Here is a 49,629-nt window from a genome sequence, read left to right as displayed (position 1 = left end):
GTTGGTGTTGCCTTGGTCGACGGCCTGCCGAAGCCAGTCTTCGGCCTCCTCCAGCCGGCCCGTCTCCTGCAGCAGGAAACCGAGGAAGGCCATCGCGTTGGTGTTGCCTTGGTCGACGGCCTGCCGAAGCCAGTCTTCGGCCTCCTCCAGCCGGCCCATCTCCCGCAACAGGATCCCGAGGGAGACCATCGCGTTGGTGTCGCCTTGGTCGGCCAAGGGGCGCCAGGCTGTTTCGGCGATGTCGGCCCGTTCGGCGTTGCGGGCCGTGACGCCGATGGTGAAGCGGTCCTGATCGGTGGCCGCGGCCAGAGCAGCGCGCCAAACCGCATCGGGCAGGGGGTCTTGGGTTGTGAGGTAGTCGAAGGCCCGCCACCGGCGACCCTGATGGTCGACAGGCACCAACAGCCCGGCCAGGCCGCTGCGCCGACAGGTGGCCCACTCCCAGGCCTGGTCGGCCTCCTCGGGCAGAGGCGGCGGATCGGGCAGGTAGCTGGTGTGGGCGGTGTGGAGCTGTTCTCGGGTCAGCGGGCTGGACAGCCCGGCCCGGGCCAGGCCCACCGCTGCGGCCACTAGCGCGTACCCGCGCGGGTAGCCGCTGTCGGGACCATGGTTCCAAGCCTCTTGGAGGTAGGGGCCGGCGGCCAGCTGCTCGGCCACGCCGAAGCGCTCATCGGCGGCGGCCCGGACCAGGCGCGCATCGTCGCTGGCTCTGGCACGCTCACGCTCCTGCACGCTCCAGCGGCGGTCAAGAGTGATCGGTGGGGTTTTGAGCACCGCATACCCCACCCCCTCGGTACCCGGGGTGGGGTCGGTGGCGCTGGGGCGCAGGGCATCCAGCCGTTCTTGGCGGATGGTGGCGGCCACCACCGCGTTGGCTTGGCCCAGTTCGGCGACCAGGGCCGGGGTCAGACCGGATGCGGCCAGGTGGCGGTCCACATCGTCCAGCCACACCACCCACCCCTGCGGTGCGCGTGAGGCCCGTTCCCTGAGCCAGGCGGACAGGGGACGTAGGTCGGCGTCCTCGGGCGGGGCCACCAGCATCCGCTCGGGCAGGGTCCGGGCCAACGCCTGGGCCAGGGCGCGGGTCTTGCCCGCGGTCGAGGCGCCGGCCACCAGCACCATCCCCCCGCGCGGCGCGGCCGCCGCCACTGCCAGGCGCCGGTCGAGTTCGCCGTCCACATCCCGTGCAACGTAGGGCGGCAGGCCCTCGCCGTCCGGTCCGGGCAGAGCGTCGTGGGCACCCAACTCGTGCGCATCTGCCTGGCCGGCGGGCAGAGCCACCTCCACCCACCCCGGAACCGGCGGTTCCGCCGGCGCGGGCGGGGAGTGCATGGTGACCGGGCCGTGGATGTCTCTGGCCTGGATCGAGGGCCCGCGGATATCGCTCGCGCGGTTGTTCACCGACGTTCCTGCGGGGGCAGATGCGGGTGCCGTCCCCGGGGGAGAGGGAGTGCGCTGGGGCCAGGCCAGGGCCAGGGCCGCGGCGGCCAGGACGAAGGAGCCGGTCCCCGCGGCCCAGGAGAGCTCCTCCAGCCCGGGCAGCAGCAGCGAGGCGCCCAGCACCGCCAGCGAGGCCGCTCCCACGGCCGCGAGGATCCACACCCACGTTCGTCGCATACGCCGAGTCTGCCGCTTTCGCGGCGCTCTCGGCCACGCCTGCAGGACTTATCGCGGGCCAGAAACCGCCTCGGGAGCCGCCGGTGCCGGTATAGGAATACGAGCCCTCGGAGGTGTGGCCACGGGTGGCCAAGGGGTGGCCACGCCCCCGCGACGGCCCGCGTCGACCGGACCCACCCGGCGCCGAGGGGGCCGCTGCCGTCGGGCCCTGGCCAAGCCCCGCCCCGGGGCCTGGCCACCCTCCCCGCCGGTATGGCCGCCGGGCGCGCGGGCTCGGCGGCCACCGCCCCACTCGGTGCCGTAGATACGGCATGACGTACACACGGCGTACTCCGGCCTGCGAAAACACCGGCACGGTTCACCGGACCGGGGGTGGCCAGCCTGGGATTCCCGTGACGGACACTCCCCCGGCCCCTGTCCAGACCCGTCCCGGCCGGATAGGGGTCGCTGTCCGCGCCGCCCCTTCCCGCCCCCGCTCCCGAACCGGTGGCCACCCCGCCGCCCAGGGGTGGCCACGGGTCCGGACACGGTGGCCACCAAGCCACAGAGTCAGCGACGCGCCTTGGTGACTTGGCGGGGCTGGGGCGCTCCGGCGGCCTCCCATTCCGCCAAGGCCTTCTGGAGGCGCTGGGCGAGTTCGGGCGAGGCCCACCGCCCCTGAGCGGTGTGCCGGATGTACTCGTGGGCGCCCTGGCGCAACGCCGACTCCGGGAAGCGCAGCACCGCGGCCGTGAGCGTGTGGGCACCCTCCACGTGCGACACCGAGTCGATGCACCCCTCGGGGGCCTCGATGTGGCTGGGGTCGTAGCCGTTGGCGCGGTTGTTGTCGCACCGCCAGTACCACCGGCCGGAGTAGGCGCACTCGCACGCGATGGTGCCCGTCATCCGGGGGTGCCGACGCCGCCATTCGGCGTCCAGGGGCAGCACGTCCTTCGTCTGCGGGGCCTTTTTGCCGCACAGGCAACACACCAGGTGGATCTTCGGAGCCACGGACGGCCTCCTCACGTCGGGGAGCTCATGCTCGCAGCGCGTCCTCATCCAGGGGTGGCTTTTCGAAGAAAAAACCGGCTGAGCTGCATACAAACCAGGTTGGCGACTTTCCATAAAGTCACGAAGCCACGGAGTCGGCAAGCTGGCTTTCCAACCCTGCGGATCTACGGGAAACCCGCCCTCCTCCACCCCGGTCCGGGTAGATATGGCGTGTCCACCCCCAGCGCAGAAAGGCCCCCATGGTTAAGCCGCTCTCGTGGAACCACTACAGGCAGGGAGGGATCGACGGCCTGATCCTGTTCCGGGTCACAGGCCACAACTACGACAGGCCGCCCTTCACCCTGCACACCTCCCTCCCGGTGGGAGGAAGCCGGTGGAACTCCTACAAGGGCCAGAACGTGGCCCTGACAGACCTGTCCACCGAGAAGGCCGCGCAGGCCAAGGCTCAGGAAGTCCTGGAACAGTTCACCGCGACGCTGGAAGACGGCACCATCACCTGGACCTCTGGCGGCCCGGTACGTCCGACCGTGGGTGTGGTCGGCGGCATGAACCTGTTCCGCATCCAGCGTCTTCCCGGCCGGGTCCTGCTGCGCTCGCGTCTGCCCATCGCACCGGGCGGAGTCGCCCAGGGCGACCTGGCGAACGTGGACGCGGCCAAGGTCAAGGCCGCCCAGATGATGGAGCAGTTCGCCCACCACGTCGGCCTGGTCTACCGGCCGACATCCTGAGAACAGCACCGCGCCGTAGATACGGCATGACGTATCTACGCCACTAGCCTGACCAGCGGAAAGGCCCGCACCCCAGCTCGGGGTGCGGGCCTTCGTCGTGTCCGGGGTAGATCCTCCCCATGCACTCGGAGTTCGGCGAGCCCGACAACGTCTCCGAGGACCAGGCCGCCGACGATGAGGCGTGGCTGGCCTCCCTTCCAGCCGGGCAGCGCGCCCTGCTGGAGCTGGTCATTGCCCGGATGTGCGAAGCGGCGAGGGACAGCACCTACCGACCCGACGGATGAGCGTCGCCCCGTGGGCGGCAGACCGGGGCCCGCCGGCCACGTCCACCGGCTCCTCCCGGAAGGAGCGGGGCTGCTCTCCTCCTCAGTGCGCCGGCCCCCGCGGCCCTTGCCGGGTGAGGGCGGCCCGGATCGCGGCGTCGTGCCCGCCGCGCCCCCGCGACGGCGACTCCATGTCCTTTTCGAGCCCCTGAACGTCCACGGAACCGATGCTTCCACCCGCACCACCGCAAGGACGGAGCTTTCACGGAACACGATCAGGAGCAGGACCAGGACCCGAACGCCATCACCGACACAGGCAGACCAGCACCAGCAGGACCAGGAATGTGATCAAACCTAGGCACCATCGCCGCCGCGACCCCGGGCTCCTCGGAACGCGGACCTGATGTGCTCGTTCTCCTGTGGAGGACGCCGCCGGTCCGTAGGATCACCGATCGTCGCCGAACCGAGGAGCGTCCGATGTGTGAACTGCCGTCTGTGACCTCCGTGGTCCAGGACCTCGCGGACAGCGAGGGGGTGAACGCCCGCCTGGTCCAGGGCGTGTGGCACCTGGAGCTGACGGAGGAGGCGCTGGTGTCCCTGGTCTTCGAGCAGCGCCGCCTGGCCCGGGAGGCCGCCCTGGCGGAAGCCAACTCTGCTCCGGAGCCGGAGGTGGACGAGTTCCCCCGGGACGAGGACCTGGACGCCGCCCTCGAGGAGTTCGCCGAGCCCGACCCGCGGACCGGCGCCGAGGCGTCGGGGTGCGCCTGGTGCGGTGCTCCCCTGGAGATCAACCCCCTGGGGCGCCACCGCCGCTACTGTTCCCGGGCCCACCGCCAACGGGCCTACGAGGTGCGCACCGCACTGGCCCGCCGCGAAGCCGACCGAGCGGCCGGGAAGATCTCCTCCGACGCCTGACCCCTGCGGGGCCGCCACCACTCATAGTGCCTAGGTGTGTGGAACAGCGATGGCGGTGAAGTGTCAAGGAGTGTGCGCCTCGAATGCGCCAGCGGACGGCAGGCCAGCTTCCGGTCCGGCCGGGACGGTCTCCGTGCGCCTGGTGGGCGGCCACCCCCGCTGGGCCGGGCAGGTCCTGGAAGTTCCCCGCGGCGAAGTCCACGACGTTCCGTTCGGCGATGTCGGCGCGTTCCTGATGGTCGAGGACGGTTCCTACCCCGACCATCTCGCGATGACCGAAGGCGTGGACTGGCGGGCCCACTACGCACCCGTCTCCGGAGGGAACCGGACCAGCTGGCACTTTGTCGGGTGGGTCCCCTCCTGACCATCGGCACAGGTCAACCGGCTTTCGGGTATACCCATACACCGGTGTAAACGCACACCGGTGCCCAGGTACGTCGGTGTATCGGTCCACCGGTGTACCGGTAGGCCGGTCCACCAGGACGCCGGTGTATGGGAGATACTCGCGACCATGAGCGATGAACCGAGGATCTACACGGTCGCCAGCTACAAGGGTGGAGTCGGCAAGACCACCCTCGCCAGCGAGCTGGCCTACGTCTTGGACGCGGTCCTGGTCGACCTGGACTGGGACCGCGGGAACGCGACCCGTGCCTGGGGGTACCGAACCGAGGAGCGTTCCAACGCGCCGATGCTGGACGCCATCGAGACCGGGCGCACCCCGCGCCCCCTCAAAGGGGTGCGCAAAGCGGACCTGGTGCCGTGCCACGAGGACTTCGTGGAGACCCAGCCCGCTCCCGACGTCATGGCGTCCCTGCTGGAGCGGTGGGCGAAGGAGTGGGGGCGCGACCTGGTCGTGGACACCCACCCCGGCGGCAGCCCGTCGACCCTGGGCGCGATGTCGGCCGCGCACCGCATCCTGGTGCCGGCCCCGTTCGGCGAGAAGGAGCACGAGGCCTTGGAGGGGATGGTGCAGCAGCTCGCGGACTACCCGCTGATGGTGATCCCCTCCCGGGTGCCGCCGGTGCCCCCGGCCCGCGACATCGAGCGGCTGCGCCGGATCACCGAGGCCGCCGGGGTGCCGGTGGGGCCGCCGATCTCCCACTACGTGTGGATGCCGCGCCGCACCCGTCGTATGGCCGTGAGCGCCCCACCCGTCACCAAGCAGGGCCAAGGGTTCGCCGACGAGGTCGCCGCGGTGGCTCAGGCGGTGGTCGTGTGAGCAACGGGCTGGACAAGCTGACCCAGCGGCGCCAGCGGCGCCAGGCCCCGGCGCCCAAGCATCCTCGCACCCCGCCCGAGGAGGGGCAGGAAAACGGGGCGGTGACCACCGAGTCCACGAAGGAAGCCCCCATCCCGGCCGCGCCGGCGGACCCCGAGCCCGCACCCAAGCAGCGGCCTGCCAAAGCCAAGGCGACTGCGCCCGCCGAGCGCAGCGACGCCACCCGGTCCAAGCGGACGCCGTCAGTGGAGGCCTACCTGGACCAGGAGCTGATGGACTGGCTCTGGCAGATCGAGGCCGCGGCCGTCGCGCGCCGGGAGCGGTCGGTGGCCAGCCCCGCGATCCGCCTGGCGCTGCGGGAGCTGAAGAAGCGGATGACCCCGGAACAGGTCGTGGACGCGCTGCTGGCACAGGCCCCGGAGCGAACGGGGCGCCCTGGGCGGCCGCGCCGCTGAACCAACCGGTGTGCCGGTTTACCTGCCTACCGGCGCACCGGTGGACTGGTGTACCGGTAGGCCGATACACCGGTGTATCGGTGTGCTGGCCAGTCCAGCCAGGGTGTTGCAAGCCCTTGCTGTTCAGGCCGCGGTTGTGCCGTGCCGCGCTGGACAACGGTGCGGCACGATCCGCCCGAACGAGCAAGGAAACCCGCCTCCCGGAAGGGCAGGGTCGAAGCGCAGAAAGAACAAGCCGCAGGCCGACTTTCCCAGCCGGAAATATAGGTACGCAAACGGTTCACGAACCGATCCCAAGCACCGGGCATGTCCCCGGGCCTGGCCTGAGGGGCGGCGGCGAAGGACCGAGGAACCTCCGATTCCACCGGGCCTCCCTGCGTATTTGGCTGGTCACACGTGCTGCCCGTGTCGAAGAATCTTGAGATAAAGAAATTTCATATTTCAAATGAGAAACATTCCATGATGGGATGAAATCATTTGTCCTGGAACGTCGGACACCTGGTGTACCTTTTAACACGGAGGTCACGAATTCATCGTCGCGACCCTTAGGTAACGGGGGGTTACCTTGGCATCTAGTTTCCGCCTGAATAAGCGGGAAACCGAGAAGTTCCGCCGAGAACTGACCAAGAAACTGAACAAGGGCGGGGGAGTCCGAGTGGACGTCGCCGGCACAGCTACCGGCGACCACGGAGGACTCAGCATGGAACCGGACCCGAACGGCAGCCTCTACCTGGGCTTTCACCGGGTCCTGGTCCACTGCTACGAGGAAGGCCACCGGCAGACGGTCAGTAGGACAGCGCATCAGATCCTGGATATCGAAGGCCTGGACGAGGAGAACGCCGAGACCCTGGTCGAACGGTCGCTCGATCTGCTCGCCGACCAGGGCCTGGTGAAGCTGTTCCCCACCATGGGCAGCCGGTACGCGATGTACGACATCACCGACACCGGGCGCATCTACGCTGCCGAGGTGCTCGAGCGGCGAGCCCGGCCCGGATACAGGGCACGTGTCTTGCGCACCTCGCTGTTGCGGTGGCTGCACGAGAACGAGGGAGCGGCGGGGCTGAGCGAGGTGCCGCTCACCCACCGCCATGTTGAAGGCTCTGAGGCCGGGGAGGAGGAGCTGGCGAAGGTGATGGACGATCTCACCGCGCGCGAGCTCGTGCGCTCCGCGGATGAGGAGGGATCGGTGGTCCTGACCGAGCAGGGCCACCGGTGTGTGGAGAACTTCGGGGGAGATGTGTCCAAGTACGAGGAGGGTCGTCCGAAGGCGGGGGCCACCTACACCGTGAACTTCAACGGTGCCGCCACCGGGGTCCAGGTCGGGCAGGGCGACCACAACACGTTCAACCAGGACAACCGGTCAGAGATGACCGAGCAGGTGCGCGGTTTCCTGGAAAGCCTCGAGCAGGTGCGCCCCAGCCTGGACCTGGACGAGGGCAGCGGGATGGAGTTGGACCGGGCGGTGACCTCGCTGCAGGAGCTGCTCCGGACCGACGAGCCGGAGCCGACCCGTGTGGGTGTTCTGCTGCGCTGGATCGGCGACGTCCTGAACAAGTCGGCGTCCCAGGCGGTCTCGGGGAGCGTGGCACCCCTGCTGCTGGCCGGGCTGAACGAGTTGTTCGCCCATTTCCCGCAGTTGCTCGGCTGAGCTGAGGGTCTGTGTCGATTGAGAAGGTCGGCACAGACCCACCGGCACACGGATACACCGGTGTATAGGCCTGCCGGTAAGCCGGTCTGCCCGTTCGCTGCACGTCAGGCGGTGCAGCAGAGGGTGCGTTGAGAACATCGGAGGCTGTCGTCGACCACGTCGGCGTCAGCCGTGATCTCTCAGCCTTCGACCGTGTAGGCGGTGTCGGCGACGGTGCGGACCACGTCCCGGGCGGCTCGGGCGTCCCCGAGGGCCCGATGGGCGCCGCCGAGGGGGCCGGGGCGGCTGGTGCGGGCGGCGGCCCCGCGCCAGGCCATGGCGCACGCCCACTCCCAGCGCGGACGCTGGATGCCATGGCGGCGGCAGGTCTGGGCGATGAGGCGCCGGTCGAAGTCGGCGTTGTAGGCGACCAGGAGTCGCCCGTCGGCGATCTCGCTCAGGCGGGACCAAACCTCGGCCCAGGCAGGCGCACCGGCCAGCTCATCGGGGGTGATGCCGTGCACCCGCTGCGCACCCGCCTCTACCGGCACACCGCCGGGGCGCACGAGGGTGTCGAGCAGCACAGCGCCGGTGTCGGCGGCGATCGCCGCGATCTCGACCACCACGGCCTGGGACCCCAGCCCCGTCGTCTCCACATCCAGGACCAGGGCGGCGCCGGGGGCCAGGGCGCGGCGCGCGGCCGCGATGGCCCGGTGCGCGGGGGTGGCCAGGTCCACCAGCCGCCGGTACGCGCCAGCGGGGTGCGCGGCCAGGTCCTCGCGCAGTCCGGCCGGATCCGGATGCCCGTCGGCACGTACCGGCCAGTCCAGGTGCCATCGGCCTGCCCGTGGCCGGTAGGTGGTGGTCACCTCCAAGCCGTACCCGTGGCGCAGGTGGTCGGTGAAATCCTCGATCGCCGGACCGGGGGGCGTCTCGGGCATCCCGGGCAGGGCCGCCACGACCCGCTCGGGGATCGCGGCCGCCTGGTCCCGGTCGTAGAGGGCACGCCCCTCATAGTGATCGGCGACGGACAGGTGCCCCTGCTCGACCAGGAGGGGGACGTGGCCGGCGCGCACGGGCCACCCGGTGCGGGCGGCCAGCGCGGCGGCGGTGCGCGTGGCCCCCACCGGGCGCAGGGGAACGGGATCAACGGGAACAGCGGTCATGACCTTGAGCCTGCCAGAACCCCCAAACACACGGGAGGCGATTCATGGAATACGGACGCTCGCATAAGGAAAGGAGTGCTCGGCTCATCCAGGACACCCCAACGCGAGAGGCACACGACTATCCCCGCATGCGTGGGGAGCACCACCAGCACCATGCGCCTACAATCTTTGGCCCACGGAACATCCCAAATAAAAAGCTCCGACGATCTGGCAGATCATCGGAGCACTATGGGATACGACGAATCAGGCGTGTGCTATTCGTCGCCGAGAATCCACCCGAAGAGCCGGGATGCCAGCTCTCTGAGCAGCACGGACACGACGATAGGCGCTGCTACCAGGCCAACCTTGCGCCACCGCTCGGGCATGACGGACTCCAATCACGGACCTCGAAGCGCCCCGGAAGGTTTTTCGGGACGCCAAGAGAATACACGGAAAACGAGCACCGGGCGCATTGGATCATTGTTCGGTGACGTTGGAAGGCTGCCCCTTCCAACTGGGCAAAAGAATGTAGAGGCATTGTGCTGGAGACGTTTTCCGGGCCTTCTTGAATATGCGTTTGCGGTGGGGCCGCTACTCGCTTCTGCGTGTGCTGAGCGCAGCGAAGATGGCAGTGCTCAACCGCAGTGAAGCTGCCGGCAGGTGGATCAACGGCCTCCCCCGACCACCGGTGCTGCGGCTAGCCTGCCGCACATGACTTCCCACGCCTCGGATCCCCACCCTGGAACGAGCGGGGGGCGGATCCCGGGTGGGCCGGGCTGGTACATGGACGCCCTCACGCTGCTTCCGGTGATCGAGGACGTGCAGGAGTTCCGCGACGCCCACGAGCACGACCGGGCGCTGCCGGTCCTGGAGAGGCTCTGGGGCGGCCGGCCCGAGGAGGCGGAGCCCTTCGCGCTGGCCCTGGCCGCGGCCGAGCCGACCATCCGCCATCGGGCCCTGATCGCTGACGTCCGTCGTGACCTGGGCCGGATCGCCTGGGCCGTCGCCGAGTACGGTCGGCTGATCGACCTGTCCCGCGGCACCGCGCGCGAAGCCGTCCTGTGGCAGCACCTGGGCAAGGTCCACTTCGTCGGCCAGGACTACCCGCAGGCCGCCCGGGCCTTCGCGACCGCACTCGATCTCCGGCTGCGCGACAACACGGCGGAGGAGCTGGTGGCCTCCTCCCGCCTGGCGCTGCAACGGACGAAGCTTCTACTCTCCGCCCCAGCACGCCAGAGGAACCGCGGAGTGACCCGGCCGTGTTGTTGATGTTGGCGGCCGCGAAAATGACAGTGCGTTCGGCCACCGAGATGTCAGTTACCAGACGCCTTGGCATCTGCAGTCGAGGCATCCTGCTAGCTGTCGTCACCGGCGAGGATCTGCCAGGTCTGAGGCAATGTCACCGTTGTGGGCTCTCCGCGGTTCACCGCCTCTAGTAGCCCGGTAGGGCACGTCCCCAAGATGTTGGCAAAGTCCACCCGCCCGCCGGAGAACCGGGCCCATTTGAAGTCGACCTGCCCGCCGGAGAACTCGGCCTCGCGGAAGTCGACCTGCCCGCCGGAGAACTCGGCTCCGCGGAAGTCGACCTGCCCGTCGGAGAACTCGGCCCATTTGAAGTCGACTTGCCCGTCGGAGAACTGGGCTCCGCTGAAGTCCACCCGCCCGTCGGAGAACTGGGCTCCGCTGAAGTCCACCCGCCCGCCGGTGAACTGGGCCCATTTGAAGTCGACTTGCCCGTCGGAGAACTGGGCTCCGCTGAAGTCCACCCATCCGCCGGTGAACTGGGCCCATTTGAAGTCGACCCGCCCGCCGGTGAACTGGGCTCCGCTGAAGTCCACCTGCCCGCCGGTGAACCGGGCCCCGCGGAAGTCGACCCGCCCGCCGGTGAACCGGGCCCCGCTGAAGTCCACCTGCCCGCCAGAGAACACCGCTCTACGGAGGTCACCGCCGTCGAAGACGACGCCGGTGAAGTCGTAGTCCTTCCCTCGCCAGCGGGTGGGCTCCCGCAGGTGGTTGCCGATGATGCGGATGATGGTATGGCGCACCTCACGGAAGGAGGCGAACTCCAAACCCCGTCTCCTGTGTTCCTCCCTGGCAGCCTGTTGTTTCTCACGCCGGACCTCGTCATGTTCTCTGTTGTGAAGTAGGCCGAGATCGACGGCTGTGGTCGGTGATACCGGCGGCAGGACAGACCGGTCGGGTTGCCCAGAGGGGTCGTCTGGGCTGGGTGTGTAAGGCATGCGCAGGTAAGCGCACAGAACGTCGATGACCATCTGCACCAGGTCCTCGCGCCCCTCGGGCGCTTCGTCGGCCAGCCGTGCCAGGGCATGGACACCGGCCAGGCGCACCGCGGCGTGCTCATCGCCGAGTTTGCTGCTGGCGCTGTCGAAGGTGTCGGTGAACAGCTTCGCCACCTCTCGTTCAGCCGCCAACTCGGCGCGGACGTTGGCCGCTTCAGCCCGGACAGCGTCGGCTTCGGTGGTGCGCTGGCGCCGGTAGTGGATCACCAACAGGGCTGCCGCGCCCAGACCGGCCACGATCGCGAACGCGCGGGTGGCGAGCGCGTCCAGGGCCCGGGGCTGCAAGCTGTCGGGGAAGACGGGGTCGGGCGCTCCCATCACCCACCAGGCCCCGGCGACCAGGAGCACCACGACCGCGACTACGACCACCCAGGCGATGGCGATCAGCGATCCGAGCCGAGCTGTCGCGGCGCGGCTGCGCCATTCAAGGTGTGAGCGGCGGGTGGTGGCCGCGACGAGCACCGCTATGGCTACCGCGCCCCCTACGACGCGTCCGGCGTGCGGCCGGGACCACAATGCCTCCCAGGCGCTCACCGCGAGCGGGGTCGTGGCCCAGAAGATCAGGACTACGGCTCCCAGGAGGAGGGCGATGCGCACCGGGTGCTCGCGCGCTCGGACCCACCGGTTTCTGAGGCGTTCGCGTAGCGTCTGCGCTCCTGCTGCGGGGGAGGGCAGCGGGTCGGGGGGAGGGGCATCGGAGGCCATGAAGGAACCGTAGGAGGTTCCCCCAAGCGAGCGATGCTTGTTACCGAATCCGGCCACGTGAAGCACTGACATCTTCACGGCCGACACCACTGACAAGTCGGTGACCGATCCACTGACATCCCCGTGACCATCAACAGTTGACGAGCAGGAAGGACCCCATACGGCCCCCTGGCCCCCTGGGGTCTGGGGTCTGGGGTGTGCGCAGGGATCTGCGATCCGTGCATCCGGGCGTGTCGCGCCCACGGTGGGGAGCATCAAGACGGGCTTGACACTCCGGGTGGGCCCTGGCAGTACCCGGAGGGCCAACCTCTGGACCCTAACCTGCGCCGCGCAAGCCTCTGAACAAGGAACCCACTGAGGGCAGGGACTGACATCGACTCTCGGCGCTTCTCGGCGCTGCAGCATCGGGAGAGCGAAGGGGCGGGTTCCGCAGAGCATCCAGCTCTGCGGAACCCGCCCGTGTGCGCACGGAACGGTGGCGCTCCAGGGTCATGAAAGCCATCGTGGTATTGGCCCTCGAGGGACGCTGGTCCTGCAGATGAGGGGGTAAACCCCGGTCATGGAGAACGAAGAGTTCATCTCCGACGCCCAGGCCGCTGAGGACCAGGCGTGGCTGGAGTCGTTGCCGCCCGGGCGGCGTGCCCTGGTGGAGATGATGATCGACCGGTTGTGCGAAGCCGAGAACGACAGCACCCAGCGACCCCGGTGAGGAACGTGCCGATCGCCGGCGCGGAGAGGCCCAGGGTGGCGCCGAGGCCCGACTGGGGGCGCAGCACCCTGGGCGCCGTGCTGCGCCGATCGCATATGCCCTTCAAGTCCTTGTTCTTAACGTTCGTGCACGTCACCGCCCACAGGATCCACGACACCATCGACGTCTGGGAAGGTACGGTCGGCTGGCGCGAGGCCATGGCCCGGCACCGGATGCGCAAGTGGGAGGACACCCGACCCAGAGGTCGGAACCGCTGCTCCTGGGTTGTCACGGCTTGTCACCCTTGCGGTACGGGTGGCCCATCATCGGACCTCTGCCGTCCAGGAGCCGTCCGTGGGGTCACCAGACATACGGGGCGCCTGGTGGCCCCACGGCGTCGACCGGCTCCCCCGCGACGGGTCGCCGATCCGGCATGTTCGAACATCACCCGGTCAAGACGATGCCCTCAAAGACACCCATAACGATTAAATCGGACATCGAATTACGTTCTGGGTGCGCAAAACGAGTAAAACACACCTCCGGGTTATTCGCTGTCACACGACCAGGGGTGACAAAAAATGATTTCTGTCCACACCCCCTGAGAACCCCATGGATCAGCAGGTCAGGGCATGTTTTCAATGTGCCTTAGTGACCGGTGTGGAGCATGTTGTTCCTGTTGTCCCCCGGCGCTTCTCCGAGCTGGCATAGTGCTTGCAAGACGTTCGGGCGGGACCGCGACTCCCCTCGGACGTCGTTCACCCGGTCGCCCGAAAACACCGTCTTGGCTGGACGGTGTTCCGGGTTTTCGACACTGCTTCTCAAAGGAGAGATGCCCAGTGGAAGACAGTCACACCGTTCGCGAGCCCCGAATCCATCGGGGTCGGCCGCTGATGAAGGTCGCCGTACTCGGAACCGTCGCCGGTTTCGCCGCCTACGCCGTCCACACCGGTCAGGACGTCACGGCCGACGTCGCAGGAGCGGCGGCGCTGGGATATGCCGGAGCCGAGGCCGCACGCCGCCTCTTCGCCGGCTGACCCCGTTCATGGGCGAGCACGCCGCACACGGCAATGAGCTCACCGCTGAGATCCTCGACCAGATCTACCCGCTGGCCCAGTACTCACCCGAGGAACGGCTCAAGGCGCTGCTCTGCCACCTGATCTTGAGCAACGCCCGCAACGAGGCGATGATCCGCCGCACCTTCACCGAGGTCTTGGGCATCCCCGAGCCGGTGACCACCGCTCTGCTGCACGGCGACATCCACGCCCTGCAGACCGCGCTGGCGGAATCAAAGCACGAGGACCGGTGGCCCCTGCTGGCCTCGGCTCTGGCCTACGGAGACGGGCTGAACGCCGCCTACGGCGTCCTGGCCGCCATCCACGCCGAGTTCGAGGAACTGCAGATGCCGCCGACCCAGCGTCGCAAACTGCCCATCAGCCGCGCCATGCTGGATCGGCGCGGTTATCAGAGCAGCAGCGAGACCTTCCTGGAGAACCCCGCGAAGGCCGCCACCGACCCGCGCCTGGCTAGCAGCGCCGAGGAACTCCTGCAGACCCTGAAGTGTCTGCGCGTCCAAGCCGGAGAGCCCACCGTGCGCGAGATCGCGCAACGCTCGGAGGATGTACCCGAAGGAGCCGACGCCACCAAACACCTGTCCCGTTCCTACAACACCATCCACAAGGTCCTCAAGGACACGGACAAGCTCCCCTCCCTGGTCAGCGTGCTGGCGTTCGTCCGCGGATGCGGCGTACTGGACCTGGACGAGCTGAACGCCTGGGAGCAGGCATGGGTGCGCATCGCCATGGGCAAGCACAGCCCTGCACCACCGCGCCCGGGTGAGCAGGGGTGGCGGTCCCCGACCGGCCCCAACCCGTCCCTGGCCTGACCTGGCGGTGTCGTGCTCGACCGGGAGTGAGAGCACGACACCGCGGAGTTGCCGAACGCCGCCCGCAACAGATGTTGGCCGACCTCAATCTCCACCCGACGTTGCAGCCCGCAGCGAGAGATTCTTCCTCACACGCTTAACACGCTCATGGGCTGGAGAACCTAGGTGCGTGCCTAAGCGTGAACTAGGTATGCGTGCACCTAGGGGCACGTGTGGGCGCACACCTAGAGGCGTCGGGCTCCGGCAAGGCGCACCCGGAGCCCGACCCAGGTCCTCCCTGGCCCCGGCCGTGATCGGCTGCCGAGCACCGCGGAGCGGCGTCTCTCCCCGGCAACGGCGGCCGGCGCCCGGAAGGTCCCTGAACATCACTTTCAGGAAGAAAAGCGACGAGGCAGGCTTTTAGTGCCTGTTTCGATAGTCTGCCACACCATTTCCCCAGGAAGTCGACACCGGCCCGTTACAAATAATTACGCAGCTGCGAGAACTACCGGGAAACCCCGCCTGAGGATCACATTTTCCCTGGTCAGAGGCGTGACACGAAATGACGGAAAATCTCGCCGTTTGGCCTCCGGTGCACACAAGGGGCTGCCATAGTTCCTCTTTGAGTGGGTTCGGATCGGCTTCTCTCCCCGAACCGGATCCCATCACCTCAGGAAGAGAACGCACGAAAGGCAAGGCCGCACCGATGAGCGCAGCGACCGCGCGCACCACCGAGGGCGCCCCCGGGTGCCCGACCCCCCGGGCGATAACCGCCCTCACCACCCCGAGCGCAGGCGTCACCGTGTCTCTCATCCACCGTCGGGAGCTCTGAGCGCCCATGGACGAGGAAAAGACCTGGGAACCGCTCAAAGCCCTGCTGGAGCAGCATTTTCCGGCGCAGGTGTACTCCCCCGAGGACAGGCTCAACGCGCTGATCTTCCACCTGCGTGCGCAAGGCCCCCTGCGGTTGCGGTGGCGTGCCTCCGTGGCCCGCGAACGCGTCTCCACGATGTTGATGTCGGAGGTCCTCAGCGGCCGGATGGGGGCGCTGCGGGACCTGCCGAAGGAGGACCACGACAAAGGCCGGGCCACCCTGAAGTTGCTCGTGCTCTCGGGCACCCACCCCCACGGTCCGCGCCGGACGGAGCTCTTGCGGGTCCTCAACGCGGCCTACGGGGCGCTGCGGGGCAGTAGGACCTCTGGAGGCCCCGGGAAGGGCCGCCCTTTGCCCACACCGATCGGCGTGCCGGAGTTGAGGGAGCGGGGCTACCAGGTGCTGACCTATCGCCTGGACGTGTCCCCACGCCAGCTCGCCGACCCCGCCCAGGCCGCCTCCTTCCCCGAGCTGCTCCAGGCACTACAGGCGTTGCGCCTGGTCTGGGGGTCGCCGCCCTGGCGGGTGATGGCCCGCCGCTCGGTGTCCGTGCCCCAGGGGTGGGATCGGGACCTGCACTGTCCGCGATCGCACAGCGCCATGTACCGCACGGTGCTTCCCGGGGCCGAACCGTCCCTGCCCGCGGTTTTGGCCTTCGTCCGTGGATGCGGGGTGACCTCGCCGGTGCAGATGCAGGCCTGGCAGCGCGCCCACGCTCGGGCGGCTCTGGCGGCCAAGGTCAACCCTGACCGGTGAACACCCGGCCGCCCTGGTGGTGTGCGCCGTCGTGCGCACACCACCGTTCCGCGTCAGCACAGGGGGATGCCTTCGGGCGGGGTACTGGTCGCTTCCTTGGGGGTGTCCACGTACAGATCGGAGACCCACACCCCGGTGGAGAGCTTGTTCCACACGGGCCAGTACCCGTCGTAGCGCTCTTGTGCTTCAGGGACGGGCAGGTCCGCGAGCACCTGGCCGTCGCGGACCTGGCAGACGATGGTGACATCGACGCCGTCGGTGAGGTTTTGGACCTGAGACCTGTCGTACTCCGCCCCGGGGCCGCATCTGGTGATCACACCCAGCCCTTCGGTGTGAACAACGGTGGCCGTCACCCCGTGCGGATGGCTGCCGTCGGCGAAGCGGAGCGGCTCGCAGTCATAGACAGCCTCGTCCAACCGGCCGTCCGCGGCGAGTATCACGATGGCCATGGCCGTTATGGCCAACGCCCCGAGCAGAGCGACGGCCGCCGTGGCCAGTGTTCGCACCGGTGCCGAGACGACGTTCGGCAAGGAGGAGTGGAACACAAGGCGCCCACTCGTGAAGTCGACGGTTTCGGAGCGTCGCTCTTCCTCGTCGCCTGGTTGCCGGTCGGCTTCCACGGCGGGCACCTCAGCCAGGTGGCGGTGTGGGCGGGGGCCAGGTCTGCCTCGCACCATGCTGCCGCGGTCGGGACGAGGCGGAGCGGTTCGGGGTTTTCGTGGCTTCTGGGGTGCGCCGTCCTTGGCCGGTGGGGGTTTTGGCCGATCAGGAACCTCATGTGCGTTCTCATCGGAGGTGGCCGGGGAAGGAGAGACGGCGATCTCCCGCAGAACGAGCAGCGGATCGGGATCGAGTTTGAGGGCCTGTGCCAGGGCACGAACGGTTTCGCGGGTGGGCACCTTCTGCTTGTGGTTGAGGGCTTCGCTGACGGTGGTCCTGCCCAACCGCGCGCGGATGCCCAGTTGGGTTACCTGGAGGCGCTGGACCTCACGAGCCGTGTTCAGGCGTGTGCGGAGTTCTGCGTGTGCGGCCTGGGGGGTGAGGGAGGGTTCCTCCGGCACCGTCGTTCCTGCTTTCGTTCATCTACGTTCGCGCGTGTTCGTATCCGACCGCGGCGAACACCTGCGGACATCTCCCGGGCCAGGTTCAGCGGTGGACGTTCACCGTTGACCTGGAAGGAGTGCCGATGAACACCGAGCTGGTCGTGCTGTTGCTGGCCTGTGGTCTGGTGGGGCTGGTGGCGGTGCTGGTCGGGGTCGCAGCCGCCTATCTGGCCCGCCGGGACCAGGCCACCTGGCCCAAGGCGATCACGCTGGCCGCTGCCGCGTTCGCCGCCACGATCACGCTCATCACGGCCGTCACCGTGGCGCTGGCCACCGTGGTGCCCTGATCGGGACCCTGTCCTCTCCTGTGCGCGTGGACCCGCTCAGCGGGTCCACGCGTGTGGCTTGTACCGGGCTTCAGACCGGTGGGACCACTCTCAGGTGGCCGGCCCGGGAGTGGCGGCGCCGGCGGGGCGGCTCGGCGGGTTGGGCCGCCCCGTGGGCGTACTCGCTGATGTCGACCATGATCTGGGGCGCATCGGCCGGCAGGGCCTCAGCCAATCGCAGCCAGGCCTCGTGGGATCCGCGGCCGGCGAAGTGGGGGTTGACGCGGATGCGGTGGTGGTCCTCCCGCCAGGCCAGGCCGTGCTTCTTGAGCTTGGTGGTGACCCGGCTGACGTAGGTGTCGCCCACACCGATCGCGGTGGCGATGTCCTCGCGGGTGGCGTGGACCACTCCGTCGGGCCCCATGGAGCCCAGCAGCAGCATGAGGATGCGCAGTTCGGCACCGGAGAAGTCCAGGGAGGCGATGTGCCTCAGGACCAGGGCGTTGGTGTTGACGGCCACGTCCTCCAGCGGGACCTCGTTGGGTTCGCTCATCGCGGTTCACCGTCCCTTCCTAGGTCGAACTCCAGCACGGCCGGGTCCAGTAGGGCCAGGGCCTGGGCCTGCTCGTCGCTGGATCCGGCGAAGAACACCCGCGGATGCAGCTGGTACTTGCCGCGTTTGACCTGGATGACCAGGCCGATCTCGCGCAAGGTGCCCAGCAGGGTGGACACGTCGGTGCGGTGGATCCCCAGGTGTTCGGCCATCTCGGCCTGGGTCATGGCGACCAGGCCTGTGCCGCGCTCCTGTTTCAGGCCGAGCAGCAGCAGGATCAGGATCTCCCGGCGGCCCAGGTCGTAGTCCTTCACGATCCAGAACAGGGACCGGGAGACCTGTTGGAAGGCGCCGCCGACGAAGTCGTACTGGGCGGGGCGGTCGCGGCGCTGGACGACGAGCTTGTCGCCGCGGCCGAGCTTGACGGGGTGGACGTTGGAGTCCGCGGGGGTGGCCTCGGGGGGCGGCTGGGGGCGAGCCCGGCGTGCGTGTCGGCCCACGCGGACCTCATTCCGGTAGGTGGCTGCAGTGACCGTGGTGGTCACTGTAGACCAAATAGTGCACCACAGGTGCACTGAAACGTGGCATAGACACCACATTCACGCAGCGAACGTAGCGTCAGCGCTACGTTCGCCCTTCACCCGCGCAGAGCTCCCTAACGCAGTGCCAGCACTACGTTACTGGAAAGTAACGTAGTGCCAGTGCTACGTTAGGGATCGCGTTCTCGCAGCTCAGAGCACTTCTTGCCGGGTTTGCCTCTTAGAACAGAAACCACTGCGCGCAGCATCGCCCCTAAAGGGGCGATCAGGGCTGCGCCCTGGGCTCTGGCGGTACCCGGGGGCTCGCGCCCCCGGGACCCCCCGCCACGTGCGGGAACCCGGCGCGGACACGATGTGCGCGACCTCAGGCGGCACGCGCCGGAACCCCGCCCGTTCCAGGCGTTTGCAGGCGGCCTTGTGCTGGCAACGGGTCTGTTCTCAGGCCCTGGGGCGTCGTGAGGCCGCGCTGGGCCTTCCCTGCTGTCGCTCCGATCGTGTCCGCAGGCCTGCTCGGTGGGCATAGAGGCGTTGGTGCCTGTGGGCTGGGTGAGGCGATCCCTGCCCTGGCCGAGGATGGCGGGCTATAGGCGCAGACGTCATTAGAGGCGATGGCCCGGTACCGAGCACCTCAGAGCCCGGCTCCTTTTAGAGCCTGCCCTCATTTGATGACGTGGCTGCTGGTAGGGCGGAGCAGGCTTGGAGGGCATGCAAGGGCCGTGTTCAGCCATTAACCAGTCCCCAGGCATCGAGCGGCCCTGACAGCGCTGCCCTTGACGCTCTTGACAGCACTTGCAGCCCGCTCACCTGCAGAGATGACACGCTCCCACTCGCCCTGACAGCCGACAGGGAGCAGGCTGTGGACCCCTGTCAACTAGCCTTTGTCACGGTCTGCGGGAAGTCTCACAACCGAGAGCTCTACGCCCTCACACCAGCGCTTTTTCGAAGGAGCGCCCCAAGCACACAAGACCGGCTCTACCTGGGCTTTTCAACACCAGACCAGCCTCTGCCTGCTCGGACCGAGCACCTGTAAAACGCCCCATGGACAGCGTGGGCTGTGTAGTGTGGAGATGTGTCAAGCTGCAACATGCAGACTGTTGCAGAGCGACACAGCTATCACCGCGAGACATGGTTCTCATAGGTGAGCACATACGAAGAGGGCCCGCCGCACCACCCAGCCAGGTAGAAATTGCGACGGACCCCCGTCTAGACGGCCTCAGTCGACCTCACGGTCAGCTGGGGCCGTCGCCGTCGAAGAAGCGGCGGATCAGATCCGCCACCACCGCCCTGACCGCGCCGCTGATCGCGGCCATCAGCCAGCCGGGGGTGCGATCCTCCCCGTCCTTCTTCCACGGGTTCCTCATGCGTCCTCCTCAGGAGTGTTCGGGCCCAAGCCCGGGGCCCGGATCGGGCCTGTGCCAGGAGCGGCACGAGGAGCATGTGCCGAGGCGGACGCACTACGACGCTAGCGCAAGATCCGGCCTCCAGGTGCCGGAACCCGTGCGCGGTCGCAGAAAACCACCCCTCCTTCAAGACCGATCCACATGCCCCCGGAGACCGACGGGTGGGTCGGACCACCTCTCACCAGCGCTGACGCACGAGTGGGCCAGGTATCAGCGCGACGGGGCCGGACTCGCACCGCCGGGCGCAGGCCTGCCCCCACCCGAGGACGCCGGCATCTCCACAACGAGCAGCCGCGACTCTTTGCAACTTTTTCATTACTTAGCGTAAGGACCGGCGGGGGTTCGGCCCCGGTTGGATCCGCCGGCGCCCTGCAGCCGGTCCTGTCGCGCACGCCGACCGCTCCCCGAATTCCGATCGCCCCGCCCCTCAGGGGATATCGGCAGCGCAGCGGGGCCGCCCGCCGGGGCCGGTTCCCGGACACCTCCGGGACAGTGTCCTCGCGCGCGGTCACACTCACGGACAGGGCCGCCGCCAGGCGGCCGGCTGGAGGTGCGGGGCGATGGAGGTGACGGGGGAGGGAGCGGGGGACTGACCGCCGAGCTGTCGCGGATATTTCTCGGCGAACTCGTCGGCGCGCGAACAGGGTTCGAGACGCTCCTCCCCAGGACCATCCTGGGATCCCCCCGGCCGGGAAGGACGCTTCAGGCGTCGCGGACGTCGACCTGGGAGGTCTCCAGCTCCAACAGGTCCTCGTGAACCTCCTGGAGCTCGGTGACGCGGACCTGGACCCGGGCAGCGGTGAGCTGGTCGCCCTCGTAGTGGCGGGGGTCCCAACCGGTCACGATCACACCGTCGCGGCCGAAGGTGTCACTGACCATGAACCCGAGGCTGCGCAGGGCCGACCGCATCGGTCCCTGAGCCTTTTCGCTCATGTCACCAGTGGTGTCACGGATGGATCCGCGCACGATCAAGCCGCCCCGGGTCAGCTTGGTCTCCACAACGTTGACCGTGACCCGCCCGATATAGCCCTCGTACTGACGTTGATGGCTTCTAGAGCGGATTGGCAGATGCTCTTGATCTCAGGAACATCGGCCGCGGTGACACGGACCTGGCGGATCCGGCGCGCTTGAGCCTCTTGTTCGCGCTGATCGATGAGAGCTTGGCGTTCCTCCGCCTGGCGGCGTTGTTCCTCCTGGAGGGCGAGCAGCTGCTCAGGGGTGGGTCGTCGATCGAAGAGGCCCACGGCGGCTCCGTTCGGGGTTCGGGGGTGGCTGACCGCAACGCTCCGACACGTTCCCGACCTGAGGAAGGGGCAACCCTGACCAAGGGCCTTTGGTGCAGGAGAGGGCATCTGAGATCTCTACGCCGTAAAGGTCGGCGGTCTGGAGAAATCAAGAAGAACTTCAGCTTCCCACGCTGGTTTTTGGCGGTGGCGCGCGCTGGAAAGGCCGGCGACCGACCAGCGCGCAGCGTACGGGGCAGCTACCTGTACGGCGTAGATCATCCGAGAGGCACTCATGTGAGCGCCCGGGCGGGGAGTGCCAGGGTTTCGCCGGGTTTCGCCACCGGGGCAAGCAAGCGGGACCGGTGCCCTCGAACCCCCGCCAAAGGACCATGCGACGCCGGTCAGACCTCCTGCAGCTCCTCTTCGCCAGGGGCCCGCATGATCGTGATGCGTGATTCGGCGTACTCATCCCAGTCCATGCGGATCTGGAACCGCTGGTGGTCCTTGAGCGCGAATATCTGCTCTCGGTCCAAAGGCGCGTCATGGCGCAGGACGGTGACGTCGGATTGCCCGTCCATCAGGGCCAGCCCGTACCGGGTCTCCTCCAGGGTCAGTTCGCACTCGGCGGCCAACTGGCCCAGGGTGGCCGGGGCCTGGCCGATCCTCTCCTGGTCGGGCACGTTCGCGATCGTCCACTGCAAGACGGCCTGGTTGGCATCCCTGTAGTCCCAGTAGTCGCGGATCCACTGCTCATGTGCCCGGTGCCCCTCCGGGAGGGGCAGGGTTTCGGAGATCAGTGGGAGGGGCCGGGTGAGACGCCACCGTTCCGGGTCCGTGGTGTGGACGAGCACCCCGAGTTCGGCCAGGAGGTCGGCGAGCTCCTGGTTGGTCGTGGGCATCGTGCGGCCGGCGAGGGCCAGCAACTCGGCGAAGTTGCGCTCGGCCTGCTCGGCTTCGTCGTCGCCTTCGGGGTCGCTGGGGTCCTTCCACCGCAGGGGGCCGTTGAGGGGACCGCAGCGGGGGAGCTCGGCGTCCTGCTCCTCGCAGATGGTGTCCAAGACCTCCTGTAGGGAGCCGTCGATGTTGCGGTGGGTGGCGGTACCCACGGCCATGGCGAGCATCATCCAAGGCCCCTCGGGTAGCCAGTGGTGCCAGGTGGTGCGCCAGTAGTCGTCGGGCATGCTCCAGTCCATTGCCGCCTCCGCTGGGTGAGTGCTCAGGCTGCCAGCCAAGCACAGCCCCACCCCGCAGGTGAGGCGTTTGCATCTACTGCCTGCCTGGCTGCTGACGGCCCCGCTGCCAGCAGTCGCCACCTTGGAGCGGATACCCGCCACCGGTTCCGGTAGGAGCTCGGGTGTAGCCCCGCCCCGGAGACGACGAAGGGCCCGCACCAGCCGATGCGGTGCGGGCCCTTTTGCTGCGCCTGTGTTCAGTGGCCGTCCGGCTCGTGGCCGACCGCCAGGTCCCTGCAGATCTCGGCGTGGCGTTTCAGCAGCAGCTCCAGGCGCGCACCGGTCAGGGCCTCCTTGACCTCTCCCGGGAACTGTTCGGGGGAGAAGACCACGATGCCTTCGCAGCGGCCGGGGACCTCGCCGCCATCGAAGACCCGGATGAGCTGGTTGGCCACCGGGTTCGAAGGCAAGGTGCCGTGCTCGAACGGGCTGATCCAGTAGACGTTGATGCCCGGCAGGTCGCCCAGGGGGTCGTTGCCCAGATCACCCAAGGCGTAGGCGCCTCCCTGGGCCTCGTCGAGGAAGTTCTTGACCTCGAAGAAGTTGCCGCGCCGGTGTTCCACCCGCCCGTCGGGGTGCACCGCGACATAGGCAGCGGTACGGGGCCCGGTGGTACGGATCCCCAGATCAGGTTCTTCAGGGTCGCCGTCAAGAACTCGATCAAGGATGTGCTGGAGGTCGTCGTCGCCCACGGGCCGCTCCCGGTCTCGCAAAGGGTGGAAGAACACTCAAGCACGCGGGCAAGCCCAGGGGAGCAACGCGGCAGAGCCCGCACCGGCCGACAGAGGTGCGGGCCCAGGGTGACCATCCGGTTGCGGCTTTACCCCTGGGGCACCTCGGTGAAGCGGGAGTAGTGGAACTCCACGGCCACGATCACCTGCCCCGTGGACCCCTGCCGGTTCTTGACCACGTGCAGCGTCGCCAACCCCGCCATGGGCCCCTCCGGATCGGTCTTGTTGTGGTTCTCGATCATGATCGAGATGTCGCTGTCGTGGCCGATCGACGCCGACTCCCGGAAGTCCTCCAGCTTCACCTTGGGGCGGCCGTCCTCCCGCTCCGACCTGCTGGCCACGTCCTTGGCGATCTGCGCCAGCAGGATCACGCACAGCCCCTTGTCCTTGGCCAGCAGCTTCAGCCCCCGGGTGATGCGCCCCAGCTCCAGGTCGCGCCGGTCCTCCGCGGTGGTGTTCATCAGCTGGAGGTAGTCGACCACCACCAGGTCCGGTTTGCGGCCCTGGCGCTCCATGGAGGAGATCCGCGCCCGGACCGTGGACAGCCCCACGTCGGAGGCGTCGTCGATGTCCATCCGCATGGACTGCACCCGGCCCGCGTAGGCGGCCAGGCGCTCCATCTCCTCCGCCGAGTAGGCCACCGGGTCGGGGCGCACCCGCAGCCGGTAGGACACGATGCCGGTCTCGGCGGAGGTGATGCGCTCCTGGATCTGCTCGTGCGACATCTCCAGGGAGTGCACCAGCACCCCGTACCCGGCCCGGGCCGCGCACCGGGCCAGGTCCAGCGCCAGCACCGTCTTGCCGTGGCCGCTCAGCGCGCCGATGGTGACCAGTTGGCCGCGCGCGAACCCGCCCCCCAGCAGCACCTGCAGGTCCGCGAACGGCACCGGGATCACCGGCACCTCCTTGCGGCCCTGCTCCAGGCCGTCCATGTGCTCCATGAACCCGTCCGCGAGCGACTTGAACGTGTCGTGCTCGGCCGAGGACACGAGCCGGACCAGGTCGGCCGGGGCGTCGCACGCCAACGCCACCAGGTCCTCGGCGTCGCCGTCGCTGCTGTACCCGATCTGCTGCATGCGCACCCCGGCCGCGATGATCTGCCGGCGCACGTGCGCGTCGGCGACCTTGCGCGCGAAGTAGGGGCCGTTGACGACCGCGGGGACCGCCTGGGTGAGCTGGGTCAGGTACAGGGTGCCGCCCACCGCGTGGGAGCGGCCCCGGGCCAGCAGCTCGGAGTTGACCGCGATCAGGCCGTGGGGCTTGCCCTGGTCGGCCAGGTCCCGGATGACGGTGAGGATCTCCCCGTGCGCGGACCGGAAGAACATCGCCGGCGAGGCGATCTCCAGGATCTGCCCCAGCACCTGGCCGGTCTCATCGAGCAGGGCCGCGCCCACCGCGGCCTGTTCCGCGGGCAGGTCGAACGGGAGGTTCTCCTCGGTGAAGTCGTGGTCGGGGTTGGCCATACTGGAATCTCCATCTGTTGAAGGTGGGCAGGGCCGGACCCGTGGTTGGTAGCCGTCGGGGTCCGGCCCTCGTTTTTGAACAGGGTGGGCAGGGTGTTCCTGGTGTGCAGCGCGAACCGCTCGTACCGGTTGGGCAGGGTCGACTCCGCCTAGAAGTCGGCGGAGTCGCTCACCGGAACAGGTCGCCTACGCGGCGAATTGGTACAGGTTGATCGGCAGGGCCGCCACGTTTCCCGCCTAGGACGCGACCAGGGCCGCGATCTTCGGGTGGCCGGCCAGATCCGGGCGGAGTTCCGCGGCCTGGTCCCCGAGGGACCGGTAGAGGTCGACCGCGGCCTGGGCGGCGGCCCCCCCGTGGGTCAGGTCGGAGCGGCACGGTTCGCACGGCACCGGGTTGCCCGGGTGGTTCTGGCAGAACCGGGCTCGCCGGGCCTGGGGCACATCTACGGGGCGCTGAGGCGCACGCTCCCGCCTCAACAGCCACAGCCGGTGGGCCAGGTCCCCCCGAGCCGCCAGCGTGCGGATGAAGCCGCCCAGGGACTTCTTGGCCTCCGGACGCAGGATCTCCACCAGGGCGCGGGCTTCGGCGTCGGTGGCGTCGGTGGTCTCCAGGACCACGTCCACGGGGGCCGTCCCCGGGTTCCGGGCCGAAGACGACTCCTCCTCGTCCTCTCCGGGTTGGCTCGTGAGCGTGGCCGCGCCCTCCTGAGGAGGAAGGTGAAGGGGATGGTCTAGAGGATGGTTGGGCCACTGAGAGTGGCCCCTGGGGACAACTGACAGTGGCCCCTGGGGGGCACTGTCAGTGGCCCCTGAAGGCTCAGAAGAGGGGGCACTCTCAGTGGGGTCTCCGAGCTTCCGAGAGGGGGCACTGTCAGTGCCCCCTGCCTTGGCGGGCTTCTTTCTCGGACGCGGTTTTCCCTTGTCGGAGCGGGATGCCTTGGCCGGGGCGGGAGCGATGTCCGGGCGGGTTTCGGGGGTCAGCGGTTCCAGGCCGCGGTCGTCGCGCACCTGCTGGATGCGTTCGCGCTGCGCGTCGGACCACCAGCTGAAGGGGATACACAGCTCCCACCGCTTCGGGCGGTACTGCTTGGGGATACGCGTGTAGCGGTCCGGGGGCGGGGTCTTGTCGGGGCGGATCAGGCCGCGCCGTTCCATCGCGCGCCATTTGCGGCGCACGGTCTCGGGGTCGATGTCCCCCGAGATTCGGTCGGCGATGGTCTCCTTGGACAGGAAGGCGTTGCAGCCGTCTTCGTCGGCGGCGTCCGCCATCTGCATGAGGATCATCTGCTCGTAGATGTCCGCGCAGGGGGCGTGCTTGAGGGCCCAGATGATGGGGTACACGGGTCTGCTTTCTAGGCAGCCCACACACTGCTAGCGGCACTCGGAGGTACCCAAAAGGTGCCCTCTAGGACCCCAGTCGGCTACAGTGGCCGTTGGTTAAACAGGGGTGAGCGCTGCTAGCTGTCGTGGTGGACAGCCAGCTCATCTAACTTGCGACAAGGCCCGGGTGGTCCCCCGGGCCTTCGTCATGTCTGGGGTGGGGATGGTCAGTCCCCGCTGGTCGCAAAGACCCTACTAGGTCCCTAGCAACCGAGGGGCGAACAACAGCGCGCTGCGGTTACCTTCAGTCACACGCTGTTCGCTCGCCTCTATTGCTGAACGAGGGCGCGTAGTTCGGTGACGTACTCCTGGGCATCCGGCGAGTTGGGGTACTGCTCCAGCAACACACTGCCCAGCTCCTGGCCCACCATGACCAGCGACGGAATCGACTGACGCGTCCCTTCTAGCGCTCGCTGGCCGAAGTCCACAGCTGACTCCAGGTCGCCCGACCGCGCCGCGACCACGCCGCGCGTCACGTATGCCTCCGCTGCCCGCATTGGAGAGATCACCCGCCCGGACCAATCCACAGAACTCGCGATCACCTCCTCTGCGAGCGCGTCGGCCCGACGGTCATCCCCAGCACGACGCAGCACGTCCATGGCATAGAAGTCGTACTTGGCGGGGTCCACCACGAAGTGGTTGGACGGATCGGTTGGTGGAGGCAACATCTCCAGTAGCTCCCGGCCCCGGTCAAGCGAGACTTCGACCCGACGGCGGTCACCGATTCGGGCCCACGCTTTGGCCTGCTGGGCGTAGAGCTGAACACTTACCGATCGGTCGCCAGCGGCCTTGATGCCCGTTTCGGCTGCGGCTAGCACCGCCTGGTAGTCCCCGCGGGTGAGGGCGAACCAACAGGACATTTCATATGCCCAGCCGATCACGTTCGGGTCGTCGGACTCTGTGCCGAGTGCCAGCGCCGACCGCCTGGTCCTTTCGGCGCCCGAGGTGGCGCCGATGTCCTGCTCCAGGCATCCGACCAGGAGCGCCAGCATTCCCGCGAGGGACAAGATCTCCCTGTGCTGGGTGAGGCTCACCCCCATGTCGAGCATGTCCGCCAGTCGGGACAGCCAGGCTCGGGACTCGACTAGTAGTTGGCGGGCGTCGACCACCGGGTAGTCGGCACACAGCCTGTCCACGGTGAGCCGAAGGGCGTCCATAGTTGCGGTGTCGACTGAGGACCGTCGCAGGCGTGCGATCAGGTCTGGAGTATCTGCGGCCGGCGCCGCGGTCGCCATGATCTCGTGCGGAGACCGCGGCGCCGAGAACAGGGCACCAGAGACGGTGCCGAACAAGCTCGCGATGAGCTTTTGGTATTCCGGGCTGGGCAGTACGTGCCCGCCCTCCCAGCGCTTCCATTGCCTGAGCAGGGCTTCGTCGTCGGGCAACTCCCGAACGGTTTCAAAGCGAAGACGTCGGACGCACTCCTTCTGCGTCCACGTTCGTAGGTCTCGTTCTCGTCGGATGCGTCGTGCCCATGGTGTGGTCGTCATGCTCCAGACCTCTCACTCGCGGGGGCGGGTGTCTAGGTGACAGCTAGGTGACACGGCGCTGTCCCCTGGCTGCCTCTCGTGGCGCATCGGGCTATTGGGAGACCGTGGAGTCATGATCGAGACGCGCCCGCAACTCAGCCACCTCAGCCTCCAGAGCGGTAACCCGCTCGTGCAGGGACGGCTCCTTCTCCGGTGGCTCCGTGAGGAACCAGCCAACACCGTGGGTGGGGGCAGCACGACCCTGCTTTTGAAGTTCAGCCAAGGCGTTCCGCACAGTCATCGGTGCGACGTTGTGTTGCTCAGCCAGCTCGCGGGTCGAGGGCAAGCGATCGCCTACGACGAACTCGCCAGCAGAGATGCGGTTGAGCAAGTCATCGAGCACCCGGCGATATGGCTGGACCGGGGGCTTCGTGGGGTCGGTGGTGGTCGTCATGGGACCAGAGTACAGCAGATTACCTAGGTGATCCAGGAGTGATCTAGCTAAGTAGCTTGACATCCGTACTGATCTAGGTGACTATCAAGTCAGGCAGCACAGCTAGTCGCCACATAGCCACCATGGAGAGGAGCCCACGATGCCGTCGACGCTTTCGATCGCCGAGATCGCTCAGACCGCTCAGGTCACCCGCGCTGACGTGATCCGCGTGATCCGCGGCGGCGGCACCACCCAGGCCGACTGGCACATCGCCCGCACCATCGAGCAGCTCGGGGGCCGGCGGGCCGCGGACCTGATGTGGGGCCCGGAACGGATCCCGACCGAGACCCCCACCGAGACGAACCCCCACGCCTCCTATGACCCTGAGGTGCGGATCTACGCCGAGCCGACCGCCCCGGACGCCCCCCAGGCCGCCCTGCCGGACCACCTCCACGACGACGGCGAGGTCGACCCGCTGGAGGTCCGCGAGGCCCAGGCCGCGACGGTCCACGCCGACCTGGTCGACCTGACCGACGAGCCCGACACCGCCGAGCGCATCTACCGCCGGTGGGCCTCCCCGATCGACGCGGTCCACCAGGACGCCCGCCGCACGGTGCAGCAGCTGCTGCTCTCCCACCCCCGCACCCGCCGCCGCGCGGTGCACCGGGCCCGCCAGGCCCGCCACCTGGCGCTGGCCGCCTGACCAGCGCACCCGACATTCACCCGAGAGGGGACACCCATGCCCGATTTGATGCTGTCGCCGCTGGTCGCAGACCTGTGCGGCATCACGCTGGCTGATGCCGACCGTCTGGGCGGGATCACCGCCGGGGTGGAGGAGGCCGCCGCGATCATCCGCGAGCACGTCGCCGCTTGGTCGGCTGACACCGGGGCGATGACCGTCCGCTGACCCCGCCCCCTGGGGTGCCCGGACAGTACCGCCCGCGCGGTGGCGAGGTCCGGGGACCACCAGGGTCCAGCACTGCAAACCCCCTGATGAGGAGCACAGCATGGCCAGCCAGGACAACACCACCGGCAACGTCAACGACTCCACCGTCGCCCAGCTGCGCGACAACCACGGAATCCTCAACCTCGGTGGCAACAACTCCTTCTCCGGCACCACGGTCGTCGGCGACAACGTCACCGTGACCGTCACCGACAACACCAAGGGCAAGAAGAAGTAGCCGCTCACCCCATCTGACCTCATGAAACGAGCCCGCCCGGGACTGCACCCCGGGCGGGCTCCGCACATCCATCCACCGTGAATTGGAGCAACGAATGTACGAGATCCAGCCTACCCTCCGCCCGGTCGCCGCCCCGGTGATGCGCGGCTGCCGGGCCTGCGACTGGCAGGTCTGGTCCGACTCCGCCGTGGTGGCGGAGCTGGAGCAGGCCGCCCACCGGGTGTCCGAGCACGCGACGCTGCCCGAGCGGCTGCGGATCCAGCGCCTGGTCACCGAGTACCGGGAGCTGCTGGGGCCGCTGTCCGAGCGGCTGCTGGTCCTGGCCGTGGACCACGTCCTGGACCGGCCCGCCCCGCTGGCCGCCGGAGAGGGGGCCGCGGCATGACGCGCGACCCCATGCACCTGGCGGGCCTGGCCTTGATGCTCCTGGTCCTGGGCGTGCTCGCCTACGAGGTCGCGGTGCTGGCGACCGTGGTCGTCGCCCTGGTCCTGGTCGACGACGACGAGGTCGATGACGTCCTGGAGGACGGGACGGGGGTGGACCGGTGCTGAGCTTCCTGTCCTGGGCCCCGGGTGTGGGCTATATGCACTGCGGGACCGAGATGAGCTGGGAGGCCCTGCGGGCCTCCTACGTGTGCGGTGTCTGCGGGGCGATGCGCTGATGACCGACCTGGAGTTCCACCTGGAGAACTGCTCGGCGTGCGCGAAGGGCCTGGAATGCCTGACGCGCCGGATGCTCGGCGGCCTGGTGGCCCGCGTGCGGGGGTGGTTGCGGTGATCGGCACCGTCCTGGCCCTGGGCGGGCTCGCCCTGGTCTGCGGCACCACGGGGGTGCTGCTGGCCCTGGCCGGCCCCAGCGTCTACACCGACCGCCCGCTCCCCACCCCCCGTCTCCGGCCCCGATTCCGTTTCTTCCGACGTGCCCTGAGGAGGGCTGACCGATGAACACGACCTCGAACCCGACCGGGCCGCGCACGCGGCCCCTGCTCATCGCCGCCGCGATCCCCTCGGTGCTGTCCCTGGCGTGGACGGCCTGGTCGGTGGCGGACATGATCCCCGCCCCGCTGCCGGTGGCGCTGGCCGCCGGGATCGCCCTGGACGTCGCGCTGGTCGCGGCCGTGGCGATCGCGTGGGTGGCACCGGCCATCGCCCGCGGCGCCCAGGTCGCCTCCTGGGTCATCGCCGCCGTGGCCGCGGCCGCGATCGCGATCCACTCCTGGGGCATCAGCCCGGCGCTGGCGCTGATGGCCGCCGTCCCGCTCATCAGCAAGGCCCTGTGGCACCTGGCCCTGTCGGCGAAGGCCGCCGGAGAGGCCGCGGCCGCCGAGGCCGCCGCCCGGGAGGCGGAGCGGCAGGAGGCCGAGCGGCAGGAGGCCGACCGCAAGGCCCAGCGCCTGTCCACGGCCCTGTCCGAGGACGAGGAGGCCGAGCTGGCCGACCTGGAGCGCCAGGCCGCCTACATCCAGGCCAAGGCCGACAAGCAGGTCGCCCTGGAGGAGGCCAAGGCCAAGGCGGCGCAGCGGCTGCGCCTGGCGGAGATCGACCGCGACGCGGAGATGCAGATGGCCACCGACGAGGCCACCGCGAAGATCTACGTGCGCCGCGCCGAGCTGGCCCACCGCATCCGCCTGGCCGAGCCCGTCTACACCGCGACCGAGATCGGCGCCGGCACCCGCGTCCCGGACGACCCCTCCGGCCTGGACGGCCTCCCGCCCGCCAGTGGTGGGGTTCCGGTGGCCGGGTTCGGGTTCCCGCAGAGGCCCAGCCCCGCGCGGGGCGCCTCCCCCGCTGACCTGCGGGTGCCCCCCGGCGCCTCCCCGGCCGCCTCCCCCCGCGCCCCCCAGGGGGCGCAGGTGCTCAGCGGCCCCGAGCGGCTGCTGGCCTACGTCACCCAGGCGGGCCCGGAGGCCACGGTCAAGGGCGCCGCCCGGGAGATGGGCGTGGACCCGCGCACCATCCGCCGGTGGCGGTCGGACCTGGCCCAGGCCGGGCACGACGTGTCCGCCCTGGGCGGGCAGGGCTGACCCGCCCGCCCCGATGAGGGGGCACCCGCCCTGACCTGCGGATGCCCCCTCCCCGCACCGATCGCGCCCCCTGGGGGCGCCTCCCCGCCTTCGGCGGGTGAGCAGGCCTGCCCCGCCCCGTCCTGGCGGGGCGGGTCTGCTCACCACTCCGAGGTCGGGCGCGCGAGACCGCCGATGCCACCGGGAGTAGCTCCCGGGCGAGTCGGAGGCCGCAGACGCCCGCCACCACCCCCTGTCCGCCCCCCGACCTGCAAGAGGAGGAGCCGATTCACCACCGATTCCATCCATCCCGCGCCCCGCCCCCTGGGTGGTGCGCACCCCGCGGCCGGGCCGCCGTCCACCACGGACGGCGGCCCGCCCCACACCCCCCGAAGGAGGGACGTGACCAGCAAGTTTCTCGACCGGGACGGGTCCCGCTACGGGATCCCGACCTACCCCCGCCACCTGGCCCCGGCCGGGCTGGCGACCCGCTACCAGCTCCGCGCCCTGGGCCTTCGCCCCGGCGGCCAGGAGCCCGCCGCCCAGCTCATGTGGCGCTCGCGCGCCGGCGGGAGCCGGGACGGCGTCCGGGTGGCGTGGCTCTACCACGTTCACCTGGCCCTGCCGGTGCGGCCGATGACCCCCGCGAAGGAGTGGGCGCTGGCCCGCGCCCTGCTGGCGCGGCACACCTGCGCTTCCTGCGGGCTGGTCCACGAGTACTGCCTGCCCACCAGCACTGGGCGCACCTGCCCGCCGGGCACCGGATGCGCCGCCGCTGCGGCGGCCTGACCTGCACACACACGCACAGATGGGAGGGGCCGATGGTCCCGCCGAACACCACCACCGGCCGCGCTCCCGGGCGCGGCCGCCGTCCCGAGGATGCACCCACCCCGCCCTGGGGACAGCCGGCCGCGTCCCGCACCGAGGCCGCCCCGGCGCCCGAACCGGCCGTCCCGGCGGGTCCGGCCGGGCTGCCCGAGGCGCTGGCGGCCGCGGTCCTGGGGCCCCAGGCCCCGCCCACGGCGAAGCCAACGGCCCAGGCCACGGCTCCCGCGCCCCGCACCGAGCAGCCCGCCGCACCCGCCCCGGAGCGGGACCAGGGCGCCACGCCGCAGGCCTCGGAGGAGGCCACCACCAGCACCGATGCCCCCGACACCCCACCTGAGACCACCACGGAGGAGACGGCGTTGGTCGCCGTGACCGAGAGCCGCAGCGCGGCCGACGCCGACCGCGCGATCCGCTGGCTGGGCGTGACGTTCCGGCCGCCGGACGTGTGGCGCGAGCGCCAGCCCTCCCTGAAGGAGGAGTGGGACTTCGTGCTCAAGGGCGACCACCTGCCCGAGTCCGACCTGTGGCGGGCCGCCGCGCGGGGCTACGCCGCCCCCGCGATCGCGGTCATCACCGCCCTGCACTTCCTGATCTGGGTGCTGCGGTCCCCGGCCCGCCACGCCACCGCCTGGGCGGTCCTGGCCCTGGTCGCCGGATCCGCCGTTCTCATGCTCTGACCTGCACACACCTCACCTGAAAGGAGTTCTCCATGTTCACCATCGGCGCCGCGCTGTGCCTGGCCCTGTTCTGGTTCCTGCGCAAGAAGGCCCACTGGCTGATCAGCGGCTTCTTCGCCGTCTTCGGCGGGGCCCTGTTCGCCTTCAGCTTCCTCGGGGGCTGGGCCACCAACCTGATCCTGTGGGTGCTCGGGTTCGCCCTGGGCCTGTTCCCCGAGCCCATCTCGGCCGGGAGCGTCCTGGCCGCCATCGCCGTGTTCTTCCTGGTCATGGTCGCCATCGACGTCTGGCGCGACCGCAAGCTGGACGAGCACGGCCAGTGGGCGGCGATCTGCCTGCCGGTCGTGCTGCTGGCCGCCGGCGGGTCCGTGGGCGGGGTCGGCGGCGGCGTCGTCTCCTCCCTCGCGGCCGCCGGAACGTCGATCTTCGGCCCGCTGCTGGGGTGGTGACCTGTGGAGATGCTGATCCTGGCCGCCCTGGCCGCGATGTGGTGCAAGAACGTCGCGCTCGACTTCGGGGCGCTGGCCACCGGCAAGACCCCGCCCAGCCACGCCTACCGGATGGCGAAGCTGCGGGAGAAGGCCGCACGTGAGCGCCGCCGCCAGCTCTCCGACCCGGACATGCGGGGCGGGCTGAAGATGGTGGCCCGCCACTGCTGGCTGGACGCCTGCGAGGACCTGGACACCTGGCGGGCCAACCGGCGCGCCACCAAGCCCGAGCGCAAAGCCGCACGTCAGGCACGGCGTCAGGCCCGGGAGGGGTTCACGGCGCGGTGGGGGTGGCGCCCCTCGGACCCGATGCCCGAGGACGTGATCGACGCCGAGATCGTCGACGAGACCACCCGGTTCACCCCCGACGCCCCGCCGCCCGGGGCCGCCGGCGGCTCCGGCGTCCCCGGGGCCGCCCGGCGCACCGCCCGCACCACGACCACGACGACGACCACGTCGTCCACGGTCACCGAGGAGAGCACCGCCCCGGGCTCGGATGTCGTGCTGCTCACCCCCGACGAGGAGACGGTGCGGCCGCCGCTGCCGCACCGGCGCATGGTCCTGATGACCATGCTCGCCAGCGCGGGGTTCGCGCCCGATGTCGAGGCCATCGGCCGGATGGGCGAGGAGGAGGTCGACGGCGCGATCACCGCGCTCATCGCCCACGAGCGGGCCACCCGCGGCGCCGCTCACACCCCCTGACCAGTACCGATTCCCCGGGGCCGGACCACCGTGGTCCGGCCCCTTGCCCACCTGGAGAGGAACACCCATGAGCACGCAGATCGGCACCGGCAACGCCGTGGCCACCAACACCCATTCCACGCTGCGCTACTCCGACGCCTCCGGTTTGGACGCCCACGCCCAGACCATCACCGGCGTCGGGTCCCTGGTCCAGCAGGCCAACCAGATGCTGGAGATCGTCGAAGCGCAGATGCGCGCCGCCGACATGGGCGAGACGGTCACCAGCGAGCTGGCGGTGCTGCGGGACCTGGGCACCGCCTACATCACCCAGGCCATCAAGGCCCGCGCCGTCCTGGAACAGGTGAACCGCCAGGTGCAGGAGGCCTACGAGGCGTCCCGCGGCGAGGCCGCCGACAAGGCCTACCAGCTCGGCGGCCGGTAGCCGCAGGGCTGTTCCCGGGCCGCCCCCGAGTGCGGGGGCGGCCCCCTCTTCACCCGTTTTCGGTGACGGAACGTGATGAGGCATCGGTGAGACGTTCTCTCACGATGTCTCATGACGTTCGCCCCCGAACGCGAAGAATCAACCGATTCTCGGTGAGGCAAACCCCCGCCGCAGACCCCGGAACCGGGCTCCCGGCGGGGGTGAGGCAACGGCACAACCCGCCCCGGACCCCGGGCGCGGGCACGCACAGTGACCGATGAGAGGAGGGCCGTCGTGGCCCGCAAGTCGAAGAAGAACCCCCCGACGACCGCCCCGACGGGCCCGATCCCGGGGACCGCCTCCCTGCCGCCCGAGGTGCTGGCCGCCCTCGGGCAGCCCGTGCCCCAGCCCGAGCCGCGCACCCTGCGACACGAGGGCGTGGGCGCGGTCATCGCCGCCGGATGGAAGATGGCGTTCAAGCCCGGCGAGGGCTCGCTCCGGCGGCACATGGCCGCCCAGTTCTACCCCTGGAAGGTCGGCGGCGTGGTCCTGGCCGCCGGTGTGGTCGCCGCCCGTGCCGCGACGGTGTCGGGAACCCACGCCATGCTGCTGGCGCTGGCGACGGGCGCCGGCGCGTGGGCGGCCTTGAAGGTGCTGTCCACCGTCAAGGCCCGCCAGCTCAAGGCGACCCGACTGGCGTCGGAGTGGGCCGAGATCGATCCCGCCCACGCCCGCGTGTGCGCCTGGGCGGCCGGGCTGTGGCTGGTCGCGGTCATCCTGCTCCAGCCCGCCACGCTCACCGCCTGGTGGTGGGCGGGCCTGGTCGGCCTGCTGGCCCTGCTCGCCCTGGGCAGCCGGTTCTGGGCGCACCACCGCATCCCCCGGGTCCTGGCCGCGGTCGACGAAGCCGTCGCGCCGCCCCCGCCGCCGGGGGAGCACGCGATCGCCCGCAAGTGGCGCACCCGCGTCGGCAACGCCTCGGGTGCGCTGCCCGGCACCAAGATCACCGACCTGGCGGAGGAGTCCTACGGGGTGCGCGGGCGCCTGCACCTGGTGCCCGGGCGGCAGACCATCACCTCGGTGCGCGCCGCGATCGGCTACATCGCCACCGCCCTGGGGGTCTCGGAAGCGGACGTGCTCATCGAGCAGGTCGAGCCCACCGAGGACGACCCCAAGCCCGACTCCTCGATCCTGGACATCAAGGTCGTCACCGTCGGCATGCTCACCAAGCGGGTACCGCTGGAAGGGGACCGCCTGGTGGTGGACGGCGACGACGTGTCGATCCGGATGGGCCCCTACGCCGACGGCGACGGCGAGGCCCTGTGGCGCCTGTACACCACCGACTCCATCTGGGGCGGGTTCGTCGCCGGGTCCACCGGGTCGGGCAAGTCGGGGCTGATCGACGCCCTGGCCCTGGGCATCTGGCAGACGAAGAACACGGTCATCATCTACCTGGACCCCAAGAACGGCGGGTCGAGTCCGCGGATCTTCGACCGGGCGCACTGGGCGGTGGGCAAGGACCCCAAGACGTGGGAGGCCATCATCGACGGGCTGATCGAGGTGATCGAGGCCCGCGGCCTGGAGAACTCCGCCCGGCTCAAGGTCTCGGGGTTCACCCCCACCTACCGGCGTCCCGGGATCGTGGTGATCGTGGACGAGTGCCACGTCGTCATCACCCCCAAGAACGCCGAGAAGCTGGGCCGGATCGGCCGGGAAGGGCGCGCCGCCGGAGTCCAGGCCATCTACGCCTCCCAGATCTACGGGCTGCAGACCTTCGCCGGCGACGACGCGGTCCGCTCTTCGGCCACCGCGGGGAACACCGTCGCCTTGAGGGTCTCCCGCAACCAGTCCAGCATGATCGCCGACATCCCGCTGGACCCGTCCACGCTGCCCAAGATCACCGGCGTGGGTCTGGTCGACTCCGGTCGCGAGGCCCCGTTCAAGGCCGCCTGGGCGCCGTCGGAGGCCACGGCGGCGCTGATGGACGCCGCCCTGGAGCACGTGCCCACCGAGCTGGACCCGCTCGCGGCGGGGGCGTTCGACGCCGGATCGGGCGGCCTGTACAGCCGCCGCCACGAGATCGCCACCCAGCAGGTCGAGCGGGCCGAGGAGCGGCTGCGCGCCTACGAGGCCGGCCGGGTCCCCGCGGCCCGGGCGGCGGAGGACACCGAGGTGGCCCTGCCCAACATCACCGGGCCGACCCTGTTCGAGATCCCCTCCATCGACCCGGCGCTGCTGAGCGACACCGACCTGGGGCTGGGCATCCTCGCCGAGGCGGGCCGCGACCCGCACGAGCAGCTGCTCGCGACGTGGTCCGGGGCGGCCCGCGCGGTCCTGCAGGCCCTGATCGAGCACGGGTCGCTGCGCCGCGGTGAGATCGAACAGCACGTGATGGAGGCCGAGCAGTGCTCGCGGGCCACGGTCGCCCGCGCGATGGAGGACCTGGCCGAGTCCGGGGTCATCGAGGCCCTGCCCAAGCGCAAGGGCTGGCAGCTCGCCGCCTGAGGCGACGCTCCGTCACCACCGGGCCGGGTGAGGCAACCACCGCGTTGCCTCACCCGGTTTCCGACCCAGCGCGAAGAATCACCCGATTCTCGGTGAAGCAAACCCCCGTCCCAGACCCGCAAATCCGGGTTCTGGGGCGGGGTGAGGCAACGACACAACCCGCCCCAGAACCCCGGCAAGGTCACACACTGTCGCCGATTCGGGGAAAGGCGCCCGGCGCCGGCGGGCGGCCCCGCACGCTGAGAACCCGCCCGACCCCGAGCAGAGGAGCCTGCCATGCCCGACCCGCACCCGCCCCTGGAGGGCATCGTGTCCGCGATCCACGCCGTCCTGGCCGAACCCGGGGTGCGCTCCCGCCTCACGGGCGAAGGGGGCCACGTCATCGAGTTCACCGAGACCGCCTTGGTGGCGTTCGTGGCCGGCCAGCGCGCCGCCGCCTGGGAGGCCGCCCTGGCCACCACGGCCCCCGCAGGAGAGGACGCCGGCGACCGTGAGTTCGCCAGCGTCGCCAGCACTGTGGAACAGGCCGTGGTGGACCTGCTCCGCGAGGGCCCCCGTTCCCGCGGGGAGATCGACCAGGCCGTCATGGACCAGGCCGGGTGCGCCCGCGCCACGGTCTCCCGGGCCCTGGACTCCCTGACCCGCCGCGGCACGGTGGCACCACTGCCCCGTCGCAAGGGGTGGCGGCTGGTAACTGCCTCGCCGACGATCGGCCTTCTGGCTCGAGCCAGGAACGCGATCACGTCCAACGGCGACACCCGCATGCACACCAAGGCCCTCGCTCAGGCGCTGGGCATGCCCGTGGCCCCCATGCAGGAAGAGTTGCGCGCCGCCGGGGTGGGACCGCTCCGGCGGGCGTTCACCCGGGGCGGCGAGGAGGCCCGGGGCTACGACCTGGCCGACATCGACGCCGCGATCGCCGCCCACGCCGAGACCGCCTGACCCTCGCTGCTCGCCGACCACCGGCGGCCGCCCCGAGCAGGGGCGGCCGCCGTCTTTCGTGAAGGAGCACCACCTTGACCACCGCGTTCATCGCCTTGTTCGTCGGACACCACGTCGGCGACCACTGGGCGCAAACCGATCACCAGGCCACCACCAAGGGCGAACACGGCGGGGCCGGACGGAGGGCGTGCGCCGCCCACGTGGCCACGCTGACCCTGTGCCAGATGGTGGCGCTGGCCCTGGTCGCCGTGGCCGAAGGCGGCTTCGCCCCCGTGCAGGCCGCTATGGGCCTGGCCGTGGGAGCCGCCAGCCACTACTGGTGCGACCGGCGCACGACCCTGGAGGGCCTGGCCCACCTGATGGGCAAGCACGGCTACTACACGCGCGGCGGCGCGGCGCACCTGGACTACGCCTTCCACATCGCGTTCCTGCTGCCGTGCGCCCTGATCATCACCGAGCCCGACCTGGCGGCCGCGGCCGCGCTGGCCGGACTGTGCCTGGTGGGCCTCGGTATCGCCGACCAGGCTTCTCGCCTCGGCTGGGCCGAGGCCCGCAAGGCCGCCACCACGTCCTGACCGGCCGGTGCCTCTGTCCGCCCCGCCCCCGCGGGGCCGGCGGGGGGACCGCCCGGTCCACCCCACCCCCTCGAAGGAGAGAGACACGATGAGGACCGCCTACGACACCGCCACCGCCGCCTTCTACCGGTGCGAGCAGACCGCCTCGCGCCGCTGGCGGGAGGCGCACCGCGCCCTGCTGGGCGTTCGCCGCGACGCCGTCAGCGCGTTCACCGCCCGCCACCGGGACCTGCTGGGTGAGGGCGGGTACCTGTGGGACAGCATCGTCCACGGCTGGGTGATCGTCGCTCCCGCCCGCCCGGCCGGGTGCCGCCCCCACCCCCACGCCGTCCGCCCGACGGACGGGCTGGCGTGGCTGCCCGACCGGCGCACCCGCACCGGGCGCATGCTCCACGACCAGATCACCGGCCTCCCCGCCTTCGAGTACCGGGCCGTCCTCGAAGCCGCCCCGTACCCCGGCGGCATGCCGTTCATCCACGACGACGGGGTGGGGCGGATGGCGCCCTACCGGGCCGTGGTGGACGACGTGGTCCACCTGTGCTGGCCCGCCCCGGTGCCCGGCCTGGACCCGGCGGTGTGGACGCAGATCACCCGTGCCGAGTACGAGGCCGCGGTCGCTGAGGAGGCCCACCGGGAGCGGGTGCGCAACCTCGGGTGCGCCATCTCCGCGTTGGACTGGGTGCGCGAGACCTCCGACGTGCCCGACCTGGTCGCCGCTCTGCAGGAGGCCGCGGTGGCGGCCGTGCGGGCCCGTACCGGCGACCACTCCGGGATCAGCCTGGTGGGCGAGGCCCTGCTGCGGGCCCGTGACGCCCTCGGGGAGCACCGGCACGGGTTCACCCCGGCCCAGGTCGCGCTGCCCCGCGTCGAGGCCGAAGTCGCGGCGCTGCACGCCCTGGCCGCCTGACCGTGCGCTGACTCTGGCCACCCCGCCCCCGCGGCGGGGTGGCCGGGGGGACCGCACGGCCCACGAACACAAGACGGCCCGCCCAATTCCACCAAGAACCCGGGCGGGCCGATCACTCCCCCGATGACGAAGGAGCACTTCCAGTATGTCCGCTGCGACCGCGACCCGCGCCACCACCCTGACCGCGTCGGCCGGCCACCTGGCCGACCGGATCGGCTGGGTGGCCACCCACACCCCGACCATCTGCACCGTCCCGGTGCTGGCCGGTGTCCACCTGGCCATCACCCCCGACGGGACGGTGGCCACGACCGGCGACTACGACACCTGGGCCCGCGCCGACCTGGACATCGACGCCGACGGCGACGCCCAGGTCGTCCTTCCCGCCAAGTTGTTCGCGTCCCTGCTGGCCACCCTGCCGCGCACCCTGATGGTCACCCTGGCCATCAGCGGCGACCGGGTGACGGTGTCCTGCGGCGCCACCAACGCGAGCATCCGCACCCTGCCCGCCGAGGACTTCCCCACCCTGGCGGCCTGGCCCGACGCGATCGGCACCATGGCCGCGGCGGACCTGGCCGAGGCCACCCGCCAGGTCGTCGACGCCGCCGACACCGACTCCTCCTACCCGGGCATGTGCGGGATCGAGCTGACCCTGTCCGAGACCGGGCTCATGGCCACGGCCACCGACCGGTACCGGTTCGCGCTGGCCACCGCCCCCTGGACACCCGTCCTGGCCAACGACGACCAGGAGCACAAGGCGCTGGTGCCCGCCGTCCTGCTCAACCAGGCGGCCAAGGCCATGGCCAAGACCGGAGACAGCGTGGGGATCGGCCTGGCCACGGGGGAGGGCACCGCGGACGTGCTGGCCCTGTACGGGGACGGCCTGCGGCTGTGCACCCGCCTCATCAGCGCCGAGTCCATCGGCTGGGACCGCGCCCGAGGGCTCATCCCGGACACGGCCACCGAGGTCTGCGTGGCCACCGCCGTCCTGGCCGACGCCATCAAGCGGGTGGGCCTGTTCGCCGCGCGCGGCACGGCGGTGCGGATCACCATCACCCCCGGCGGCCTGGTGGTCAGCGCCGGAGCCGACGACGAGAGCGCCGCCTCGGAGAAGGTCGACGCCCAGGTCGACACCGACCAGGACGAGATCAAGCTCGCGGTCCGCCCGGACTACCTGCTGCTCGCGCTGACCACCCCGCGCTGCGAGCGGATGCGTCTGTCGATCGGCGGTGCGACCAAGCCGCTGCTGGTGCGCACCGACGACGACGAGGAGACCGGCTACATGCACATCGTGATGCCGATCCGCCAGCCCTGACCCGGGCGGTGCCTCTGCCCGCCCCGCACGCCGCGGGGCCGGCGGGGGGACCACCCGGTCCACCCCATGAAGCGGCCCGCCCCGATTCGACCAAGGACCAGGGGCGGGCCGCACTCCAGAACGGAGCACACCCATTATGACCAGCACGTTCACCACCACGACCGGCGGCCGCACCCTCAAGCGGTGCTGCGGCACCTCCGTCGGCGTCCTGATCACCTCCCCCGACGGGCTCGTCATGGTCACCCGCGGGTGGTGGCCCCGAGGAACCGCCCCCGTGGCCGGGCACGTCAAGGACGAGCACACCAGCGTGGCCGACGCCCTGGTCGCCGAGGTGCGGGAGGAAGTGGGCCTGACGGTGGTCGGGGAGCCGAGGACGCGGTGGCTGGGCCACCTGCCCAACCTCTGCGCCAGCCTCCCCGCCCTGCCCCGGCCGGGGCACGAGTGGGAGGTGGTCGAGGTGACCGCCGAGGGTGAGATCGCCCCGGCCCCGGGGGAGACCCGGGGAGCCCGCGTCTACTCCTGGGAGGAGGTCGCCGACCTGGCGGCTACGACCCTGGACCACTACCGGGCGGGCGGCGCCCCCGACACCCAGCCGCACGCCTCCCTGGAGGCCGTCTGGCTCCGGATCCTGTGGGGGGTCGGGTACCTGCCGTGGCTCACCCAGGACGACCTGGACCTGGCCGAGACCGCTTACGCCACGCCGCCCGGCGAGTACTGGCTCGGCGGACGCCCCTGACACCCACGGCCCGATCCGCTCCGGTGGCCGCCCCTCCCCCAGGGGGCGGCCACCGTGTTCTTCAAGGAGAATCTGCATGCAGCACCAACCTTTCCCGCCCCTGGTCAAGATCGTCAGCTTCGGGTTCCTGCACTCCGCTCCGCCGCCCGAGGCGCACGCGGTCTTCGACCTGCGCACCCACTTCCGCGACCCCCACGTGGACCCGGCCTTCCGCCAGCTCACCAGCGTCGACCCCCGGGTGCGCGAGCACGTCCTGGCGACCCCGGGCATCGGCGCGCTGGTCGACGCGATCACCGCGGCCGCGCTCGCGATGGCCTCCGGACCGGCCCGCGCCGACGTGGTGATCGCAATCGGGTGCGCTGGCGGGAGGCACCGGGCACCGACCGTGGCCCGCGAGGTCGCTGAGCGCCTGGAGGAGCGCGAGGACGTCGACATCGAGCTGGACACCCGCCACCTGACCCGCCCGGTGGTGGAACGGTGAGCATGATGGACACCTACACCACCTACTACCACCGGCCTGACGAGTCCCTGGAGATGCCGCAGCACGCCGACGCCGCCCCTGGTGAGGACCTACCCGCCCTGGATCTGACCTCTACCGCTCGCCGTCTGCTGGGGGCGATCCGCGCCAGCGGCCTGCCCTGGGACCTGACGGTGGCCGAGAGGTCCAGCGGCGGCCCGGCCGTGGACCTACGGGTGCACCACCTGACCGGCCGGTGGTCCATCACCCGTTGGGCCTGGCACCGGCGGCGCATCACCTTCCAGCCGCACATGAGCCCGGCCGCGGCTCACCGGCGCCTGCCCGCCGCCATCGCCGACGACCGGCGCGAGTACCGGTGCGGCACCTGTCAGGGCTGGTCGCGGTGGACGCGGGGCCGCACCCACCAGGGCACCAGCCCGGATTGCGAACTGTGGTGGACCACCGGCCGGGCGCTGCCCCGGGCCCGGGTGGCGCGGGTGATCGTTTGCCCGCGCTGCGACACCGCAGCCGTGGTCGATGACTGCCAGACCCGCGAGGGAGTGGACCAGTGACCACTGAGATCGACACCGCCCTGGGGGACCTGATGATCGGGGAGAAGGTCACGGTCGACACCCGCGCGTCCACCGTCACCGGCCGGGTGGCCGAGGTCGGCGACCACTCGATCTGGCTCTACGGCCACGACCACGAGGACACCCGCCACGACCGGCCCTGGCGGGCGCCGCGGCGGTCCGTGGTCGGTCTGGAACGGCTGGACCCGCCCACCGGGTGGACGCGCCCCGAAGTCGACCGGGCTGTGGGACACCCGGCGGTGGTCCGGTGAAGGCGCCCTGGCCATTCGCCCGCTCAACCCGGTCACCGACCAGCACCTGCTGGTCATCCCGGTGCGGCACGTGGCCACCGCAGCCACGGACCCGCACCTGACCGGGCGGGTGGCCTCCTACGCGGCCGCCCTGGTCGCCGACGCCCGATGGCAGGCCAACCTGATCGCGAATGTGGGGCCGGCCGCGTCGGCCACGGTCGCCCACCTGCACTGGCATGTGGTGCCCAGGCGGCCGGGCGATGGTCTCGCGCTCCCGTGGACCTGATCCGCACACCCTGAAGCCCCGGACTCCGGTACTCCCGGAGTCCGGGGCTTCTCGCGTTTTCCGGCCGGTTGCGGCCGTGGCCCCTGGCGGCCACCGGGGCCTGCCCGCCTGAGGTCGCGCCCCGGTCACGACAGCCCCCGCACCCAGGCCGCCACCGAGCCCTGGTAGCCCCTATGGTCGCCCACACCTGACCTGCACATCACAAAGCCCCTCGCACCCCGACCGTTCCGGAGCGCGAGGGGCTTTTCGTGTTTTAGAAGGGTCCCTCGGCGTTTCCGTACTCCTCGCCTTGCACCCCACCAAGGAGTTCCCTGAAGAACTCGCTCAACATGGTTTCCGCTGCCTTGGCGTTGCTGAACTCCGCACCGCCGAACCGGTACACCTCATAGCCCTGGAGGCGGATACGCCGGTCTTCACGCACCATCTCTGCGTACAGGTCCGGCGCTGGCACTCCATCACGCGAGTAGTGCTGCCTGCCGTCCAGCTCCAGGACATACCGGCGGCCGCCCGGGGCGAGCAGCAAGAAGTCCATGCGCTGGCGTGGAAGAACCTGACCCTCCACCCGCTGGATCCTCTGCTGTTGGGTGAGCGGGTCGAAGTGGAGGTACACCTGCGGCAGCAGGGCAGGAGAGGCGTCGAATCCCTTGTTCAGGGAGAGCCGCCAGTAGAAGTCCAGCATCATCCGCTCGGGCTCGTTCTTCCTCAGGGATCGCAGGAGACAGTCCCGAAGCGTGGTGCGCAGCGCCTCTTTGGGAAGGGCGTAGTTACCGTCCTGGTGCCTCCACCAGTCAAGGAGTGCGCCCCAGGTGAGTCCCTGGGGGCCGACCGGGCGGTCGTACAGCAGGCAGTGCTGCTTGTTCTTCGTGATCTCGATGGTTCCCGCTGTCACGTCGCGCCAGACGATCTCCGGCTTGTATTCGGCGGCGAAGATGAGGTTGCGCAGTTCGCCGCGCAGGCCTCGAAGCCCACCCCCGCCGTGGAGTCGGTCGCGCCGTTCCAAGGCCTCTCGTGCAGGTGCGAACACCAGTGTCAAGTCGGTGTTGAGCCCGTTGTTGTTGGCCGTGCAGAAGGACACGTAGCCGTGCTTGTCGTGGAACGGTGGCTTGAACTCGATCCCCAACCGCCAGAGCACAGCCGTGAGGCATCGGATGACCGCACCGGTGTCAGGGTTGTCCAGGAGCCCGTCGTGCTCTGGATGCAGGGGCAAGTCGTCGATCAGCAGGTAGAGGAGGGCGTGAGCGACGTCGTCATCGTTGATGTCGGTGGCCAGTCCTCGCCTGACCTCATTGATGAGCCTGTGGTTCAGCTTCTTGAACCAGTAGCTGCCCTCTCGGTTCATCTCGAACAGGTCGTCTTGGCGCATGCTCTCCTCCTTCAGCAGACATGGGGACGGTCGTGCGGTGCATGACGCCAAGAGCGTTGTCTGTCAGATGCGTCGATCCCGGCTCGATAGATCTGGCATACAGCATCCTTCGGACAGGGCAGGCAGGTACCGACCCGAAAGGCTCCGCACCCCAAGCCGGGCTGCCGGTAAGGAGCGTGTCACCAGGTGACAAGTAGCTCGCGAGTAACTTAACTCCCGCGAGGCTGCCGGGGCTCGGGGCGGCCCGAGAGCCAGCGCAGGACCCGGAACGCCCGGGTGCTGTGCCGGTCGCTGCCGTACAGGGCCGTGCCCAGCAGCACGGCCGCGACCGCGGCTCCCACCGCGATCACGGCGGCGGCCGCGAACCGGCCGGCCGCGGAGCGGTTGATGATGTTCATAGGGGGACAACTACCTACCCCTACCTCAAAGGACATCTATAAGTCACAGGGACTTACAGAGTGTGATGATGCTAGGCGGGGTTGGGACTTGACAGCGGGGGGTGTTCTCTTGAACGCCCGGCAATAGGACAAGTAACCCGTGAGTACCTACGGCGCTTGGATCGCGGTCCGGCCACCGGACAGCTCCGGAACGTGCTTGTACAGGGTCGACCGGGACACGCCCAGCAGGCGGGCGATGGAGGCCACCGAGTTGTCGGGGCGCTCCAGAAGGTCGCGGGCGTGGCGGATCTGCTCCGGCGTCATAGCCGGGGGGCGGCCCAGGCGCTTGCCCGCGGCGCGGGCGGCGTCCAGGCCCTCCTTGGTGCCCTCCACGATGAGTTCGCGGATGAACTCAGCCAAGGCGGCGAAGACGTGGAACACCAGGCGGCCGCCGGGAGTGGTGGTGTCCAGGGCCTCGTGCAGGGACCGGAAACCCACCCCGGCGCGACGCAGGTCCGAGACCAGGGTGATGAGGTCGGCCAGGGAGCGGGCGAGCCGGTCCAGGGAGGCCACCACCAGGGTGTCGCCGGGCCGCAGGTAGGCCAGGCACGCTTTCAGCTCGGGGCGCTGGGCGTCGCGGCCGGACTTCTTGTCGGCGAAGACCTTGGCGCACCCGGCCGCTTCCAGGGCGCGGAGCTGGCGGTCGAGCTTCTGGTCGCGGGTGGAGACCCGGGCGTAGCCGACCAGCGCCCCGCCGCCGGCCGGGGCCGGTTCGGGGGCGAGCGGATCGTCGGGCAGAGCAAGTGCCGGGGCGGGGGTGGTGTCCATCCCCCGAGTGTACGAAAAACGGTATCCCCGGACTAGATGAACGCCAGGAGTTTCCAACACGTTTTTCCGACACTCTTAGAGGCCGTTTCGCGCCCTTGGGCAGTGCTCCGGCGGGGTGTCCGAGAAACGATCGTTAGTTGGACACCCGCGGCGGCGGTACACCTGGCCGCCTGTTTCACGGAGAGTGCTGTGGCCAAGACCCGGACCGGTCCTGCCTGGAGGTCGTCCGGGAGCGCCTCCGCCGGAGCACTTCCTCTTGGAAGGCTCGTTTTCAGAAGTGCGAGCTCAAAAAAAGGGGGTGGGCTCAGGACGCTTCCTCATCCAGCTCTTCCTCACCTGCGGTACGGGCCTTGTCCAACGCCTCGCGGGCCTGCTCGTGCCGGTGGGGGTCGTTCGTTGACGCCAGCAGCTGCACCGCCTCCTCCAGCACTGGTACGGCCCGGCTGGGGGAACCGGACCGGTGGTGCACCAGACCCAGCTCGTAGCAGGCACGCCCCTGGGAGTGCCGGTCGCCGGCCTGGCCAAAGAAGGCCACCGCCCGCTCCAGGGCGTGGACCGCCTCCGCCCAACGCTCAAGCCCGCCCAGCGCGATACCCACCCCCGCGCTGGCGTTCTCCGCAGAATGCTCATCGCGCGTCTGTTGGTGCAGGTCGCAGGCGCGGGTGTGGGCGTTGATCGCCTCGTCGAACCGGCGCCCCTCGCCCAGGGCACTGCCGAGGTTGTTCCACGCCGCCGCCTCGCCGTGGGTGTTGCCGTGCTGTTGGTGCAGGTCGCGGGCGCGGGTGTGGGCGTTGATCGCCTCGTCGAACCGGCACACCTGGCGCAGGGCGGCGCCGAGGTTGTTCCACGCCATCGCCTCGCCGTGGGCATCGCTCGCCTGTTGGTAGAGGTCGCGGGCGCGGGTGTGGGCGTTGATCGCCTCGTCGAACCGGCGCCCCTCGCCCAGGGCACTGCCGAGGTTGTTCCACGCCATCGCCTCGCCGTGGGCATCGCCCGCCTGTTGGAAGAGGTCGCGGGCGCGGGTGTGGGCGTTGATCGCCTTGTCGAACCGGCGCACCTGGCGCAGGGCGGCGCCGAGGTTGTTCCACGCCCCTGCCTGATTCAGTCGGTCACCGATGCGCTGGGCTGTGTCCAGGGCCAGACGGGTGATGGTGATCTGGTCGTGGAAGAGCCGCCGCCGGTCGAGGTACCGGCCCAGGCCAAGCGGCAACAGGATGGCAGCCCGGACATGGCCGATGCGGTGGGCGGTGTGGGCGGCGTTGATCAGCACCGCCCGCTCGGCGTCCAACCACTCCCACGCTTGCCCTTGGCCGGTGAAGGTATCCGGCACGGGCCGGCCCGGCAACGCCCGCAGGTGTTGTCCGGCGTCGGTGACCCGATCGGTGTAGTGGTCGAGCAGGCGGCGCTGCGCGCGGGCGTATCGGGCCGGGGGTTTGGGGCCGGCCAGGGTGGCGGCGTAGGCGGCGACCAGGTCGTGCATCGACCACCGCCCCCGGGAGGCGGTGACCAGGTGGGAGGCGGCCAGGCCGCGCAGGCGCACCAGCACCTCGCGCTCGTCCGCGCCCACCAGAACCGCGGCCGCTGTGGTGGAGATGTCCGGGCCTGGGGCCAGCCCCAACAGAGCGAGCAACTCCTTCTGCTCGCCCGGCAGCCGGGCGGTGGAGGAGGCGAACACCGCCTGGAGTTCCCGGCGCTGGTCTGCGAAGTGGGCGATGCGGTCGGCGCCCTGGGTGAGGGTGTGGGCGAGCTCGTCCGCCTCCAGGTCGGGGGCGTTCTTCAACTGCCCGGCCGCGATGCGCAGCGCCAAAGGCAGCCCCGCACACGCCCCCGCCAGGCTGGTGAGACCTTGCAGGTCGTGGATGCGCTCGTCGTCGGAGTCGGCCAGGCGCAGATCGGCCACCAACACCTGGAAGGCCTCCTCGTCGGCGAGCGTGCCCACAGCCACCTGCCGTGCGGCCAGCGCGCCCAGGCGCTCGCGGGAGGTGACCAGCAGCCGGTGCCCGCCCGGCCCGGGGACCAGGGGGCCGACCTGGTCGGGGTGGGAGGCGTTGTCGGCCACCACCAGCACCGGGCCACCGCCCTCGTCGGCTCGGGCCTGCAGGGTGGCCCGGTACAGGCCCGCCCGAGCCTCCTCATCCTCGGGAATGGTGTCCGCCTCGACCCCCAGCGACACCAGCAGCGCCTGCAGGGCCCGGTGGGCGTCGACCGGGGTGGTGTAGCCGCGCAGGTCCACGAACAGCGCCCGGGAGAAGACCTTGTCCCGCACCGCCTGGTGGGCGCTGGCCAGCGCCAGCTGGGTTTTGCCGATCCCGCCCATCCCGGCCGCGACCACCACCGGCGCGCTGCCGTCCTGTTCGGGGTCCAGGGCGTCTTTCAGGCGGTCCAGGTCGCTTGCACGGCCGGTGAACCCGGCCTCCACCGGGGGCAGGTCCGCGACCAGCGAGGCCGCACCCCGGGCATCCGCGTCCACGGGCGCATGGAAGTGGTTGTGCTGCACCCCGACCGCGTCGCGGGCCGCGGCGGCCTCGGGCTGGTGCACATACGTCGAGGCCTTGGGCCGAGCCTTCTTTTTCTTCTTGGGCACCCTCAGCGCTCCTGGTCGGAGTCGCGGCCGTCGCGGTGGTTGTTCTGCACCCCGATCACGTCCCGTCCCGCCCGGATGTGGGACTGCTCGACGTGGTCGCCGCCGTAGGTGGTGTTACCGACCCCGTCGTGGACCGTGTGGGCCTGCACGGCGGTGCCGGTGACGTTGCCGGTGATGGTGTTGGACACCCGCGGCTGTACGTCGTCGGTGTTCAGCCGGCCCAGGATCTCGCGCATCGGCGCGGCCGTCTCGGGGTTGGCGCGCACCAGGCGGCGCAGCTTGGCCTTCCACTCACCGATCGCCTCCCCGACCAGGGCGGGGTCCTGGACCACCTCGGTGCGGGAGCGCTCCAACTCCGCAGCGGCCACGTGGGCGGCTTTGGCGAACAGGGCGGAGAGCTCCTCCCGGACCGGTGCCCACTCCTGGTCGCGGGTGGCCATGACCCGGACCAGGGCGGTAGCGGTCTGCTCCACCAGTTCTGCGCTGTCGTCGGCCACGATGGCACCCGCCCTTTCACCCGCCCTCCGCGGAAGGGGCCGGGAGGGAACATGTGGATAAGACACGCTAACCCCCTGCGGAGTTGCCCATCGGTGTTTCCAGGGACTGAGACTGACAGGCGTCGTGGAGCGAGTGTGCCCGACAGAAGGGCCGGGGGCGGGGGCGTTCAGGGGTGTTCGTGGCCGGGCCCGGTATCGGGGCGGTAGTGGTGTTCCTCATGCTTGCCGGTGACCGGGCCGTGAAAGGTCCCGCCGGAGAAGTCGATGTGGTCCGCACTGTGGTGGGTGGTGTTGCCGACCCCGCCGTGGATGGTGTGGGCTTGGACCGAGGTCCCCGTAACATCACCGGTGAGCGTGTTCGTCACACCCCCGGTCGCAGCCGGGGCCGGGCCGGAGGGCGCCGGCCACAGGCTCACCGCCAGCGTCGCCGCGGCCATCGCGGCCGAGGCGATACCGGCGACCTGGTTGAGCTCGTCCAGCCCCCACCCCAGGTCAGGGAACAGGCGGGGGGCCACCCAGAAGCCGAACAGCACCAGCGCGAGCACACCCAGGGCCAGCGCCCAGATCCTTCTACGTCCCATACCGGCGATTGTTCCCTCCCTGCCGGTGCGGGGACAGGGTTCTGCCGGAAAAGGCTATATCCGACCCTCCCGCACCTGGCCCCTGATACGGCCCACTTATCGCGAGCCAGAAACCGTCTAAACCAGCAGTGGACGAGCACGACCGATATCCCGGCCGCGCTCACTCAGCACCCCCCATCTCCCGGGCCTGCCGGAGCCAGCCTTCGGCCTCCTCCAGCCGGCCCATCTCCCGCAACAGGAAACCGAGGGGGGCCATCGCGTTGGTGTCGCCTTGGTCGGCAGCCTGCCGAAGCCAGCCTTCGGCCTCCTCCAGCCGGCCCATCTCCCGCAACAGGAAACCGAGGACGACCATCGCGTTGGTGTTGCCTTGGTCGGCAGCCTGCCGGAGCCAGTCTTCGGCTTCTTCCGCCCGGTCCGTCTCCTGCAGCAGGATCCCGAGGGAGACCATCGCGTTGGTGTTGCCTTGGTCGGCAGCCTGCCGAAGCCAGTCTTCGGCCTCCTCCAGCTGCCCCGTCTCCTGCAGCAGGATCCCGAGGGAGACCATCAGGTTGGTGTTGCCTTGGTCGACGGCCTGCCGAAGCCAGTCTTCGGCCTCCTCCAGCCGGCCCGTCTCCTGCAGCAGGAAACCGAGGAAGGCCATCG

56 protein-coding genes are annotated in these 49,629 nt (G+C 70.1%); 34 read left to right on the top strand and 22 right to left on the bottom strand.

Annotation, left to right across the window (positions count from 1 at the left end; genetic code table 11):
• Together ACFVNO_RS30165 and ACFVNO_RS30160 are read right to left on the bottom strand one after the other, a co-directional pair.
• On the bottom strand, positions 1–1,617 hold a 1,617-nt coding region (locus ACFVNO_RS30165), incomplete at its 3' end, for a tetratricopeptide repeat protein (RefSeq protein WP_378897734.1).
• Positions 1,618–2,166: 549 nt separating this feature from the next.
• On the bottom strand, positions 2,167–2,607 hold the full coding sequence (locus tag ACFVNO_RS30160; RefSeq protein WP_378897731.1) for a hypothetical protein: 441 nt from the start codon (positions 2,605–2,607) through the stop codon (positions 2,167–2,169).
• A gap of 239 nt (positions 2,608–2,846) precedes the next feature.
• On the opposite strand from ACFVNO_RS30160, the gene ACFVNO_RS30155 reads away from it, so the two are divergent.
• From ACFVNO_RS30155 to ACFVNO_RS30130, 6 genes are all read left to right on the top strand, one after another.
• Positions 2,847–3,335, top strand: coding sequence for a hypothetical protein (locus ACFVNO_RS30155; protein ID WP_378897728.1), 489 nt, complete (start codon positions 2,847–2,849; stop codon positions 3,333–3,335).
• A gap of 119 nt (positions 3,336–3,454) precedes the next feature.
• On the top strand, positions 3,455–3,619 hold the full coding sequence (locus tag ACFVNO_RS30150; protein ID WP_378897725.1) for a hypothetical protein: 165 nt from the start codon (positions 3,455–3,457) through the stop codon (positions 3,617–3,619).
• A gap of 456 nt (positions 3,620–4,075) precedes the next feature.
• Entirely contained in the window at positions 4,076–4,513 is a 438-nt protein-coding gene (locus tag ACFVNO_RS30145; RefSeq protein ID WP_378897722.1) for a hypothetical protein, read from the top strand.
• Positions 4,514–5,024: 511 nt separating this feature from the next.
• Complete coding sequence (locus ACFVNO_RS30140; RefSeq protein WP_378897719.1) at positions 5,025–5,732, top strand: ParA family protein; 708 nt, start codon at positions 5,025–5,027, stop codon at positions 5,730–5,732.
• A 101-nt stretch (positions 5,733–5,833) separates the two neighbouring features.
• Complete coding sequence (locus tag ACFVNO_RS30135) at positions 5,834–6,187, top strand: hypothetical protein (protein WP_378897716.1); 354 nt, start codon at positions 5,834–5,836, stop codon at positions 6,185–6,187.
• Positions 6,188–6,887: 700 nt separating this feature from the next.
• Positions 6,888–7,835, top strand: a complete 948-nt coding sequence (locus tag ACFVNO_RS30130) for a hypothetical protein (RefSeq protein WP_378897713.1) — start codon at positions 6,888–6,890, stop codon at positions 7,833–7,835.
• A gap of 179 nt (positions 7,836–8,014) precedes the next feature.
• Here the strand turns inward: ACFVNO_RS30130 and ACFVNO_RS30125 are convergent, their stop codons facing one another.
• Positions 8,015–8,980, bottom strand: coding sequence for a 3'-5' exonuclease (locus ACFVNO_RS30125; RefSeq protein WP_378897710.1), 966 nt, complete (start codon positions 8,978–8,980; stop codon positions 8,015–8,017).
• Positions 8,981–9,670: 690 nt separating this feature from the next.
• Between ACFVNO_RS30125 and ACFVNO_RS30120 the strand changes: the two genes are divergently transcribed.
• A complete protein-coding gene (locus ACFVNO_RS30120) occupies positions 9,671–10,228 on the top strand; it encodes a hypothetical protein (RefSeq protein ID WP_378897707.1) in 558 nt (185 codons plus the stop codon).
• 86 nt (positions 10,229–10,314) lie between these two features.
• Here the strand turns inward: ACFVNO_RS30120 and ACFVNO_RS30115 are convergent, their stop codons facing one another.
• The gene (locus ACFVNO_RS30115) at positions 10,315–11,964 is read right to left on the bottom strand and encodes a pentapeptide repeat-containing protein (RefSeq protein WP_378897704.1); all 1,650 of its coding nucleotides are present in this window, start codon (positions 11,962–11,964) and stop codon (positions 10,315–10,317) included.
• Between the two features lie 559 nt (positions 11,965–12,523).
• On the opposite strand from ACFVNO_RS30115, the gene ACFVNO_RS30110 reads away from it, so the two are divergent.
• The 4 genes from ACFVNO_RS30110 to ACFVNO_RS30095 all read left to right on the top strand — a co-directional run bounded on the left by ACFVNO_RS30110 (position 12,524) and on the right by ACFVNO_RS30095 (position 16,143).
• Complete coding sequence (locus ACFVNO_RS30110; protein WP_378897701.1) at positions 12,524–12,673, top strand: hypothetical protein; 150 nt, start codon at positions 12,524–12,526, stop codon at positions 12,671–12,673.
• Positions 12,674–13,542: 869 nt separating this feature from the next.
• Complete coding sequence (locus ACFVNO_RS30105; RefSeq protein ID WP_378897698.1) at positions 13,543–13,686, top strand: hypothetical protein; 144 nt, start codon at positions 13,543–13,545, stop codon at positions 13,684–13,686.
• Positions 13,687–13,694: 8 nt separating this feature from the next.
• Positions 13,695–14,534, top strand: coding sequence for a hypothetical protein (locus ACFVNO_RS30100; protein WP_378897695.1), 840 nt, complete (start codon positions 13,695–13,697; stop codon positions 14,532–14,534).
• Positions 14,535–15,351: 817 nt separating this feature from the next.
• On the top strand, positions 15,352–16,143 hold the full coding sequence (locus ACFVNO_RS30095; RefSeq protein ID WP_378897692.1) for a hypothetical protein: 792 nt from the start codon (positions 15,352–15,354) through the stop codon (positions 16,141–16,143).
• Positions 16,144–16,196: 53 nt separating this feature from the next.
• Here the strand turns inward: ACFVNO_RS30095 and ACFVNO_RS30090 are convergent, their stop codons facing one another.
• The gene (locus ACFVNO_RS30090; RefSeq protein WP_378897689.1) at positions 16,197–17,204 is read right to left on the bottom strand and encodes a helix-turn-helix domain-containing protein; all 1,008 of its coding nucleotides are present in this window, start codon (positions 17,202–17,204) and stop codon (positions 16,197–16,199) included.
• A 125-nt stretch (positions 17,205–17,329) separates the two neighbouring features.
• On the opposite strand from ACFVNO_RS30090, the gene ACFVNO_RS30085 reads away from it, so the two are divergent.
• The gene (locus tag ACFVNO_RS30085) at positions 17,330–17,533 is read left to right on the top strand and encodes a hypothetical protein (protein ID WP_378897686.1); all 204 of its coding nucleotides are present in this window, start codon (positions 17,330–17,332) and stop codon (positions 17,531–17,533) included.
• A 70-nt stretch (positions 17,534–17,603) separates the two neighbouring features.
• Here the strand turns inward: ACFVNO_RS30085 and ACFVNO_RS30080 are convergent, their stop codons facing one another.
• From ACFVNO_RS30080 to ACFVNO_RS30035, 10 genes are all read right to left on the bottom strand, one after another.
• Positions 17,604–18,065, bottom strand: a complete 462-nt coding sequence (locus ACFVNO_RS30080; RefSeq protein ID WP_378897683.1) for a hypothetical protein — start codon at positions 18,063–18,065, stop codon at positions 17,604–17,606.
• Positions 18,062–18,565: a helix-turn-helix domain-containing protein gene (locus tag ACFVNO_RS30075; protein ID WP_378897680.1), complete on the bottom strand. Its 504-nt coding sequence runs from the start codon at positions 18,563–18,565 to the stop codon at positions 18,062–18,064. The genes ACFVNO_RS30080 and ACFVNO_RS30075 overlap by 4 nt, the downstream gene beginning before the upstream one ends.
• 1,268 nt (positions 18,566–19,833) lie before the next feature.
• The gene (locus ACFVNO_RS30070) at positions 19,834–19,965 is read right to left on the bottom strand and encodes a hypothetical protein (RefSeq protein ID WP_378897677.1); all 132 of its coding nucleotides are present in this window, start codon (positions 19,963–19,965) and stop codon (positions 19,834–19,836) included.
• A 741-nt stretch (positions 19,966–20,706) separates the two neighbouring features.
• The gene (locus ACFVNO_RS30065) at positions 20,707–20,937 is read right to left on the bottom strand and encodes a hypothetical protein (protein ID WP_378897674.1); all 231 of its coding nucleotides are present in this window, start codon (positions 20,935–20,937) and stop codon (positions 20,707–20,709) included.
• Between the two features lie 694 nt (positions 20,938–21,631).
• Positions 21,632–22,423, bottom strand: coding sequence for a DUF6042 family protein (locus ACFVNO_RS30060; protein WP_378897671.1), 792 nt, complete (start codon positions 22,421–22,423; stop codon positions 21,632–21,634).
• A gap of 236 nt (positions 22,424–22,659) precedes the next feature.
• Complete coding sequence (locus ACFVNO_RS30055) at positions 22,660–23,043, bottom strand: hypothetical protein (RefSeq protein WP_378897668.1); 384 nt, start codon at positions 23,041–23,043, stop codon at positions 22,660–22,662.
• Positions 23,044–23,282: 239 nt separating this feature from the next.
• On the bottom strand, positions 23,283–24,656 hold the full coding sequence (locus ACFVNO_RS30050) for a replicative DNA helicase (RefSeq protein WP_378897665.1): 1,374 nt from the start codon (positions 24,654–24,656) through the stop codon (positions 23,283–23,285).
• A gap of 237 nt (positions 24,657–24,893) precedes the next feature.
• A complete protein-coding gene (locus ACFVNO_RS30045) occupies positions 24,894–25,997 on the bottom strand; it encodes a hypothetical protein (RefSeq protein WP_378897662.1) in 1,104 nt (367 codons plus the stop codon).
• Between the two features lie 308 nt (positions 25,998–26,305).
• The gene (locus ACFVNO_RS30040) at positions 26,306–27,421 is read right to left on the bottom strand and encodes an XRE family transcriptional regulator (protein WP_378897659.1); all 1,116 of its coding nucleotides are present in this window, start codon (positions 27,419–27,421) and stop codon (positions 26,306–26,308) included.
• A gap of 196 nt (positions 27,422–27,617) precedes the next feature.
• A complete protein-coding gene (locus ACFVNO_RS30035) occupies positions 27,618–27,959 on the bottom strand; it encodes a GntR family transcriptional regulator (RefSeq protein ID WP_378897656.1) in 342 nt (113 codons plus the stop codon).
• A gap of 139 nt (positions 27,960–28,098) precedes the next feature.
• Here ACFVNO_RS30035 and ACFVNO_RS30030 point away from each other — a divergent pair, with 139 nt between their 5' ends.
• The 22 genes from ACFVNO_RS30030 (at position 28,099) to ACFVNO_RS29925 (ending at position 42,757) form a co-directional block, all read left to right on the top strand.
• A complete protein-coding gene (locus ACFVNO_RS30030) occupies positions 28,099–28,641 on the top strand; it encodes a hypothetical protein (protein ID WP_378897654.1) in 543 nt (180 codons plus the stop codon).
• A 36-nt stretch (positions 28,642–28,677) separates the two neighbouring features.
• The gene (locus ACFVNO_RS30025; RefSeq protein ID WP_378897651.1) at positions 28,678–28,845 is read left to right on the top strand and encodes a hypothetical protein; all 168 of its coding nucleotides are present in this window, start codon (positions 28,678–28,680) and stop codon (positions 28,843–28,845) included.
• Positions 28,846–28,945: 100 nt separating this feature from the next.
• Positions 28,946–29,119 carry a hypothetical protein gene (locus ACFVNO_RS30020; protein ID WP_378897648.1) on the top strand — a complete coding sequence of 58 codons (174 nt, stop codon included), beginning with the start codon at positions 28,946–28,948 and terminating at the stop codon, positions 29,117–29,119.
• Positions 29,120–29,213: 94 nt separating this feature from the next.
• Positions 29,214–29,504 carry a hypothetical protein gene (locus ACFVNO_RS30015; RefSeq protein WP_378897645.1) on the top strand — a complete coding sequence of 97 codons (291 nt, stop codon included), beginning with the start codon at positions 29,214–29,216 and terminating at the stop codon, positions 29,502–29,504.
• On the top strand, positions 29,501–29,671 hold the full coding sequence (locus tag ACFVNO_RS30010) for a hypothetical protein (protein ID WP_378897642.1): 171 nt from the start codon (positions 29,501–29,503) through the stop codon (positions 29,669–29,671). Before ACFVNO_RS30015 ends, ACFVNO_RS30010 begins: the two co-directional genes overlap by 4 nt.
• A gap of 222 nt (positions 29,672–29,893) precedes the next feature.
• Positions 29,894–30,064, top strand: a complete 171-nt coding sequence (locus ACFVNO_RS30005) for a hypothetical protein (RefSeq protein ID WP_378897639.1) — start codon at positions 29,894–29,896, stop codon at positions 30,062–30,064.
• Complete coding sequence (locus tag ACFVNO_RS30000) at positions 30,061–31,143, top strand: hypothetical protein (RefSeq protein ID WP_378897636.1); 1,083 nt, start codon at positions 30,061–30,063, stop codon at positions 31,141–31,143. Before ACFVNO_RS30005 ends, ACFVNO_RS30000 begins: the two co-directional genes overlap by 4 nt.
• Before the next feature lie 381 nt (positions 31,144–31,524).
• A complete protein-coding gene (locus tag ACFVNO_RS29995; protein WP_378897633.1) occupies positions 31,525–31,911 on the top strand; it encodes an RRQRL motif-containing zinc-binding protein in 387 nt (128 codons plus the stop codon).
• Between the two features lie 32 nt (positions 31,912–31,943).
• Positions 31,944–32,627: a hypothetical protein gene (locus ACFVNO_RS29990; protein WP_378897630.1), complete on the top strand. Its 684-nt coding sequence runs from the start codon at positions 31,944–31,946 to the stop codon at positions 32,625–32,627.
• Positions 32,628–32,659: 32 nt separating this feature from the next.
• Complete coding sequence (locus tag ACFVNO_RS29985) at positions 32,660–33,076, top strand: hypothetical protein (protein WP_378897627.1); 417 nt, start codon at positions 32,660–32,662, stop codon at positions 33,074–33,076.
• Between the two features lie 3 nt (positions 33,077–33,079).
• Positions 33,080–33,817: a hypothetical protein gene (locus ACFVNO_RS29980; protein WP_378897624.1), complete on the top strand. Its 738-nt coding sequence runs from the start codon at positions 33,080–33,082 to the stop codon at positions 33,815–33,817.
• A gap of 67 nt (positions 33,818–33,884) precedes the next feature.
• Positions 33,885–34,238: a hypothetical protein gene (locus tag ACFVNO_RS29975; protein ID WP_378897619.1), complete on the top strand. Its 354-nt coding sequence runs from the start codon at positions 33,885–33,887 to the stop codon at positions 34,236–34,238.
• A 273-nt stretch (positions 34,239–34,511) separates the two neighbouring features.
• Positions 34,512–36,722 carry a hypothetical protein gene (locus ACFVNO_RS29970; RefSeq protein WP_378897616.1) on the top strand — a complete coding sequence of 737 codons (2,211 nt, stop codon included), beginning with the start codon at positions 34,512–34,514 and terminating at the stop codon, positions 36,720–36,722.
• A 276-nt stretch (positions 36,723–36,998) separates the two neighbouring features.
• Positions 36,999–37,664: a hypothetical protein gene (locus ACFVNO_RS29965; RefSeq protein ID WP_378897613.1), complete on the top strand. Its 666-nt coding sequence runs from the start codon at positions 36,999–37,001 to the stop codon at positions 37,662–37,664.
• Positions 37,665–37,738: 74 nt separating this feature from the next.
• Positions 37,739–38,239: a hypothetical protein gene (locus ACFVNO_RS29960; protein WP_378897611.1), complete on the top strand. Its 501-nt coding sequence runs from the start codon at positions 37,739–37,741 to the stop codon at positions 38,237–38,239.
• Positions 38,240–38,327: 88 nt separating this feature from the next.
• Positions 38,328–39,146 (top strand): hypothetical protein, encoded by an 819-nt coding sequence (locus ACFVNO_RS29955; RefSeq protein ID WP_378897608.1) that lies wholly within the window; start codon positions 38,328–38,330, stop codon positions 39,144–39,146.
• A gap of 145 nt (positions 39,147–39,291) precedes the next feature.
• A complete protein-coding gene (gene dnaN / locus ACFVNO_RS29950; protein WP_378897605.1) occupies positions 39,292–40,458 on the top strand; it encodes a DNA polymerase III subunit beta in 1,167 nt (388 codons plus the stop codon).
• Between the two features lie 136 nt (positions 40,459–40,594).
• A complete protein-coding gene (locus ACFVNO_RS29945) occupies positions 40,595–41,194 on the top strand; it encodes an NUDIX domain-containing protein (RefSeq protein WP_378897602.1) in 600 nt (199 codons plus the stop codon).
• A 76-nt stretch (positions 41,195–41,270) separates the two neighbouring features.
• Complete coding sequence (locus ACFVNO_RS29940) at positions 41,271–41,675, top strand: ATPase (protein ID WP_378897599.1); 405 nt, start codon at positions 41,271–41,273, stop codon at positions 41,673–41,675.
• The gene (locus ACFVNO_RS29935) at positions 41,672–42,223 is read left to right on the top strand and encodes a hypothetical protein (protein ID WP_378897596.1); all 552 of its coding nucleotides are present in this window, start codon (positions 41,672–41,674) and stop codon (positions 42,221–42,223) included. Before ACFVNO_RS29940 ends, ACFVNO_RS29935 begins: the two co-directional genes overlap by 4 nt.
• Positions 42,220–42,492, top strand: coding sequence for a hypothetical protein (locus tag ACFVNO_RS29930; RefSeq protein ID WP_378897593.1), 273 nt, complete (start codon positions 42,220–42,222; stop codon positions 42,490–42,492). The genes ACFVNO_RS29935 and ACFVNO_RS29930 overlap by 4 nt, the downstream gene beginning before the upstream one ends.
• Positions 42,464–42,757, top strand: coding sequence for an HIT family protein (locus tag ACFVNO_RS29925; RefSeq protein WP_378897737.1), 294 nt, complete (start codon positions 42,464–42,466; stop codon positions 42,755–42,757). The genes ACFVNO_RS29930 and ACFVNO_RS29925 overlap by 29 nt, the downstream gene beginning before the upstream one ends.
• A gap of 253 nt (positions 42,758–43,010) precedes the next feature.
• Here ACFVNO_RS29925 and ACFVNO_RS29920 read toward each other — a convergent pair whose 3' ends face one another.
• The 7 genes from ACFVNO_RS29920 to ACFVNO_RS29890 all read right to left on the bottom strand — a co-directional run.
• On the bottom strand, positions 43,011–44,120 hold the full coding sequence (locus ACFVNO_RS29920; protein ID WP_378897590.1) for a hypothetical protein: 1,110 nt from the start codon (positions 44,118–44,120) through the stop codon (positions 43,011–43,013).
• A 209-nt stretch (positions 44,121–44,329) separates the two neighbouring features.
• Positions 44,330–44,518 (bottom strand): hypothetical protein, encoded by a 189-nt coding sequence (locus tag ACFVNO_RS29915; protein WP_378897587.1) that lies wholly within the window; start codon positions 44,516–44,518, stop codon positions 44,330–44,332.
• Positions 44,519–44,665: 147 nt separating this feature from the next.
• Positions 44,666–45,325: a recombinase family protein gene (locus ACFVNO_RS29910; RefSeq protein ID WP_378897584.1), complete on the bottom strand. Its 660-nt coding sequence runs from the start codon at positions 45,323–45,325 to the stop codon at positions 44,666–44,668.
• Between the two features lie 304 nt (positions 45,326–45,629).
• Positions 45,630–47,909 carry a tetratricopeptide repeat protein gene (locus ACFVNO_RS29905; RefSeq protein WP_378897581.1) on the bottom strand — a complete coding sequence of 760 codons (2,280 nt, stop codon included), beginning with the start codon at positions 47,907–47,909 and terminating at the stop codon, positions 45,630–45,632.
• 2 nt (positions 47,910–47,911) lie between these two features.
• Positions 47,912–48,406, bottom strand: coding sequence for a hypothetical protein (locus ACFVNO_RS29900; protein ID WP_378897578.1), 495 nt, complete (start codon positions 48,404–48,406; stop codon positions 47,912–47,914).
• 167 nt (positions 48,407–48,573) lie between these two features.
• Entirely contained in the window at positions 48,574–48,987 is a 414-nt protein-coding gene (locus ACFVNO_RS29895) for a hypothetical protein (RefSeq protein WP_378897575.1), read from the bottom strand.
• Between the two features lie 160 nt (positions 48,988–49,147).
• Positions 49,148–49,629: tetratricopeptide repeat protein (locus ACFVNO_RS29890; protein ID WP_378897572.1), on the bottom strand; the 482-nt coding region annotated here is incomplete at its 5' end.

The organism is Nocardiopsis sp. NPDC057823, from assembly GCF_042797335.1.
GTDB classification, from domain to species: domain Bacteria; phylum Actinomycetota; class Actinomycetes; order Streptosporangiales; family Streptosporangiaceae; genus Nocardiopsis; species Nocardiopsis changdeensis.
This window is presented reverse-complemented; position numbering and strand designations above follow the sequence as displayed.

What these genes read in the sequence shown, in the direction of transcription:
- ACFVNO_RS29915 (WP_378897587.1), bottom strand. Translation starts at nt 44,518, where the DNA reads ATGAACATCATCAACCGCTCCGCGGCCGGCCGGTTCGCGGCCGCCGCC.
- ACFVNO_RS30155 (WP_378897728.1), top strand. Translation starts at nt 2,847, where the DNA reads ATGGTTAAGCCGCTCTCGTGGAACCACTACAGGCAGGGAGGGATCGAC.
- ACFVNO_RS29955 (WP_378897608.1), top strand. Translation starts at nt 38,328, where the DNA reads ATGAGGACCGCCTACGACACCGCCACCGCCGCCTTCTACCGGTGCGAG.
- ACFVNO_RS30150 (WP_378897725.1), top strand. Translation starts at nt 3,455, where the DNA reads ATGCACTCGGAGTTCGGCGAGCCCGACAACGTCTCCGAGGACCAGGCC.
- ACFVNO_RS30100 (WP_378897695.1), top strand. Translation starts at nt 13,695, where the DNA reads ATGGGCGAGCACGCCGCACACGGCAATGAGCTCACCGCTGAGATCCTC.
- ACFVNO_RS30020 (WP_378897648.1), top strand. Translation starts at nt 28,946, where the DNA reads ATGGCCAGCCAGGACAACACCACCGGCAACGTCAACGACTCCACCGTC.
- ACFVNO_RS29920 (WP_378897590.1), bottom strand. Translation starts at nt 44,120, where the DNA reads ATGCGCCAAGACGACCTGTTCGAGATGAACCGAGAGGGCAGCTACTGG.
- ACFVNO_RS29910 (WP_378897584.1), bottom strand. Translation starts at nt 45,325, where the DNA reads ATGGACACCACCCCCGCCCCGGCACTTGCTCTGCCCGACGATCCGCTC.
- ACFVNO_RS30080 (WP_378897683.1), bottom strand. Translation starts at nt 18,065, where the DNA reads ATGAGCGAACCCAACGAGGTCCCGCTGGAGGACGTGGCCGTCAACACC.
- ACFVNO_RS30035 (WP_378897656.1), bottom strand. Translation starts at nt 27,959, where the DNA reads ATGACGACCACCACCGACCCCACGAAGCCCCCGGTCCAGCCATATCGC.
- ACFVNO_RS30140 (WP_378897719.1), top strand. Translation starts at nt 5,025, where the DNA reads ATGAGCGATGAACCGAGGATCTACACGGTCGCCAGCTACAAGGGTGGA.
- ACFVNO_RS30000 (WP_378897636.1), top strand. Translation starts at nt 30,061, where the DNA reads ATGAACACGACCTCGAACCCGACCGGGCCGCGCACGCGGCCCCTGCTC.
- ACFVNO_RS30050 (WP_378897665.1), bottom strand. Translation starts at nt 24,656, where the DNA reads ATGGCCAACCCCGACCACGACTTCACCGAGGAGAACCTCCCGTTCGAC.
- ACFVNO_RS30115 (WP_378897704.1), bottom strand. Translation starts at nt 11,964, where the DNA reads ATGGCCTCCGATGCCCCTCCCCCCGACCCGCTGCCCTCCCCCGCAGCA.
- ACFVNO_RS30025 (WP_378897651.1), top strand. Translation starts at nt 28,678, where the DNA reads ATGCCCGATTTGATGCTGTCGCCGCTGGTCGCAGACCTGTGCGGCATC.
- ACFVNO_RS30060 (WP_378897671.1), bottom strand. Translation starts at nt 22,423, where the DNA reads ATGGACTGGAGCATGCCCGACGACTACTGGCGCACCACCTGGCACCAC.
- ACFVNO_RS30110 (WP_378897701.1), top strand. Translation starts at nt 12,524, where the DNA reads ATGGAGAACGAAGAGTTCATCTCCGACGCCCAGGCCGCTGAGGACCAG.
- ACFVNO_RS29975 (WP_378897619.1), top strand. Translation starts at nt 33,885, where the DNA reads ATGAGCACGCAGATCGGCACCGGCAACGCCGTGGCCACCAACACCCAT.
- dnaN (WP_378897605.1), top strand. Translation starts at nt 39,292, where the DNA reads ATGTCCGCTGCGACCGCGACCCGCGCCACCACCCTGACCGCGTCGGCC.
- ACFVNO_RS29945 (WP_378897602.1), top strand. Translation starts at nt 40,595, where the DNA reads ATGACCAGCACGTTCACCACCACGACCGGCGGCCGCACCCTCAAGCGG.
- ACFVNO_RS30095 (WP_378897692.1), top strand. Translation starts at nt 15,352, where the DNA reads ATGGACGAGGAAAAGACCTGGGAACCGCTCAAAGCCCTGCTGGAGCAG.
- ACFVNO_RS29940 (WP_378897599.1), top strand. Translation starts at nt 41,271, where the DNA reads ATGCAGCACCAACCTTTCCCGCCCCTGGTCAAGATCGTCAGCTTCGGG.
- ACFVNO_RS29965 (WP_378897613.1), top strand. Translation starts at nt 36,999, where the DNA reads ATGCCCGACCCGCACCCGCCCCTGGAGGGCATCGTGTCCGCGATCCAC.
- ACFVNO_RS29895 (WP_378897575.1), bottom strand. Translation starts at nt 48,987, where the DNA reads ATGGGACGTAGAAGGATCTGGGCGCTGGCCCTGGGTGTGCTCGCGCTG.
- ACFVNO_RS30130 (WP_378897713.1), top strand. Translation starts at nt 6,888, where the DNA reads ATGGAACCGGACCCGAACGGCAGCCTCTACCTGGGCTTTCACCGGGTC.
- ACFVNO_RS30065 (WP_378897674.1), bottom strand. Translation starts at nt 20,937, where the DNA reads ATGAGCGAAAAGGCTCAGGGACCGATGCGGTCGGCCCTGCGCAGCCTC.
- ACFVNO_RS30030 (WP_378897654.1), top strand. Translation starts at nt 28,099, where the DNA reads ATGCCGTCGACGCTTTCGATCGCCGAGATCGCTCAGACCGCTCAGGTC.
- ACFVNO_RS30085 (WP_378897686.1), top strand. Translation starts at nt 17,330, where the DNA reads ATGAACACCGAGCTGGTCGTGCTGTTGCTGGCCTGTGGTCTGGTGGGG.
- ACFVNO_RS30070 (WP_378897677.1), bottom strand. Translation starts at nt 19,965, where the DNA reads ATGAGGAACCCGTGGAAGAAGGACGGGGAGGATCGCACCCCCGGCTGG.
- ACFVNO_RS29985 (WP_378897627.1), top strand. Translation starts at nt 32,660, where the DNA reads ATGTTCACCATCGGCGCCGCGCTGTGCCTGGCCCTGTTCTGGTTCCTG.
- ACFVNO_RS30120 (WP_378897707.1), top strand. Translation starts at nt 9,671, where the DNA reads ATGACTTCCCACGCCTCGGATCCCCACCCTGGAACGAGCGGGGGGCGG.
- ACFVNO_RS30125 (WP_378897710.1), bottom strand. Translation starts at nt 8,980, where the DNA reads ATGACCGCTGTTCCCGTTGATCCCGTTCCCCTGCGCCCGGTGGGGGCC.
- ACFVNO_RS29990 (WP_378897630.1), top strand. Translation starts at nt 31,944, where the DNA reads ATGGTCCCGCCGAACACCACCACCGGCCGCGCTCCCGGGCGCGGCCGC.
- ACFVNO_RS30145 (WP_378897722.1), top strand. Translation starts at nt 4,076, where the DNA reads ATGTGTGAACTGCCGTCTGTGACCTCCGTGGTCCAGGACCTCGCGGAC.
- ACFVNO_RS30010 (WP_378897642.1), top strand. Translation starts at nt 29,501, where the DNA reads ATGACGCGCGACCCCATGCACCTGGCGGGCCTGGCCTTGATGCTCCTG.
- ACFVNO_RS30015 (WP_378897645.1), top strand. Translation starts at nt 29,214, where the DNA reads ATGTACGAGATCCAGCCTACCCTCCGCCCGGTCGCCGCCCCGGTGATG.
- ACFVNO_RS30105 (WP_378897698.1), top strand. Translation starts at nt 13,543, where the DNA reads ATGAAGGTCGCCGTACTCGGAACCGTCGCCGGTTTCGCCGCCTACGCC.